55 protein-coding genes, 6 tRNA genes, 3 rRNA genes, 2 pseudogenes and 1 other annotated feature (1 of these 67 running past the window's edge) are annotated in these 57,671 nt (G+C 43.8%); of the genes and pseudogenes, 16 read left to right on the top strand and 50 right to left on the bottom strand.

Going from position 1 to position 57,671, the window contains the following annotated elements; translation table 11 throughout:
- Positions 1-853: the 3' portion of an MFS transporter gene (locus DESRU_RS00315; RefSeq protein WP_013840141.1), read on the top strand. The gene continues 350 nt to the left of window position 1, outside the view; 853 of the gene's 1,203 nt are visible here — the last part of the coding sequence; its start codon lies off the left edge, out of view; its stop codon occupies positions 851-853.
- A 139-nt stretch (positions 854-992) separates the two neighbouring features.
- Here the strand turns inward: DESRU_RS00315 and DESRU_RS00310 are convergent, their stop codons facing one another.
- The 3 genes from DESRU_RS00310 to DESRU_RS21400 all read right to left on the bottom strand — a co-directional run bounded on the left by DESRU_RS00310 (position 993) and on the right by DESRU_RS21400 (position 3,577).
- Positions 993-1,670 (bottom strand): manganese catalase family protein, encoded by a 678-nt coding sequence (locus DESRU_RS00310; protein WP_013840140.1) that lies wholly within the window; start codon positions 1,668-1,670, stop codon positions 993-995.
- A 519-nt stretch (positions 1,671-2,189) separates the two neighbouring features.
- Complete coding sequence (locus tag DESRU_RS21405; protein WP_274376995.1) at positions 2,190-2,873, bottom strand: aminotransferase class I/II-fold pyridoxal phosphate-dependent enzyme; 684 nt, start codon at positions 2,871-2,873, stop codon at positions 2,190-2,192.
- A complete protein-coding gene (locus DESRU_RS21400) occupies positions 2,849-3,577 on the bottom strand; it encodes an aminotransferase class I/II-fold pyridoxal phosphate-dependent enzyme (RefSeq protein ID WP_274376994.1) in 729 nt (242 codons plus the stop codon). Before DESRU_RS21400 ends, DESRU_RS21405 begins: the two co-directional genes overlap by 25 nt.
- Positions 3,578-3,677: 100 nt before the next feature.
- On the opposite strand from DESRU_RS21400, the gene azlC reads away from it, so the two are divergent.
- The 4 genes and pseudogenes from azlC to DESRU_RS20100 form a co-directional block, all read left to right on the top strand.
- Positions 3,678-4,385, top strand: coding sequence for an azaleucine resistance protein AzlC (azlC, locus tag DESRU_RS00300; RefSeq protein ID WP_013840139.1), 708 nt, complete (start codon positions 3,678-3,680; stop codon positions 4,383-4,385).
- Positions 4,382-4,714 (top strand): branched-chain amino acid transporter permease, encoded by a 333-nt coding sequence (locus DESRU_RS00295; protein WP_013840138.1) that lies wholly within the window; start codon positions 4,382-4,384, stop codon positions 4,712-4,714. Before azlC ends, DESRU_RS00295 begins: the two co-directional genes overlap by 4 nt.
- 106 nt (positions 4,715-4,820) lie before the next feature.
- Positions 4,821-5,474, top strand: coding sequence for a hypothetical protein (locus tag DESRU_RS20665; RefSeq protein WP_013840137.1), 654 nt, complete (start codon positions 4,821-4,823; stop codon positions 5,472-5,474).
- A 731-nt stretch (positions 5,475-6,205) separates the two neighbouring features.
- Positions 6,206-6,639: pseudogene (locus DESRU_RS20100) on the top strand (transposase); the annotation flags it as partial.
- A gap of 56 nt (positions 6,640-6,695) precedes the next feature.
- On the opposite strand, the gene DESRU_RS00280 reads toward DESRU_RS20100, so the two are convergent.
- Positions 6,696-7,136 (bottom strand): VOC family protein, encoded by a 441-nt coding sequence (locus DESRU_RS00280; RefSeq protein ID WP_013840135.1) that lies wholly within the window; start codon positions 7,134-7,136, stop codon positions 6,696-6,698.
- A gap of 133 nt (positions 7,137-7,269) precedes the next feature.
- Between DESRU_RS00280 and DESRU_RS00275 the strand changes: the two genes are divergently transcribed.
- The 5 genes from DESRU_RS00275 to DESRU_RS00265 all read left to right on the top strand — a co-directional run bounded on the left by DESRU_RS00275 (position 7,270) and on the right by DESRU_RS00265 (position 9,203).
- On the top strand, positions 7,270-7,590 hold the full coding sequence (locus tag DESRU_RS00275) for a MarR family winged helix-turn-helix transcriptional regulator (protein WP_238446408.1): 321 nt from the start codon (positions 7,270-7,272) through the stop codon (positions 7,588-7,590).
- Between the two features lie 249 nt (positions 7,591-7,839).
- The gene (locus DESRU_RS21395; RefSeq protein WP_273485032.1) at positions 7,840-7,971 is read left to right on the top strand and encodes a hypothetical protein; all 132 of its coding nucleotides are present in this window, start codon (positions 7,840-7,842) and stop codon (positions 7,969-7,971) included.
- Between the two features lie 120 nt (positions 7,972-8,091).
- A complete protein-coding gene (locus DESRU_RS19655) occupies positions 8,092-8,511 on the top strand; it encodes a hypothetical protein (RefSeq protein ID WP_187290598.1) in 420 nt (139 codons plus the stop codon).
- 168 nt (positions 8,512-8,679) lie between these two features.
- Complete coding sequence (locus DESRU_RS21680) at positions 8,680-8,823, top strand: helix-turn-helix domain-containing protein (protein WP_081461960.1); 144 nt, start codon at positions 8,680-8,682, stop codon at positions 8,821-8,823.
- 155 nt (positions 8,824-8,978) lie between these two features.
- On the top strand, positions 8,979-9,203 hold the full coding sequence (locus tag DESRU_RS00265; protein ID WP_041275244.1) for a hypothetical protein: 225 nt from the start codon (positions 8,979-8,981) through the stop codon (positions 9,201-9,203).
- 181 nt (positions 9,204-9,384) lie between these two features.
- On the opposite strand, the gene DESRU_RS00260 is transcribed toward DESRU_RS00265, so the two are convergent.
- Complete coding sequence (locus DESRU_RS00260; protein ID WP_013840132.1) at positions 9,385-10,188, bottom strand: MerR family transcriptional regulator; 804 nt, start codon at positions 10,186-10,188, stop codon at positions 9,385-9,387.
- 124 nt (positions 10,189-10,312) lie between these two features.
- Here DESRU_RS00260 and DESRU_RS00255 point away from each other — a divergent pair, with 124 nt between their 5' ends.
- From DESRU_RS00255 to DESRU_RS00245, 3 genes are all read left to right on the top strand, one after another.
- Positions 10,313-10,966 carry a YitT family protein gene (locus DESRU_RS00255; protein WP_013840131.1) on the top strand — a complete coding sequence of 218 codons (654 nt, stop codon included), beginning with the start codon at positions 10,313-10,315 and terminating at the stop codon, positions 10,964-10,966.
- A 208-nt stretch (positions 10,967-11,174) separates the two neighbouring features.
- Positions 11,175-11,666 (top strand): MarR family winged helix-turn-helix transcriptional regulator, encoded by a 492-nt coding sequence (locus tag DESRU_RS00250; RefSeq protein ID WP_013840130.1) that lies wholly within the window; start codon positions 11,175-11,177, stop codon positions 11,664-11,666.
- A 22-nt stretch (positions 11,667-11,688) separates the two neighbouring features.
- Positions 11,689-12,150 (top strand): GNAT family N-acetyltransferase, encoded by a 462-nt coding sequence (locus DESRU_RS00245; protein ID WP_013840129.1) that lies wholly within the window; start codon positions 11,689-11,691, stop codon positions 12,148-12,150.
- Here the strand turns inward: DESRU_RS00245 and DESRU_RS00240 are convergent.
- From DESRU_RS00240 to DESRU_RS00190, 11 genes and pseudogenes are all read right to left on the bottom strand, one after another.
- Positions 12,140-12,916 (bottom strand): acyl-ACP thioesterase domain-containing protein, encoded by a 777-nt coding sequence (locus DESRU_RS00240; protein ID WP_041275243.1) that lies wholly within the window; start codon positions 12,914-12,916, stop codon positions 12,140-12,142. The two genes, DESRU_RS00245 and DESRU_RS00240, sit on opposite strands and share 11 nt — an antisense overlap.
- 328 nt (positions 12,917-13,244) lie before the next feature.
- The gene (locus tag DESRU_RS00235) at positions 13,245-13,433 is read right to left on the bottom strand and encodes a hypothetical protein (protein ID WP_013840127.1); all 189 of its coding nucleotides are present in this window, start codon (positions 13,431-13,433) and stop codon (positions 13,245-13,247) included.
- A gap of 264 nt (positions 13,434-13,697) precedes the next feature.
- Positions 13,698-13,850, bottom strand: coding sequence for a hypothetical protein (locus tag DESRU_RS20090; protein ID WP_420794895.1), 153 nt, complete (start codon positions 13,848-13,850; stop codon positions 13,698-13,700).
- Between the two features lie 274 nt (positions 13,851-14,124).
- On the bottom strand, positions 14,125-15,501 hold the full coding sequence (locus tag DESRU_RS00225; protein WP_013840126.1) for an ABC transporter substrate-binding protein: 1,377 nt from the start codon (positions 15,499-15,501) through the stop codon (positions 14,125-14,127).
- A gap of 63 nt (positions 15,502-15,564) precedes the next feature.
- Complete coding sequence (locus tag DESRU_RS00220; RefSeq protein ID WP_013840125.1) at positions 15,565-16,680, bottom strand: ABC transporter ATP-binding protein; 1,116 nt, start codon at positions 16,678-16,680, stop codon at positions 15,565-15,567.
- Entirely contained in the window at positions 16,649-18,091 is a 1,443-nt protein-coding gene (locus DESRU_RS00215; protein WP_013840124.1) for an ABC transporter permease, read from the bottom strand. The genes DESRU_RS00220 and DESRU_RS00215 overlap by 32 nt, the downstream gene beginning before the upstream one ends.
- Positions 18,088-19,254: an efflux RND transporter periplasmic adaptor subunit gene (locus tag DESRU_RS00210; protein ID WP_013840123.1), complete on the bottom strand. Its 1,167-nt coding sequence runs from the start codon at positions 19,252-19,254 to the stop codon at positions 18,088-18,090. Before DESRU_RS00210 ends, DESRU_RS00215 begins: the two co-directional genes overlap by 4 nt.
- A gap of 57 nt (positions 19,255-19,311) precedes the next feature.
- Positions 19,312-20,196: a carbohydrate ABC transporter permease gene (locus DESRU_RS00205; protein WP_013840122.1), complete on the bottom strand. Its 885-nt coding sequence runs from the start codon at positions 20,194-20,196 to the stop codon at positions 19,312-19,314.
- A 32-nt stretch (positions 20,197-20,228) separates the two neighbouring features.
- The gene (locus DESRU_RS00200) at positions 20,229-21,101 is read right to left on the bottom strand and encodes a carbohydrate ABC transporter permease (RefSeq protein WP_013840121.1); all 873 of its coding nucleotides are present in this window, start codon (positions 21,099-21,101) and stop codon (positions 20,229-20,231) included.
- A gap of 43 nt (positions 21,102-21,144) precedes the next feature.
- Positions 21,145-21,276 (bottom strand): annotated as a pseudogene (locus DESRU_RS21675) (D-alanine--(R)-lactate ligase); the annotation flags it as partial.
- Positions 21,277-21,671: 395 nt separating this feature from the next.
- Complete coding sequence (locus DESRU_RS00190; RefSeq protein ID WP_013840120.1) at positions 21,672-22,088, bottom strand: pyridoxamine 5'-phosphate oxidase family protein; 417 nt, start codon at positions 22,086-22,088, stop codon at positions 21,672-21,674.
- A 217-nt stretch (positions 22,089-22,305) separates the two neighbouring features.
- Here DESRU_RS00190 and DESRU_RS00185 point away from each other — a divergent pair, with 217 nt between their 5' ends.
- Together DESRU_RS00185 and DESRU_RS00180 are read left to right on the top strand one after the other, a co-directional pair.
- On the top strand, positions 22,306-22,932 hold the full coding sequence (locus tag DESRU_RS00185; protein WP_013840119.1) for a TetR/AcrR family transcriptional regulator: 627 nt from the start codon (positions 22,306-22,308) through the stop codon (positions 22,930-22,932).
- Between the two features lie 32 nt (positions 22,933-22,964).
- The gene (locus tag DESRU_RS00180) at positions 22,965-23,306 is read left to right on the top strand and encodes a DnaJ family domain-containing protein (RefSeq protein ID WP_013840118.1); all 342 of its coding nucleotides are present in this window, start codon (positions 22,965-22,967) and stop codon (positions 23,304-23,306) included.
- A gap of 151 nt (positions 23,307-23,457) precedes the next feature.
- Here DESRU_RS00180 and DESRU_RS00175 read toward each other — a convergent pair whose 3' ends face one another.
- From DESRU_RS00175 to DESRU_RS00140, 8 genes are all read right to left on the bottom strand, one after another.
- Positions 23,458-24,435 (bottom strand): D-alanyl-D-alanine carboxypeptidase family protein, encoded by a 978-nt coding sequence (locus DESRU_RS00175; RefSeq protein WP_013840117.1) that lies wholly within the window; start codon positions 24,433-24,435, stop codon positions 23,458-23,460.
- Between the two features lie 94 nt (positions 24,436-24,529).
- Positions 24,530-25,669: a vancomycin resistance histidine kinase VanS gene (gene vanS, locus DESRU_RS00170; RefSeq protein ID WP_419763401.1), complete on the bottom strand. Its 1,140-nt coding sequence runs from the start codon at positions 25,667-25,669 to the stop codon at positions 24,530-24,532.
- Positions 25,647-26,354, bottom strand: coding sequence for a VanR-ABDEGLN family response regulator transcription factor (vanR, locus tag DESRU_RS00165; RefSeq protein ID WP_013840115.1), 708 nt, complete (start codon positions 26,352-26,354; stop codon positions 25,647-25,649). Before vanR ends, vanS begins: the two co-directional genes overlap by 23 nt.
- A 256-nt stretch (positions 26,355-26,610) precedes the next feature.
- A tRNA-Ser gene (locus DESRU_RS00160) sits at positions 26,611-26,704 on the bottom strand.
- A gap of 24 nt (positions 26,705-26,728) precedes the next feature.
- Complete coding sequence (tadA, locus tag DESRU_RS00155; protein WP_013840114.1) at positions 26,729-27,181, bottom strand: tRNA adenosine(34) deaminase TadA; 453 nt, start codon at positions 27,179-27,181, stop codon at positions 26,729-26,731.
- 30 nt (positions 27,182-27,211) lie between these two features.
- Positions 27,212-27,288, bottom strand: a tRNA-Arg gene (locus tag DESRU_RS00150).
- Positions 27,289-27,345: 57 nt separating this feature from the next.
- Positions 27,346-27,422: transfer RNA gene (locus DESRU_RS00145), tRNA-Arg, on the bottom strand.
- 55 nt (positions 27,423-27,477) lie between these two features.
- Positions 27,478-27,554, bottom strand: a tRNA-Arg gene (locus tag DESRU_RS00140).
- 140 nt (positions 27,555-27,694) lie between these two features.
- Between DESRU_RS00140 and DESRU_RS00135 the strand changes: the two genes are divergently transcribed.
- Positions 27,695-28,372, top strand: a complete 678-nt coding sequence (locus DESRU_RS00135) for a CBS domain-containing protein (RefSeq protein WP_013840113.1) — start codon at positions 27,695-27,697, stop codon at positions 28,370-28,372.
- Between the two features lie 93 nt (positions 28,373-28,465).
- Here DESRU_RS00135 and DESRU_RS00130 read toward each other — a convergent pair whose 3' ends face one another.
- From DESRU_RS00130 to dnaA, 26 genes are all read right to left on the bottom strand, one after another.
- Positions 28,466-28,873 (bottom strand): nuclear transport factor 2 family protein, encoded by a 408-nt coding sequence (locus tag DESRU_RS00130; protein ID WP_238446331.1) that lies wholly within the window; start codon positions 28,871-28,873, stop codon positions 28,466-28,468.
- Between the two features lie 154 nt (positions 28,874-29,027).
- A tRNA-Ser gene (locus tag DESRU_RS00125) sits at positions 29,028-29,122 on the bottom strand.
- A gap of 19 nt (positions 29,123-29,141) precedes the next feature.
- Positions 29,142-29,231 (bottom strand) — tRNA-Ser (locus DESRU_RS00120).
- Between the two features lie 102 nt (positions 29,232-29,333).
- Positions 29,334-30,608 (bottom strand): serine--tRNA ligase, encoded by a 1,275-nt coding sequence (gene serS, locus DESRU_RS00115; protein WP_013840111.1) that lies wholly within the window; start codon positions 30,606-30,608, stop codon positions 29,334-29,336.
- A 173-nt stretch (positions 30,609-30,781) separates the two neighbouring features.
- Positions 30,782-32,362, bottom strand: coding sequence for a phosphoglycerate dehydrogenase (serA, locus tag DESRU_RS00110; protein ID WP_013840110.1), 1,581 nt, complete (start codon positions 32,360-32,362; stop codon positions 30,782-30,784).
- Positions 32,359-33,516 carry a pyridoxal-phosphate-dependent aminotransferase family protein gene (locus DESRU_RS00105; RefSeq protein WP_013840109.1) on the bottom strand — a complete coding sequence of 386 codons (1,158 nt, stop codon included), beginning with the start codon at positions 33,514-33,516 and terminating at the stop codon, positions 32,359-32,361. Before DESRU_RS00105 ends, serA begins: the two co-directional genes overlap by 4 nt.
- A gap of 78 nt (positions 33,517-33,594) precedes the next feature.
- Positions 33,595-33,842, bottom strand: a binding site (T-box leader).
- A 98-nt stretch (positions 33,843-33,940) separates the two neighbouring features.
- Positions 33,941-34,234, bottom strand: a complete 294-nt coding sequence (locus tag DESRU_RS00100) for a hypothetical protein (RefSeq protein ID WP_013840108.1) — start codon at positions 34,232-34,234, stop codon at positions 33,941-33,943.
- 133 nt (positions 34,235-34,367) lie between these two features.
- Entirely contained in the window at positions 34,368-34,754 is a 387-nt protein-coding gene (locus tag DESRU_RS19645; RefSeq protein WP_013840107.1) for a VOC family protein, read from the bottom strand.
- Positions 34,755-34,810: 56 nt separating this feature from the next.
- The gene (pdxT, locus tag DESRU_RS00090; protein WP_013840106.1) at positions 34,811-35,383 is read right to left on the bottom strand and encodes a pyridoxal 5'-phosphate synthase glutaminase subunit PdxT; all 573 of its coding nucleotides are present in this window, start codon (positions 35,381-35,383) and stop codon (positions 34,811-34,813) included.
- Positions 35,384-35,388: 5 nt separating this feature from the next.
- A complete protein-coding gene (gene pdxS / locus DESRU_RS00085; RefSeq protein WP_013840105.1) occupies positions 35,389-36,273 on the bottom strand; it encodes a pyridoxal 5'-phosphate synthase lyase subunit PdxS in 885 nt (294 codons plus the stop codon).
- A gap of 175 nt (positions 36,274-36,448) precedes the next feature.
- The gene (locus DESRU_RS00080) at positions 36,449-37,612 is read right to left on the bottom strand and encodes a dicarboxylate/amino acid:cation symporter (protein ID WP_013840104.1); all 1,164 of its coding nucleotides are present in this window, start codon (positions 37,610-37,612) and stop codon (positions 36,449-36,451) included.
- A 237-nt stretch (positions 37,613-37,849) separates the two neighbouring features.
- Entirely contained in the window at positions 37,850-39,058 is a 1,209-nt protein-coding gene (locus DESRU_RS00075) for a threonine synthase (protein WP_013840102.1), read from the bottom strand.
- Between the two features lie 24 nt (positions 39,059-39,082).
- Complete coding sequence (locus DESRU_RS00070) at positions 39,083-39,466, bottom strand: RidA family protein (RefSeq protein WP_013840101.1); 384 nt, start codon at positions 39,464-39,466, stop codon at positions 39,083-39,085.
- Between the two features lie 22 nt (positions 39,467-39,488).
- Positions 39,489-40,166: a helix-turn-helix transcriptional regulator gene (locus tag DESRU_RS00065; protein ID WP_041275240.1), complete on the bottom strand. Its 678-nt coding sequence runs from the start codon at positions 40,164-40,166 to the stop codon at positions 39,489-39,491.
- Positions 40,167-40,503: 337 nt separating this feature from the next.
- The gene (locus DESRU_RS00060; RefSeq protein ID WP_013840099.1) at positions 40,504-41,745 is read right to left on the bottom strand and encodes an HD-GYP domain-containing protein; all 1,242 of its coding nucleotides are present in this window, start codon (positions 41,743-41,745) and stop codon (positions 40,504-40,506) included.
- Between the two features lie 276 nt (positions 41,746-42,021).
- Positions 42,022-42,138 (bottom strand): 5S ribosomal RNA (gene rrf / locus DESRU_RS00055).
- 59 nt (positions 42,139-42,197) lie between these two features.
- Positions 42,198-45,135 (bottom strand): 23S ribosomal RNA (locus DESRU_RS00050).
- Between the two features lie 368 nt (positions 45,136-45,503).
- A 16S ribosomal RNA gene (locus tag DESRU_RS00045) occupies positions 45,504-47,034 on the bottom strand.
- Together the 16S, 23S and 5S rRNA genes form the textbook arrangement of a ribosomal RNA operon.
- 506 nt (positions 47,035-47,540) lie before the next feature.
- Positions 47,541-49,994 (bottom strand): DNA gyrase subunit A, encoded by a 2,454-nt coding sequence (gene gyrA / locus DESRU_RS00040; RefSeq protein ID WP_013840097.1) that lies wholly within the window; start codon positions 49,992-49,994, stop codon positions 47,541-47,543.
- 174 nt (positions 49,995-50,168) lie between these two features.
- On the bottom strand, positions 50,169-51,107 hold the full coding sequence (locus tag DESRU_RS00035) for a methyltransferase (RefSeq protein ID WP_013840096.1): 939 nt from the start codon (positions 51,105-51,107) through the stop codon (positions 50,169-50,171).
- Between the two features lie 97 nt (positions 51,108-51,204).
- Complete coding sequence (gene gyrB, locus DESRU_RS00030; RefSeq protein WP_013840095.1) at positions 51,205-53,124, bottom strand: DNA topoisomerase (ATP-hydrolyzing) subunit B; 1,920 nt, start codon at positions 53,122-53,124, stop codon at positions 51,205-51,207.
- Positions 53,125-53,292: 168 nt separating this feature from the next.
- The gene (remB, locus tag DESRU_RS00025; RefSeq protein ID WP_013840094.1) at positions 53,293-53,553 is read right to left on the bottom strand and encodes an extracellular matrix regulator RemB; all 261 of its coding nucleotides are present in this window, start codon (positions 53,551-53,553) and stop codon (positions 53,293-53,295) included.
- Positions 53,553-54,668 carry a DNA replication/repair protein RecF gene (gene recF, locus DESRU_RS00020; protein ID WP_013840093.1) on the bottom strand — a complete coding sequence of 372 codons (1,116 nt, stop codon included), beginning with the start codon at positions 54,666-54,668 and terminating at the stop codon, positions 53,553-53,555. Before recF ends, remB begins: the two co-directional genes overlap by 1 nt.
- A gap of 10 nt (positions 54,669-54,678) precedes the next feature.
- Complete coding sequence (locus DESRU_RS00015; protein ID WP_041275498.1) at positions 54,679-54,891, bottom strand: RNA-binding S4 domain-containing protein; 213 nt, start codon at positions 54,889-54,891, stop codon at positions 54,679-54,681.
- A 17-nt stretch (positions 54,892-54,908) separates the two neighbouring features.
- Positions 54,909-56,006, bottom strand: coding sequence for a DNA polymerase III subunit beta (gene dnaN, locus DESRU_RS00010; protein WP_013840091.1), 1,098 nt, complete (start codon positions 56,004-56,006; stop codon positions 54,909-54,911).
- Between the two features lie 231 nt (positions 56,007-56,237).
- Positions 56,238-57,566: a chromosomal replication initiator protein DnaA gene (gene dnaA / locus DESRU_RS00005; RefSeq protein ID WP_013840090.1), complete on the bottom strand. Its 1,329-nt coding sequence runs from the start codon at positions 57,564-57,566 to the stop codon at positions 56,238-56,240.
- Positions 57,567-57,671: the final 105 nt, after the last annotated feature.

Genomic DNA, 57,671 nt, shown 5'->3' with positions numbered 1-57,671 from the left:
GCCGCAGTTGATCGTTCCCCTGGCAGCCCAACTGGCTGATCCTAAGGAAAGGGGCCGGATTATTGGCACGGTCATGAGCGGTCTGCTGATTGGCATATTGATCTCCCGGACCTTCAGCGGTTTTGTGGGAGAATACTGGGGCTGGAAAATGGTATACCTTATGGCTGCCCTTTTAATGCTGGCACTGGCTGCTTTATTAAGCAAAGCCCTGCCTTACTGTCCGCCCATTTCCCAAATAAAATACACCGAGCTGTCCAAATCCATGGTCCATTTGACCAAAACCCTTCCGGTTCTGAGAGAAGCCTCCTTAAACGGGGCCATGATGTTTGCCGCTTTCAGCGCCTTCTGGACATCCCTGGTATTTTTACTGGAAGGCCCGCCCTACCATCTTGGCACCAACGCCGCCGGTCTCTTCGGATTAGTTGGTGTAGTCGGTGCCTTGGCAGCCCCGGTTGCCGGCCGCATTGCCGATAAAAGAAGCCCTCGCTTCACCATCGGCATCAGCATGATGATTGTCATCCTCGCCTATATCATCTTTTGGGCCTTTGGCTATCAATTATGGGGATTGGTTATCGGTGTCATTTTACTGGACCTGGGCGTACAGTCCTGTCAGATTTCCAATCAGGCCAGGGTTCATGCCTTAAGTGACGAAGCCCGTAACCGCATCAACACCGTCTTTATGGTTTCCTATTTTGTGGGCGGGGCTTTGGGCTCTTTACTGGGATCATACAGTTACGCCCATTTTCAATGGGCCGGTGTTTGCATCTTTGGGCTCTTAACCCAACTGATGGCCATCTCCATTCATATAAGCTATAAGAAAAAAAGCAAGCCGAATTTTTCTCAGGCAAATTAAGCTAAAGAAAAGGTTTTTGCCTAAAGCCTTCCCAATGCATGAAAATTCCTGTTGATTCCTCACCGAGCAGGATTCTTAACAGACGAAAGCCCGCTGGTATAGCGGGCTTTCGTCTGTATTCACTCATAGTCTATTAAGATTAGTTGGGATTGGGGTTATTAAAACTGGCAGGCTGTGGATTGCTGGCGTTAAAATACTGTCCGCCAGGTGTGGAAAGGTTAAAATACAGCTTGGAATCTTTGGTTATACCCCAATCTTTCAATGACCCGGTATCCTGTATTTTATTAAATGCCTCTCTAAACATGGTATTATGGGCTTCTTCACGGTTTAGGAGAAAATCGATGGTCTCCCTGACACCTTTATCATTAATTTGCCTGTACAGGTATTCATAAACCACTTTGGCTCGCTGCTCTGCAGCGATATTTGATAATATATCGGCAGCCAGATCTCCTGTTTCATTTACATATGCAGCCGTCCATAATTGTCCCGAAGCATTGCTCAACATTGGGGTGAGTCCCGTTAAAACATGGGCTTCGACGTTTCCGATTGTTGCATTCTGGGCATCAGGGTCATGGCCGTTTAAAAGGTTGATTGTCGTAGCTACCATTTCCATATGGCTTAATTCTTCCGAAGCAATATCTAGAAACAGATCTTTTATTTCCTTATCCTTGATACGAAAACTTTGAGAAAGATATTGTAATGCAGCCTTCAGTTCTCCCTGTGCTCCACCCAATTGCTCTTGGAGCATTGCCGCATAATTGGGGTTGGGTGCATCCACTTTAACCTCATATAGAAGTGTTTTATCATGTTTAAACATTTTGCACATCTCCTTTTAATTTAGATTAGGATTTTTTTAGTTTTTACAATAATCTATAAAATATCCTGAATTGACGATGCCCTATGTTTCTAAGATACGAGGATAAAGTGTTGCTTTTTTCTTCATTGAGCGGTATCCCACGTCCCCTTGATCTTGAAAATTTATTAATTTTAATAAACACAAAATGGACAATAAAGAGTTCTCGTATAGTGGAATCGGTAGAGCCCTATCCAAATTGTTACACACATTACGTCATTATTGTTGATATTGCAGGTTTAAGATGATGAGTTTCTCGGCTGGACTGTCCGGATGGCAGGGCACATAGGTATGTTTATATCCGTCTGGGTGGGGGAGTAATTACGCCGGTTTCATAAACCGCCCGCACACACATCGTATTTAAATTCTATCTTGTTTTGATAAAAGCATAAACGATTTCAGTAGGTTGTTATTTTCGATTAACAATCTACTTTTAATTATTAACAAGGCATTTCATTCATTATTACGTAAACAAACATATTTTTACTCAAGATTTTGTTTTAATATCTCCAACCCCATTTTCAATTCCTCTAATGAATGCGTAGAAGCAAGTGCAATACGAAAAAACTGATTCGACATAGTCTTCCCGCTAAGAAAACGGTCCGAATGAAAAACACGCACCCCATGCAGTCGCAAAGTATTCTCTAGTTTTGCCCCATCGGCATTCCCTGATATGGGGAACCAACGATAAAAACTAAGCGGATGGCCTGCGATTTCATGTTCTGGAAAAACCTGCAAAAAAACATCATTTGCAGACTGCGCAAGTTGCTTTTTCTGAGCTGCGATTTCATGTGCTTTCCCTGATAAGATCAGTTCCGTGATAATTTCAGCGTCCAGCGAAGAAGTTTTGACGTTGATCATAAATATTGCTTGTGAAATTTTCTTCTGAAAGGCATCACCAAATACCATATAAGCAACTCGCAGCCCGGAACAAATGGACTTGGAAGTGCCACAGATATAAACCGTCTGTTCCGGCAGAAGATGAAACATGGGCTGTTGATAATCTGGAATGATCCCGGCAGTCAAAAAAGCGTGTATGTCGTCCTCAATTAAAATTAGTTGATGGTTACGAATTACCGCGGCAAGCTCTTTTTTACGAGCATCTGAAATCATTATCGTGGTGGGATTACAGCACGAGGGCATTAAAAAAATCCCTTGTATATCCATTTGATTGCATTGACTTTCCAGTTCGTTGGGCAGCACCCTTGCTCATCTCCGGAAACCGGTATCAATTGAATACGAAACATCTTAGCCAGCTCAATAAAATTAGAGTAAGTATATAGATCGGTAGCAATGCGATTTCCCGGTTCAAACAAGGCAAACAAAGCAATTGCCAACGCATTTTGTGCACCGGAAACAATGGCCATATGCTCTTGGTCCGCATGGATACCGAAAGATTCCATCCAGTTCAGGCCTGCTGTTTTTTGATGGGGTATACCGGTCGGGTCATTGTAATTCAGAAGCTGTTCCAGATAACTTTTACCCACAACCTTTTGAATAACTTCTGCTACAATGCTATTGGTTTGCTCAAAAGAAGCAACAAAACCAAGATCAATGCAGCCCGATAATTTGTCTGCGGAAATGGCAATAGAACGAGCAGCGTTAGGAGCGACAAAGGTCCCACTTCCCGTAACCGCATAAATCAATCCCTTAAACTCGCATAGCTTATAGGCGCGGGTAATAGTGGTAAAGTTTAAGTCAAGAAAATCTGCCAATTCCCGCTGCGGCGGCAGCTTTGTTCCCGGTGCTAAAAAGCCGCTTATAATATCCTGTTCAAGTAGTGATGCAATGGAGTAATAAAAAGGGCGTTTTAATGCTTTTTTATCAGGTTTCCAAGACATTGGATAATTATCAAATGAATTTACCGGCATACTCTACCTCCAAAAATTGTATTCCATACAATCCTATCATTGATTGTATGGAATTTCATTGATAGGATTGTATGCAATAATATAGGAGTGTGACCGTCATATGAAAAAAGGTCGAATAAAAATTGCATTTTGTGCAGCTTTTCCGTACACAGTCCCTATTTTGGCAGGCTTTTTATTTTTGGGAATCGCTTATGGAATCTTTATGAATTCATTAGGATTCAGTTCAATCTACCCAATCCTGATGAGCCTAACAATATTTGCAGGATCAATGGAGTTTGTGGCAGCTAATTTTTTACTTATGGCGTTTAATCCGCTCAACGCCCTTTTTCTAACGTTAATGGTGAATGCACGTCACTTGTTTTATGGGATTTCCATGCTGGATAAGTATAGGGGAACCGGGAAGAAAAAAGTTTATCTAATTTATGGGATGTGCGATGAGTCTTTTTCTATTAATTGTACCACTGATATTCCAGAGAATGTGGACAAGGGCTGGTTTATGTTCTTTGTAACTCTGCTCAATCATTCCTACTGGGTAATAGGGGCAACGATTGGCGGCATTTTGGGATCTCTTGTGCAGTTCAACACTGAAGGACTCGATTTTGTTATGACAGCTCTCTTTGTTGTAATTTTCATTGAGCAGTGGATGAAAGAGAAAACCCACCATAGTGCTCTGGTAGGGCTTGGACTTTCAACCGTCAGCCTTATTATTTTTGGCGGGAACAATTTCATCATCCCTGCTATGCTTGCGATTCTTGGGATACTCACTATTGTTAGAAAACCATTGGAGAAAGTTGAGGTTCCCGTATGATTATGAGTTTACAACAGCAGATCATCACAATTGCTGTGGTAGTTTTGGGCACAATGCTTACAAGGTTTCTTCCATTCATTGTTTTCCCAGCGGATAAGTCCACACCTAAATATGTTCAGTATCTCGGTAAAGCACTGCCATCGGCGGTGTTAGGGCTTTTGGTAATTTATTGCTTTAAGGATGTGAGTTTACTGTCCGGCAGTCACGGCATCCCCGAACTTATCGCAGTAGCGGTGGTTGCAGTGCTTCACTTTTGGAAGAAAAAGATGCTCCTATCCATAGCAGGTGGAACGATTGCTTACATGATTTTGGTGCAATTGGTCTTTTAATAGTGTTTTGTACAACAAAATTTAAGACCAGCTATGAAATGTCAAGGGTAAATCTTTAGGGAAAACGGGCTGGTAAGATTGGCCGGTTTTCAAGACAGAGAAGATAATGTTAACCATTTCTATCACCGATTTTAATGCCCTAAAGCATTTTTATAATGGAGAGCCTGCCCCCACCACATTTTTCAATATAAAATATTCGATGGATTCATTGTCGCAACTTGTATTCAATCCATGTAAAGCTGTTTCTAATTTATATTTTTCAATCTATCTTTTGCGAAAAAGCCGACATTCCTCCGTCAGGTTTATTCTCTGTTTCCTTATTTACTTTATTAAGAACAATAATAAGTTGATTTGGAACAAATACCTTCTTGCACAAAATTATTTTATTATAATTATTGTTATTCGACTTAAGCTGCCGGTTGACGGAAGCATAAAGGGGAGAGTCAATATGAAGAGTATGGAGAAGAATTCAGTTACCGTGCCTGGAAAGAGGCATCTCGATCGCATTGCTATCACGAGTATTCTGTTATTGTCCGTTATGGTTATTGCCTGTTTTATTTTGTTTCGTCTATACGATGAGGGCAATCCACTTTGGGGTTTTATGGCGGCCATCGTCTTTTTGACTGGTGGGGGCTATGTGGTCTGCGCGCAGAAATTATCCCCCTGTAGCCTCATGCCGTCCTCTATTGCCCGCGCTGCACATATCCGGCGGCTTTGTTCGTGTGATGAACATCATACAGAAAGGAACACTGCCATATGACACAGCATGAAAACTAAAGTAAATTACCTACAAGGGGGAATGCCTCTGAAATGTTGTATTCTCATGGGAGCCCCATAAAAAACGGAAATACGGCTACTCTTCTTAAATCTTTTATAGAGGAATTGACGGCCTGCGGTTTGGAACATTGAATTGATTCGGCTGTATTGGATACGGCATAAATAATACTACGGTAGATTTAGAATAGGAAAAGAGGTATTTATGTGAACACAAGGAAATTTATGTGTACACTCATCGGAGTAATTGTTTTTATCCTGATAACTCAATATCTTCTTGCTATGTCAGTTCTCAAACTTTGTGACGACCCTAATAACACTATAAGAAATGTTGCGACATTTTCAGCTATTGCGTCCATAGCCGTATTAATCATCTTTTTAGCTAAGTTACTCAAATTTTTCACTGGGAAAGACTTAGGTCAGATAAATTACAACTTTTATTCGTTTGAAGAATTCAATAGTTCAGACCGAAATGGCAACAGTCCAAATTAAAACAAATTTGCTAGTTGGCGGTTTAAGGTAATTTTCAAAGCTGTCGTTTACTAAATACAATACAAAAGCTTATAGAAAATAAAAAGAAAGACGATATTACGACTTTTGTAATATAAACATAAAAACAGACTACCCGACCCGGTAGTCTGTTTCTTATTTCGACATACCCCTGTTAATGCAGCTATAATGAATGCTAACAGAGATAACGTACAATAAAATGCGCAAACCCAAGCCGCCGGTTATGAACGCCCGAAAGCCGACAGGGATACCGCTCTGGACATTACCAGCGTAACCTAACTACGACCGGTCAGGTTACGCTGAAGATGCCTTGGCTGGAAGGGATTCCATTTGAAACAGCCATCATCGAACGGTACCGACGCCTGAGAGCAGTGTTGAGGAAGCCCTGATTGAGATGTATCTAGCCGGGGTGTCTGTACGTCGAGTAGAAGATATCACCGAAGCGCTGTGGGGTACAAAAGTGTCTCCGGCCAGGTAAGCGAGTTGAACAAGAAGGCGTATGTCCACATGAAGAATGGCGTAACCGCCCTTTACAGGGTGGTAAATACCCGTATGTGTATGTGGACGGGATCTACCTGCGCCGAAACTGGGGCGGTAAATTTGAGAATGTCAGTATTCTTGTGGCACTTGGCGTCAAGAAGCTCAATATCAAGACAGGACTATAAGTTATGCTTTTTCTCGTTTTCTTTATAAAATTTTATTTTCCGATGATTAACATATCATTTTCATCAAATTGCCATAAATCAGCGTAAGCAACCTCCCAATAATATCCATCTAAATCTTTAAAGTAGCCGCTATATCCACCCCAGAACACTGGTTGAGGTTGTTTTACAATGGTACCTCCAATACTTTTAATTTTGCTAAATATCTTGTCAACCTCGTCCTTTGTTTTGGCGTTATAAGCCAGAGTAATACCGGCGAAATCCCTGCCGATCCCGGGAGGATTGGTTTCGTTAATATCCTTTGCCAACCCTTCAAGTGGATAGAGTGCAAGTTTCGTTCCCCCATTATCGAAAAATACAATTTGCGGCTTCTCCTCATTATTGGGAGTTGCAAACCCCAGTCCATCCCTGTAAAAGGCGCGGGATTTTTCGATGTCCCGCACACCCAATGTAATAAGATTGATTCTATTCATCATTAAACACCCTTTCTATCTACCTTATAAAAAGAGGCATAGTGCGTCTGCCTCTTGTCTTTGCCAAATTTAGTATGACAAAATCGTATGGTTGCCATATGTTTTTATTATGATAAATATAGCTGATTTGAAAAAAGTGAAAATAGGTTATGCGCTTTTTAGCGTCATTTATAAATTTTTAGATATGGATAAAAAAGCTCGCTATTACGGGACGGATGTACCCATATTTCATTCGGAAATTCATATGCTTAAAGCAATAAAAGAGAATGAAGGCATTCATGTAGCAGGTTTGGCAAATTATTTGGGTGTAACCAAGGGATTCATCTCTGAAATTACAATTAAACTTGAAAGAAAAGGCCTGATAAAAAAAGAAAAGGATACTCATAATCAGTTAAAAATAATATTAAAGCTGACGCCTAAAGGGGAAGTAGCTCACACGAACCATATGACGATATGATAACAGAAATTTTAAGATATGAGTCAAAAGAAAAAATCATTTTCTTAAAAGATTTTTTATCAACACTGGAAGATAAAATTGGTGATTTTGAAGAAAGAAATAGTAAATAAATTTTTGCTATAAATCTATGATAACATGCTAATTCAACATTCCACCAGCAATGGTGGAATATTGAATTAGCATGTTATTGACAATGATTATCAAAACCATTGTTTAAACTTATTTATATTTCATGAACAGGAGAGCTTTATGAAAAAAGAATTGGTGATGGGAAATCTCCACGATTATTTTGAAATGCTTTCAGAGCATTCCACCGGGTTGGTCAGGAGGCGGATTTGGAGCAGCAAATTTATCTCCCTGCCCCTATGGGGCAAGGTGTGATCCGTCGCATCCGGCTCCAAAAAGGTCTGGAAATTATAATCTCAGATTTAAAGTTGGAAAAGAATATGAAGTTGAATATAAAAAGCTCATACAGCATTTTTGAATTGAACTATTGCCTGAGTGGAAGCTTTCTGCCATTGTGAAAATAATCGGCATCACGTAAAAGAAGAATCAGGAAATATCTGCTATTTGGAACATGCAAGAGTATATCTCGAAAGACAGTCTGGTATTAGAAATCATACACTGGAACTTAGAATGTCGCCGCAATCTCTTTACACCTACTTTCCCGAGTCTCAAGATCAAAAGGTAATAGAAGAGGTCTTACAATATCATCGTGGAAAGATAGAGCCCTGCCCTATTTCACCGGCAGTTCAAAAATGTGTCTATGAGATTGCCGGCTGCTCTTATAAAGGAACTGCTAAAAAGATCTATTTGCAGGGCAAAATTCTCGAATTGGTTTCCATGTTTCTTCAAGAACATATAAGCGGATATAACCCGGAGAATGTCGGCATTCATCTTAATGATTATGACATTATATGAAGTCCGGCGAATTGTTCTAAATAACCTGGAAACCCCCTTTTCTATAAAAAGCCTGGCGCTTCAGGCAGGAATAAATGAAACCAAGTTAAAAAATGGTTTCAGGAAATTATTTGGAACTACAATCTTCGGCTTAATTAGAAGTCAGCGCATGGAGAAAGCGGTTCGGTTATGAAGATTGATCGCATGAATGTCAGCAAAACCGCATCTATACTGGGATATAGTAATATGAGTAATTTTGCCACAGCTTTTCGTAAAAAGTTTGGTTGTAACCCCAGTGAATATTTGAATAGTATAAAGACCATGGATTATTAAAGACCTTAAAAGCTAGAAGTTTTCAATATATCCAACAGTCTGTTAGTGCTCCTATTGAGTGCTAACGGACTGTTTTTTTATGGGAAAGTTTTTAATCCTCCACAGGTTTAAAGAAACCTCCCACAGGTAGTGCAAAACCCAATTATAAATGATAAATGATAATCAATATCATACAACATGTTGTATTGGAGCCGGCCTGGGAAGGACAGATCATTGATTGGTCACTGCTGGGTGTTTCTCCCTTCGCTTATGTTCACTATACCTTTGATATCACCAATCTGCCGCTGCTGCCGCTGTTTTGGCTGCTCTGTCTTGCTGCTATATTAACCGGGATTGGGTTGTTTGGATTTAAAAACAGAGATGTTTTGACAAAAGCATAAACCATTGTTAATTTCGGTTTAACAACCTCCTTAAATTTTGAACCCGTTTTTAGACAAGTGCCTGTTTTTATTGGTTTTGTTGGCAGAGAACCTTAATTTGCCCGGGGACCATTGATGTCAGTTTTTGTAATCCCTCGCTTTTTATCAGCTTCCTGAATGGTAACCCAAGAAATACCTCTCATCATATAACCCTAACCTGAATTTCCGTCAAGAATTCTTTCGTCAGCATGGTATCACGATTATCAATTTCGTAGAGTTCAAAAGGATCGCCCAGAATACAACGACCTGTTTCTTTTGCATAAGAGAGAACCTCCCTTATGCGGTGGGGGCTTTGACGGTAGTCCCCACGATAAAAAAGGGAAAGGTACTGCCCTGCCGGAAGGATAAAGTCGTATTCTTTTGTTTTCCGCTCCAGGACAAAAAATACGGAGTGGAACACCCCCCATATTCCCTTATTTAAATCTTCAATAGACAGAGACGCGCCAATGGACTGATTGCCAAAATCATGGATTTTGTTTTCATGCTTCCGGTGAAGCTTCTTGATGGCGAAGTCCATTTCCTCGTCCCTTGTTATGTGGGTATTCAATTGTAGGCAGGGGCGGTCTGGAAACGTCTTGACTGCAAAAACGCCGATGGGGGTTTGCGCTGCAGCGGTTAGAGTCTCCATTCGCTTCCGGATGGTTTGTTCCCTGGCGCGGAGCTTTTTCAACTGTCGTTGGATCAATTCCTGTTCTTCCTGCATCAGCACCAGTGTATTGCCGATGCTTTGGTGATCCAGATACTCTTTAATTTGCTTCATGGAGAAGTCCAACTGACGCAGGTCCCGGACGATGTTCAGCTTATAAATGTCTTTGAGGCTGTAAAGCCTGTAGCCGTTTACATCCCGGCGGGGCTTTAATATCCCGATTCTTTCATAATACCGTAAGGAATCGACCCCGATACCATACAGCTTTGAAATTTCGTTAATTTTATAATAATTTTTCATCCTTATCCCATCAACCCCTTTTTACAGGAAAAACCAGCCCTTGACTTTAGTATTATACCAGGGTTTAGGATGGAATTGCAGGTTGTCAAACTGACTGCATAAAACGGGGAAGGCCGATATTGCTATGCCATTAAAAAAGAGGTTATCTGATTTTGCAGAAAGGAATAAAGGGTTATTTGCGCCCGAAAAGATTACGTTCATTTTATTGGGAACCGCGATTGTATCTTTTGCTATGTACAACATTCACCAGCAGGCGAACATTACCGAGGGTGGCGTGCTGGGCATGATCCTGCTGCTCAACCACTGGTTCGGCATCTCGCCATCCCTGCTCTCACCGGTCCTGGACGCGTTTTGTTATGCCTTGGCGTTTAAGTATCTGGGCCGGAACTTTCTCAAGGCCTCCATTGTATCCACGCTTAGCTTGGCGGGCTTCTTTAAACTATGGGAGCAATTGCCGCCGATACTGCCGGATCTCTCCGCCCATCCTCTAATCGCGGCGCTTGCGGGCGGTCTATTGGTAGGTGTCGGGGTTGGACTAGTTATAAGACAGGGAGGTTCCAGCGGTGGTGATGATGCATTAGCCCTTACAATCTCCAAGGTGGTCCGCTGCCGCATTGCCCATGCGTACCTTGCCACAGATATCGCTGTCCTGCTGCTGTCGCTCTCCTATATACCCCTTCGTTGTATTGCCTTTTCGCTGGTGACAGTGACTGTTTCATCCTTAATGGTGGATTTTGTACAAAACCTCGGTCGTAAACGTAAGCTGGAAAAATACTAGAAAGATTATCTTTCTGGCAATACGATTATGAATGCACTGGCGATGGAGTAAACTAAGCCAGTAATTTCGATAAAAAATTTCTTATTACGAAAGCCGGTAAAAATTATAAAGCTCTGCCTGACTATTACAACCCTAATTTTATTGCAAATGCAATAAAATTAGGGTATATTATTAGTGTATTGCACCAATCAATTGTGAGGTAAATGTAATGAGTGAAATTCTTAGAGAAGTGGGCATGATTGCTCGATGCTTTGAGTCCATTGCCAATATTGAGTTTAAAGATTATAACCTGGCCAAAAACCAATACATCTATCTAGTTAGGATTTGCGAGAATCCCGGAATTATCCAAGAGAGAGTATCGGATATGCTAAAAGTTGATCGGTCAACGGCTTCTAGAGCCATTGAAAAACTAAGAATTGCAGGCTTTATAAATAAAGTCGGCAATCAGGAAAACAAGAAAAATGTTAAATTGTATGCTACAGAAATGGGCATGGAGATTTATGAAATGCTAAAGAACGATGAAGAATATTCGAACAAGATAGCACTTAAGGGTATTACGTCTGAAGAGGCTGAAATCCTTTTAAAATTATTGCGTAAAATCAGAAAAAATATTGAGCCCGATTGGGAGGCAGTTAAAAGAGGAGATAAGCGACAATATCACAAATACGGAGACAATCTGCAAAAATCACAAACCAACTAAAATAATAGGAGATTATATAAAAATGGATATGCTTGAGATCATTGAATATCAAGATCAATATAAAAGTAATTTGAAAGAACTTTCATACGAGTGGTTGGAGAAATACGTTTCTGTAGAGCCTGAAGATGAACGAATTTTGAACAAGCCCAATGAAACTGTGATAGAGGGTGGGGGGCATATTTTCTTTGCTAAGTTTAATGGTAAAATTGTCGGTACGGTTTCATTGATAAAAATTGACGAGGGTTCTTACGAAGTGGCAAAATTGGCTGTTACAGAATTATATCAAGGTCGGAAAATCGGCAGACAGTTAATTGAAAAATGCATTCAAACCGCAAAACAAGCTGGAGCAAAGAAGATAATCCTATATACCAATCACGTCTTACAGGCGGCAATTCATTTATATAAATACTTCGGTTTTAAAGAAATTCAGCAAAATGTTAAAAAATATATTGAGGCAGATATAATGATGGAGCTTAAAATTTAAATATTATATCAAAAGAAATATTAGATTTGGTATTATTATATCCTTGTATCATAATATTACTATTTTCATAGACTTTTAGTATTGAAAGCATATCATTATTCTTTAACTCGGACCTAAAGTATAAATCCATACGTTTTAAATTGCATAAATTTATACATTCAGCCTCGGAAAAAGCATCATAGGCAAACTCGCCATAGCGGATATTGTTAACATGCCCAAGACAATCTATATAACTATTATATACTTTACGTTCATCTACTTTTTTAAATTCTGAATTAATATTAATTGTTGGGCTGGCTTCAATGGTAAAATCCTCATCCAATTCAGGTGCAACAAACGGAAGTTCCTTTTTTCGATAAATTGTTCTCTTGTCCGTATCTAGTAAGATAGAAAAACTAGCACCACGAAAAAGAATTTCGCCATTTTCATTCTTAAATACAAACTCCCTTCGAAAAAAAGGTCCCTTACGCTGGGAATGCCATGTTTGTGCATACATTTTAGTTATCCCTTCAACTGGCTTAATAATCTCAATAGCAAGGGAAACAAATGCCCATGCTAAATTATATTTCATTGTCATATCCATTTTTAAATTTATTTTGTTCAGATGCCAATCTACAACCTGACCGAATAATTTCTGATAACCATAAGGTTTTAATATATTGTTTTGGTTCAAATCAGATAATTCATTATTAATCTCGTAAATGTAATCTCTCTCCATTATTTTATCCTTTCCGACAAATAGTTCGATATGTCCTTCGTTCACCATATTCTACAGATACGAAACATATATAGGTTACACCCTTCATTTTACCACCATTTTGAAATATTTTATCGTGTTTTAGAAATAAGAAGAATACTACTGGTTACTCCACAAGCACTCAATACAGCAGGAACAATAAATTATTAGCTGCAAAATAGGCAATAGTTAATTCCTTTACTTTAAAAGTTTAAAAACAGCACCGAATTCATAAAAAATGGTGTTTATTTTTAACATAAAAAATGCCCAAAACCCTTTCGCAGGAAGGATTTTCAGCCAAAAAGATGTCAGTATTCAACTTCCAATTATGCTTATAATCTTACCGACAAACCGGAATTTAACCTCTTTTACTAATTTCATCTGTTATCAATGCTTTTGAAATATACATTGCTTTTATCCTGTTCTTAAGGAGTGTGTGCTGAGAGGTCCCCTCCACAAATTTTGGCTGTGTTTTTTCACATCTACTGATAACTGAAGAAACAATTTGTAGAGCTTCTTCTAATTCTTCGCTTGTATATTTGTCCACAGTATTTCACCTCAATTTTTCATTTATTGCTCTGTTGGATTATATAAATCATTCGAAGTTCAATTAATATTGTACTAACAAACAAGAACTGAAAGCAAATTAGACACTTCTGTTCAGGTTCCGCAGGATTCGACTGCCACTGTTGACCGGCAAATACAGCAAAACTCGTAATGCCGTACAGGGTAGTTCACGAGAATAAATACCTTGTTTTCCTGATATTTTATATCAAAGCCCGTGTTGTCATTTAGAAGCTTCGATTTGGTTTCATATATACAAAAAGGCAAAAAGCTCTGTACCCTTTGTTTTTGCATAGCGATTCCGGTCCATGTGCATCTTGGTATAGAAGATTATTTTTCTTTGTACCCTGCGGATCGGCAGTAAGAATGGAAACAATTGAGTAATTCTTTTCCTTTTCATGTCCATGCCTCCTTTCCGGAATGTTAAAGCCCGTCCGATTCGACAATTTCATCTTATCGAAATCAGGCAGGCGGTGTTGGAATTCAACTTATCAAAATCTTAATAAATTCTTATGAAGAACTTATTCTTTTCCTAAGCTGTTGTATACTGCCAATGCATCAGTAACACTGTATTAAAAAGCAAATTCTATCTAAAATCTAAAGAATAAATATGGCCATATCCAGGCTGGCTGACTTCCCCAATCTAGGCTCGGTACTCTTAAAAACTTTTGCGATTATTCATTTAAGTAAGTGCTCACCCTGTCCTGAATCAATTGGGCAGTCGCCTCCGCTGTCTTCTGTCCTGTAAGAAAGGCCGCGGTTTCCTCCTGAACAATGGAAATAATCTTCTGGTCCGTTCCGATGTAGACCTTCGCTTGACTCAGCAGGTTTTCCATATACTCGACATCCTCCTGGGTGGGGGGCTGCAGTGTTATCGATTGAGCTGGAATGCCGTCGTCCTTAATTCTCATTACCCCACCATTTTTTTGTATAGCCTGGGTGAAATTCCGGGCAATCTGGGGAAGCACACTCTTATTAATCGGCATTCCTCCCTGAGTCATCATATCATCAGAGACCAAAAATTTTAAAAATTCCCAGGCCAGCTCTTGATTGGCTGATTTACTGCTGATCCCATACATGGAGTCCGTGGAAAAGAACACGTTTCCGGGGGGCTTTAAGAGCTGAACACCCTCGCTGAAAATCGCCTTGGCCACTTGCAGGTCCCAAAACCCTCTAAGAGAAGTGAAATTAAAAACAAGTTTACCCCGGGCGGCCATGTCCATAATGTTGGTCTGAGCTGTATCCGTATTAACCAGTTTGTGGTCAATCAGATATTTACTCAGGTTCAGTAAATCAAGAAATTCTTGGCCGGTAAAATTGGCCGTCTTCTTCTCCGGATCGACCAGTTTGTCATAGTTCTCTTTAACCAGAGTCGCAATCAGTCTTTTTTCATCCATCCCGGCCAAGGCATACATCTCCTGGGTTCCCCCGTTTTGCTTGTCGTTCATGACCTTTTCCGCCGTCTTGACAAAATCGTTCCAATCCCAGATGCTATCGTCGATTAGCGCCTGGGAATCAGCCAGTAAGGTTCTATCGGCGGCAATCATATCAATACCGATATTAACCGGCAGCCCATAGAGTTTATCTTTATATTCTAAAGCCTCGAAAATATTTTGGTAGTATTTGTTGCTGTCAAAGCTTTGATCCGACTGCATCAGCCCGCCCAAGTCAACTAAAAGATTCTTATCCGCATAGGTCTGATAAGGCAGGTTGTTTAATAAAATGATATCGCTGCCCTGACCGGACATGAGCTGGGTATTCATAGCCGTGACATATTTTTCAATATCGCCGGGATCTGCCGCCCTAACACCTTCACCTTTTTCCGAAGTACTGGAGGTGTATTCTTTCACTTCCACACGAACGCCGGGATGAAGTTCCTCAAACTTTTTTACTGCCGTATCCAGGTACATATCTTTGATCACCACCGCAATGGTCAGGGAATCAGGATTATTATCTTCCCCGGCAGCCCGAGTATTGCCGCAGCCGGCGGTAAATACCATGCCGAGGACCAGAACCAGGCTTAAGACAACTCCGCATTTGTTTTTGATCATCAAAACACCCTTTTCTTTAAGTATTCAGTAGGAATTTAAACCCAAAAAGATATTCTGACTTGACTACTGTCTAATGATGTTCACCCCACTTTCTTGATCGAAAAAATGGGCCTTAGACATATTAAAACCCACCCTGACTTCCTGTCCGGTTTCGGCGCGCAGCTCCGGACTCACCCTGACAACCACCTCCCTGCCGTCTATCCTTACATAATGGTAAGTTTCAGCCCCTCTCAATTCGCTAAACTCCAGCCTCCCGCGCAAAGCACACTCGGGATGGCGGTCCAAAAAATCTCCGCTGCCGCAGAGATGCTCCGCTCTGATCCCCAGAACCACTTTCCGGTCCAGATACCCCTGCTCTTTTAACGTTTGTCCCCCGGCAGCAGGAACAAGCAGCAGGGCGTCGGCCAGTTTGGCAAAAATACAGCCCTTTTGCTCGATCATTAAAACTTCCAGAAAGTTCATCCCGGGGCTGCCGAGAAAACCGGCCACAAACATATTGACCGGGTGGTCATAGATGGATTGCGGGCTGTCAATTTGCTGGATCAGGCCGTCCTTCATCACCACGATTCTGGTGCCCATGGTCATGGCTTCGGTTTGATCATGGGTTACATAAACAAAGGTTGTTTGCAGATTTTTATGGAGCTTGGCAATTTCTATTCTCATCTGGGTTCTCAACTGCGCATCCAGGTTGGACAGAGGCTCATCCATCAGGAAAACCTCGGGTTTCCTGACAATGGCCCGTCCCAGGGCCACCCTTTGCCTTTGCCCGCCGGAAAGTTCCTTGGGTTTGCGTTCTAGAAGATCTTCAAGGGCCAGAATTCTGGCCGCTTCCTGCACATTTTTCCTGATTTCAGCCTTGGGCATCTTTCTCAACGTAAGTCCAAAAGCCATATTGTCATAGACCGATAGATGGGGATAAAGAGCATAATTTTGAAAAACCATGGCGATATTCCGGTCCTTGGCAGCCACGTCATTAACCGGCCGGTCGTCAATATATAATTCACCGGCTGAAATTTCCTCCAGCCCGGCAATCATCCTTAAAACGGTTGTTTTGCCACAGCCGGAGGGACCTACCAGGATTAAGAATTCTTGATCCTTTATTTCCAGAGAGAAATCCCTGACTGCCGTAACTCCGCCGGGGTAGGTCTTAGCTAGATTTTTCAGATATAAACTCGCCATCCGCCGCCCTCCTATTCGTTGGGGACATTCCTGTCCCCTTATTTATTTTGGTAACCACAGTTAAAAATACAGAGCTGAATACCAGCAACACCTCCCCGGTCTCTATGACCGGAGGCATTTTTATGATCCACAGCAAGGCGGTGCCCAGACTTAAGGCGGTCAGCATGAAAACGACACAGAAAACTTCAACTTTGAACAGTTTTTCCTGCAACAGCTTGATCTGGTAAAGCCCTAGCAAGAACAGCGGCCAACCCAGAAAGAGGTTTAAAAACAAGTTCCAGTTCTGAATGGTATTAAGGATATTCAACTGAATTTCTCCGGGCGGCGCTGCATATCCGGCGCTTTGCATCCTGGTTTGAATCCCCTTTTTAATGAGGTCGGCCCAAAATGAAACATCAATCAGTTCATTGGGGATGTTTTCCGGCGGAATATATAAAGTAAATCGGATTAATTTCCATAGCAGCAGCAACACCGCAACAAGCGCTAATACCTCCGCCATACTAAGCACAAGCCTGGCGGCGTCCCCCTTGATCATCTCCGACCAATATTTATCCCGGAGTCTCAGGCGGCAGAAATGATAAATACCCCTTATTTTTCGACTGAGCAAGCTGAAAACCATCACCATGGTCACCGTCCCCGCCACGAAATTGCGCAGCAGGTTCTCTTGTTCCATCAGGAGACCCGCCACGTTATAATCGATGATTTTGTAGTTGGCGGGGTCCTGGCCAATTGACGCCAGGGCTGTTTCTAAAACGGCGGCGTTGAGGCCTGTGGTGCCGGCATCCCTTGTTTCCACTTCCAATGAGGTTATTCGGGAATCCGCTTTCAGTTCCAACAGTATTTTCACCGGTATGTACACTGTGCCGTATCCCCTGTCCGTCAGAGTCCCGATCAGGGAATGGTCAGTCCAGGCCACCCCGGTTATTTTAAATTCCCGGCCATACAGTTCTATTTTCCGGCCTACCACATTGCAGTTTTGAAAAAGAGCCTGAGCCAGACCTTCATCAATTACGGCGACCTGCTGGTTTTCCTGTTCGAAAGTTAAAAAACAGCCTGATCGCAGGTTTATATGATGGAATTGATCGTACCTGTCATTCACCCCCAGCACCTGAGCTTGACTCTGGTTCTTTTGATAGGCGGCAGAAGTTGAAGCCTCCATGGCGTAAGCCAGATCGTAGTCCCGGAGGTTGTATTGGGTAAGCTGCCTCATATCTTTCAGGGAAAAAGAGCCTTCTTCCGGCTGATTGGCGTTGCTTAGCCAGGTGGCGGTAATTTTGTTGGTTTTGTGCAGGCCGCCAAGATCCGCCAATTTAGCGGGCAGGGATGACCCCAGGACGGTGCTCCAGGTTAAAACCAATAGACCCAGGGCCAGCATAAGATAGGCCGGATAGGCTGATTTGGCCGGTTTCAATTTGCCGCCTCCTTCAGAACTCTATCCCCGTCCTCCACCGGTTTATTGCTTTGCCTCAGCACTTCGCCCATCACACTATCTGTGAGAGCCGACTTTTCATTATCGCTGTCTTCCACATTTACTTCGACCTTTTGCAAATAGTTCTCCGTACCTAAAGGCCCTTTTCTTGATTCCAGAACGAAGGGGTAGGAGCCGCTGCTGTCGTTATAAACCGCACTGTTCGGTACGAGGATGGCGTAAGGCTTTGTTTTTTTGCTTAAATAAATTTCTCCCTTTTCGCCGCCTGTCAGGCCTTCCAGAGACACGTCGATCCACAAATCCTTCTTATCCCCGTTGTGCAGGCTGTTTTCCACGATCTTGTCAATTTTCCCCTCGGTTTTTTTATCCCCCAGGGAGAGAATATTAACACTCACCCTATCTCCGGGTTTGACGTAATCAACCAAATCATTGTCAATTGGCACGATCAGCCGGAACCCCTGTTGTAGATCAGCCAATTTAAATAGGGGCAAGGAGTTATTGGTGATAGATCCTTCGGGAAAATTTAGTTCTGTGATCATGCCGTCCACAGGCGCTGTATACACGCCGTTGTTTGCCACCTGTTTGGCCAGGGTATCCATCTTTCTGGCCTGTATTTCCAGATTAAGCTGAATGTCCTCACAGTTTCTTTGCGCGTCCGCCAGGTTCTTTTCGGCATTTTGCAGGTTTACCGCCGTTTCGGCTTCATGATCAAACAGGTACTTCAGGTTATCGTAATCCCTTTGTTTTTGCGCCTGCTCTTCCCGGGCCCCGGCCAGGGATAGTTGTAACTGCTGGTAGCGGGCCTGTTCATCCTGATAATTGGACTTCAGTTCGTTCACGTCCAGGCTGATGATGGGCTGGCCTTTGCTAACCCTGTCCCCCTGCTCCACCATGACCTCCTTTACTCGCAAATTGGCGTCTGCGTATTCCTCCCGGATTGATTTGACCTCGACCGTCCCTTCACCGAATATTTCTTTGATTAACGCTCCGTTCGTCGGCCGGACCGTTTGGACCCTGGGCAGAGCAAAGTTATTGATGGTATTGGAGAAGAAAGTTAACCCGATCATCGCCATTAGGAACAGCAGGCTCAGCTTTCCGATCACTTTTTTTCTTTGCGCATCATCCGCAATTGCTTGATTCTGCAATTTTCTGTCTCCCTTTCTGACCTGGTGCAGCGACACAAAAAGCAACGCCCTGGTTGCTCAGCCTTTGATTCCAGAAAGCCGGATCCCTTCCAGCAAGTATTTTTCGGCGTAAAGAAAGTTCAGCAGCACCGGCAGCATATACAAAGTGGATGCGGCAAAGGCCAATCCTTTTTCACCGTCGACGATTCTGGAAAGATAGAGAGAAAGAGGCTGTTTGGCCGCATTTTGTAAAAAAATCAACGGCTGTTCGACCATGTTCCAATTATCAATAAAAACAAGGATGGTCATGGCTGCTATGCCGGCCCTGGACATGGGCAGGATGATTTTGAGGAAAATCTGGAGCTGGTTGGCTCCGTCCACCCGGGCTGCTTCAATATAGGAGTCCGGTATTTGCTCCATATACTGTTTTAAAAGGAATACGCCAAAGGTGCTGAAGATGCCGGGAAAGATAATGGACCAGTGGCTATTCAGCAGGCCCAGTTGGCCGGCCATTAAATAATTGGGCACAAGGGTTACCTGGAATGGCATCAGCATTACAATGATATACAAAATAAACAAAAGATTCCTGCCCCTAAACTTTAGTTTGGCAAAGGCATAGGCCGCCAGGGTTGCAACAATCGTTTGCCCAATGACGATAGGGAAGGTAATCAGCACGGAATTCCAGAACATGAAAAGAAACTGGGTCTTTTTAATGAGTACGTTATAATACTGCTTCAGCACCACCACGTCGGGTATAAGCTGGAACCGGGCGAAGTGATTCGCGGTGTCATCGTTATAGCTGCTTAAATTTTTGTCCGTCACCGGGTCATAATTATCGGCAATTTCCTGTTCACTCATCAATGAATTGGTGACGGTTACAGCCAGGGGAAACATGAATAGGACAGCCAGTACCAGTAAAACTGTGATATGGAGTATATTTTTTATTCGGTGGTTGCGATTCAACACACACACCTCTCTCGCCGGTTCTAAGTTTGTTAATTAATCCTGTTGGTGATCTTTCTCTCCACGATAAAAAGCAGTAAAACGACGACCACGATAAAGGCAGCCATAATGAAGGCCGCGGAAGTCAATTTTTGGTAATCCAGAGCCATGAACATATTGTTCATGTAGTGCTGCAGCATATAGATGCTGTTATGGGGATATTCTCCGGAGATAAGATACGTCTCCCGAAACACTTTAAATGAATTGATAATCGAGATAACAAAAACAAAAAAAGTCGTGGGGGTCAAATAAACCAGGGTTATTCGGAAAAACTCCTGCCGGCGGCTGGCCCCGTCGATCCTGGCCGCTTCGTAGTATTCAGCCGGTATATTTTGTAATCCGGCCAGAAACAGGATTACGCTGTAACCAATGTTTTTCCATAGATAAATCACCAGCACTACCATCCTGGACCACTTGGTTTTCATCCAGTCCACGGACGGGTAACCCAGGGCATGGATCAGGGAATTTAAAACGCCGTTTAAATCAAAGAAGGCCTGCCAGACCAAAACAACCGAGGCTACGGGTACCACCAAAGGAGTGATCATGATGGTGCGAAACAGGTTCCGGCCCTGGATTCTTTGGTCCAATAACAAGGCCACTCCCAGGGAGAGAATCATATTAAGAGGTACACAGATTAAAGTAAACTTGGCTGTATTCGCCAGAGCTGATAAAAAGCTCGGGTTTTTTAACAAAACGCCGTAATTATGTAATCCGACAAAAGTACCGTTAAGGGGACTGTCCACCAGGGAATAATAAAAGCCGGTGACAAACGGGAGCAAATAAAAAAGAGAAAAACCCAGCAGGCTGGGCCCGAGGAAAAGCCAGGCCAGGCAGCCGTTATTCGTTTTTAATTTTCCGGTTTTCATCTTTACCACTCTAATCGTGATGGCCCAAGCAAAGGCTTAATCGAAATCCCGAGCAATCGAGCGCCCGGTAAACCACGGAAGCCGTCTGTTTAATACGCTCGGCCGTATCAGGATCAATGCGGGCAGGCATATGGATTCTGGAGGTTTTCGGGGTATATTTTTCCGTGTAATCAAAGTGCTTCGTAGCATCGAAGAATATTTTTCTTTGTATCCTGCGGATCGGCAGTAAGAATGGAAACATCTGAATCATTCCTTTTCTTTTCATGTCCGAGACCCCCTTTCAGGAATATAAAAGCCCGTCTGATTCGACAATTTCATCTTATCGAATTAAGACAGGCTAAATTGGAATTTTAACTTATCAAAATCTTAATAAATTCTTATGAAGGCCTTATTATTTTCCTATACTGTTGTATACAGCTAATACACATGGAAGTTGAAAATCGAAGGATATTTCTTTGGAGGTATAACGTATGCCAAGACGAATTTGTCCACGATGTAGATAACGAAATACAGCGACTATTGAGGGGTATCTTCTAACCTATATGACAGACCGTAAATTTCTTGCGCCGTCTAAAACTCACATGTCCTTCGTTCTTGGGTGAAATCGTCCAGGATGGCTGAACCATGCTCTAGATAAAAAACCTTAAAACTAGGATTGTCTGGTGTTTGGAAGGGTATTTTCAATTCAGGTATCTGCTCAAAGAGCCTTTCCTTCTTTGTAATATCATCGTCAAACTTGATTTCTCCGCTAACCCTGGTCCACACCATTTCCTTAGTTGTTTTTGAGTATTCAATATAAGGAACCTTCGTAATCTGTTTATAAACATCTTTGATACTTGAAGTACAGAAATATAGCCGCCCATTTTCTTCAAACATAAATCCAAATGGTCTAACCCTGGGCTTTCCATCATCAACTGTAGCTAAATATCCTACAATAGATGAGTCGTTTAAAATTCCCAGTACTTGCTGCCATACAGAATTTGCCATCGTTTATCCTCCTCCGATATTCGTTACTTCTTATTAGTTGCATTTTCGCAGATAATATTAAAGTTCAAGGGGTTGCTCTTTTCCTGCATTAAAACTGCTATCTGCCATCAGGTGACCTCGGATTAGCGTTCCAAGGCATATTGACCAACCAGGTAAATCAAATTATAATTTGATTTACCTGGTTGGTCAATAATATTCAGACTAAAGAGGAGAAACTATGAAGTTATTAAACTTAGAACCTGGCAGGCAACAAACCATCATAAATGCCGCATTAAAGGAATTCGCATTAAAAGGTTTTGATGATGCTTCAACTAATGCAATTGCCAGGGAATCCGGCGTTTCCAAGGGCTTATTGTTTCACTACATCAATACTAAAAAGGAGCTCTTTTTATACCTATGCGATTATAGCCTGGAGATTCTCAAGACTGAAGTGGTAGATGTCGCCAATATGTTGGAAAGCGACATTTTAGAAAGATGTCGCCAGATTACACTACTTAAAATGGAAATAATGCATAAGCACCCCTATGTATTCGATTTCTTTTGGGTTATAGTTTTCACCGACTCAGAAGCGGTCAAAGCGGAATTAGATCAAAGAAAACAGAACTTTCTAGCAATAAACTCGCTCAAACTGTATCAGAATCTTGATGAGTCAAGATTTAGAGAAGGTATTGATGCTAAAAAGGCCAACCGGCTTATTATCTGGGCCGTTGAAGGCTATGAAAAAGAAATGTACAAAGAAATCAAAGGAATGCCGTTAACCCAAATCCCTTACGATCAATACCTGGCAGACTTTGATACCTACCTGGACATACTCAGAAAATCTTTTTACAGCAAAAGCACTTAATTCTCTCTATACAAATAAAGGCGGTGTTTGAAATGGGTTTAACCTTAACCATTGAGATGCTAATCAAGCAAGCCATCGAGCGGGGCGAACTCAAAAATTTACCCGGAGAAGGCAAGCCTATAGAGTTAAAAAATCTCAATCCATTGGAAACAAAAGAGGATAGAATGATCAATCGGCTTGTGGCCGCGTTAATGGCTGCGTCAGGACAACTCCCAATAGAGATTATTATACTTAAAGAAATTGAAGGCCTTAAACAAAGGCTGGAAGAATGCAAATCAGATAGCGAAAAGCAAATCCTCCAGAGCAAACTGGCAGAATTGAATTGGAAATATGAGATTCAAAAAGAGGCGCGGCTTGGTTTTTATAACCGCTGATCTTCTTACAAGAAAACAAACATAGAACCAGCGAAACTTCCCGTTACCCATATTAAGTAAAAATTAATTCTTTTTCTTTTCATGTCCAAGACCCCTTTAGGCGGTGTTGGAATTTTAGCTTATCAAATCTTAATAAATTCTTATGAACAATTTATTCTTTTCTTATGCTGTTGTATACAGCTAATGCATCGGTAATATTGTATTGTTCGGATTTGTGATTTCCCTCTGCACCGGCTGAAATCAGAATATATTCCTGTTTGCCCACTTTGGCGAGACTGGCGAGACATAGCCCGGCCTCATCGGTATATCCGGTTTTCCCTCCTAGCATTTCCCCACCAGTGATGTTTTGATGGTTGAGGTCTTCAAACATGGTATTGTAAAAGGTTATCCCGCCAGGGTGCTTATTCGTAGGTTGTGTGGAATGACGGGATGAAGTAAAAATCTCCCTGAAAGTATCATTTTGCATAGCATAGCTTAGAAGAATAGCCAGATCTTTGACTGTTGTGTAGTGGTTTACATTGTGAAGTCCGGTGGCATTTTCAAAATGAGTATTGTCCATACCAAGATCTGCCGCCTTTTGATTCATTAATTTTACAAAATTCTGTTCTGATACAGCAATCTGGTCAGCAAGTCCAATACAGCACTCCGCGCCGCTCGGCAGCATTGCTCCGTATAACAGATCGATTGCCCTTACCTGCTCACCGGGCTGGAAACCGGCCATTGATGCATCTGCTTGGTACAGCCCCTGAAACGTAGAATTGCTAAGTTTGATTTCTTCCTTCAGATCAGGTAAATTTTCTATTACAACAATGGTTGTCATCATTTTAGTCAAAGAAGCAGGGTAGATTTTTTCTTCGCTGTTTTTTTGCATCAGGATGGTATGATCTTTTAACCGGATCAGAATCGCGTGAGGACTGTTCAGCCTGTCTGGCGATATAGCGACAGCGGAGTCATGCCCTATTTCCAATGAGGGTACCGACGTGGTTCTATCCTCAACGTATTTCTCAAATAAATGCTGGGCGACAGAGGTAATGATGTATTTACATGCAAAGACAGCTATGACAACCATCAGCAGGAATGACAGTAATATCCGTGTTTTTGACTTTTTCCTTTTTACTTTTCGCGCCATAATAAAAACAGCTCCTTATTCTGTGCTGAAATTATTCAACCACAGAACAAAGAGCTATGTTGGAATTCCATCTTATGAACTTCTTAAGATTTTCTTATAACGGAAGCTTTACTGTAAATGTAGTATTTTCCGGGTTGCTTTCCACAGAGATTGTTCCATCGTGAGCCGTGACAATTTCTTGTGCGATGGCCAAACCCAGCCCTGCCCCACCGGTGCTTGTGGAACGTGCAGTATCTAATCGGTAAAATTTTTCAAAAATACTATTAAGCTTTCCCTGCGGGATTGGATTTCCCTGATTGGTAAAAGTTATAACAATATTTTTATCTTGCTGCTGAGCGGAAATGTCAATGCCGCTGTTTTCATAGCTATAGGCTATGGCATTTTTCAGAATGTTATTGAACACACGGGCCAGTTTGTCTGCATCTCCCCATAGAGTGAGTCCGTCAGGCACATTGACGGACACCTGTTTTCCTTGTGGAGTCAGCATTGGATAGAATTCATCTGCCATCTGCTGGAGCATGAACAGTAAATTAATTTTTTCTTTATTCAAAACAATTGTTTGAAGATTAAATCTTGTGATCTCAAAAAACTCATTGATAAGCTCCTCTAATCGATAAGCTTTTTCCAAGGTAATACCGACATACTTTGCCTTCTGTTCAGGAGGCATATCAGGAGCTTCATCCAGAAGACTTAAATATCCTATAACAGAGGTTAGAGGTGTCTTTATATCATGGGCCAAGTAAACGACCAAATCATTTTTGCGCTGCTCCGCATCAAGAGCAGCCTTCTTTTGTTTTTCCAGATTGTTTTTTATTTGATTAAGCTTATTTTCCATAAAATCCAATTCCGGTGATAATGTAATTTCTGCATCGGATTCCTCAGTAAGTTTATCCATTCCAGCGCTGATTTCATCAAAATATTTTGTGAACCAAGAAACAGAAAATCGAAAAAGGATAACTAAAAATATTAGAATTACAACAAAAAGAATCATGTCCATATTGTTGCGAATCACTAACTGATAGATTTTCTGTGCGTCCGAATTTTCAAAATGAAAAGCGTTGACTAAAAATCGAACGATACGATCTCCGACCTGCCCACGCAGGATATAGCGCAATAGATAAACAGTCACAGCGGCGGCAATTGTAATCAGAAGCATTTGAAAAAATACTTTCCCTTTTAATTTTGTATAATCATTCCTTCTTTTATCTCTCTTACTTTTCAATTTTATAGCCAACTCCCCATACCGTTTTGATATATTTAGGATGTTCCGCGCTGTCGTGCATTTTTTCCCTTAAATGCCTGATATGAACCATTACCGTATTATTGCTGTTGGTGAAATACTTGTCTCCCCATACCTCATGGAACAATTCTTCCGAACTGACCACCCGTCCGCGATTGGAACAAAGGACCCAAAGAATGGAAAACTCTGTAGGAGTGAGAGCAAGCGATCTTTCGTTTAATGTGCATTCATGAGTATCCTTGTCCAATACCAAACCGGAAAAGGCAATCAAGTGTTCTTCCTGGTTTGGCTCCGCAGAATTATATTTGGTAAATCTCCGGAGCTGCGCCTTTACACGGGCAATAAGTTCCAAGGGGCGAAACGGTTTAGTGATATAGTCGTCCGCACCCAATGTCAGCCCGGTAATCTTATCGATTTCTTCTTCTTTGGCAGTCAGCATGATAACCGGAAAATTACGCTTTTCCCGGATTTGCTGACAGATTGAAAAACCGTCTACATCGGGGAGCATGACATCCAAAATGGCGAGGTCTAGTTTTTCATTTTCAATACAGTTAAGGGCATCCTTCCCGTTATAAAATTTAAAGATATTATAGTTCTCATTTTTCAGATAAACTTCAACCAAATCGGCAATAGCTTGTTCATCATCAACTATTAAAATATTTGCAGCCAAAAGCCTCATCTTCTTTCTTTTGAGTATATATCCCCATAATTATTATATTGCGAAGCAAAAATCCATTTTATAGCTTTTTACTTATTAAAATCTTAAGATTTTCTGAATATCGCGATACTGATAGTCCTTTACACACAAATGTAAATATCACTTTCGTCAATAGCAAGGGTTTTAAGCAATAAATTTCCTGAGCTTTTAAAAAATTTAAGGGACAGTCTACCCTATCGGCAAACTGTCCCTTAACCTTAAACCTGAAGCATTATTGTGGCGGAGAGTTAGGGATTCGAACCCTAGAGAGCCTTCATCAGACCCTACTCGATTTCGAGTCGAGCGCCTTCGACCAGCTCGGCCAACTCTCCTTATTGTTGTATTCTATTTTAGGCTTACTTTTCCCTCAAGGACTTAAAAAAGTTTTGGATAATTTCCCGGCACTCATCTTCCAGGATGCCTGAAATGACTTCCACCCGGTGGTTAAATTTGGGCTGGTGAACGATGTTTAAAATGGAGTCCACCGAACCGGCCTTAGGGTTAGGGACACCGTATACCAGGCGCCTGACCCGGAATTGCACAATTGCCCCGGCACACATGGCGCAGGGTTCCACCGTCACATACAACGTGGCGTGGTTTAAGCGCCAGTCTCCCAGGTGCTTCGCCGCTTCCCGCATGGCTAGGATTTCCGCGTGGGCCGATGCGTCGCAAAGGCTTTCCCGCAGGTCATGGCCACGGCCCACAATGGCTCCTTGGGCCACCACCACGGCGCCAATGGGCACCTCCCCTTTATCCGCAGCCCTTTGAGCCTCCAGCAGGGCCTCGCGCATGTAGGTAGCATGTGACAAACCGCAAAACTCCTTAAAAATAAAAAAAGATGGTGCGCCCGGGAGGACTCGAACCACCGGCACGCGGTTTAGGAAACCGCTGCTCTATCCACCTGAGCTACGGGCGCATATAAAGAAGTTGCTAGCCCCAAATTTTCATTTTAGAACTAACAACCTGTTAACAATGGCGTGCCTGAAGGGACTCGAACCCCTAACCTCCTGATCCGTAGTCAGGTGCTCTATCCAATTGAGCCACAGGCACTTATTTAAGGCAAGAAGAATCATAACATAACTTAGACAAGATGTCAAGAATAAGCTGGCGTGCCCGAAGGGACTCGAACCCCTAACCTCCTGATCCGTAGTCAGGTGCTCTATCCAATTGAGCCACGGGCACATTGTTTCATGGTTTGTCATAGATTATAGCGTACAAAAGCACTTGCTTACTGTCACAGATTTTATTATATAACAGATCTGAAGAGAAAATCAACTGGAATAAATCGCTTTGAGTTAAATCCTGTGTCGGGGGGTAATTTTTTGAAAAGCCTTTTTAAAGATGCCAGCTTTGAATCCATTTTAAGATTTTTATCGGTCTTGGCTGTTTTATGTTTTCTTTACTTGTTCTTTAAAAACATCTGTTCCGATCTTTTTATGGGTCCGGAAAGCAAGTGGCAGATATTAGTTGGCATTATTCTTTTTGCTGCGCTGGTGCTTCTCATCGTTTTTGGGTCCAGTTTGGTATTAAAATACGGAGATAAAGAAATTAAAATCAATCAACCGCCGTTAATGGATATAGCTCATGTTAATGTTGGGGCCGGCGGCCTTAACGAAATGATCGACCCCGAAGACAATGTGCAATTGAAATCCTTCAAGATCACGGAACTGGCCCGGGACGGTATTCTTACGGAAACGGATCCGGAAGGCCGACTGAAAGGATATATTACCATAGAATCCTTTTTAGAGGGATGTTTTAATGGTGAGTGCCGTCCCTTTACCATCTTTGATCAGCCCATGGCAAAAGCAAAAATTTATTTGGATAGCGGAGACTGGGTGGTGCTGGGAGAAAGCCTTCTTTCGGTGGCCGCTAAGATGGTTTCCCGTAACGCTTCCGCCCTGCCCGTGTTGGATCACCGGGGCCGGGCGGTGGGTTCCATCACCTACCGACAAGTATTATCCCTCTTGATACAGGAATATCAAAAAGAAGAAAACCGTTAGTGCGGCGCACTAGCAGTTTTTAAATCCCCTAAATATTGCTAATTCGTATTATATAAAAATGCGAAATAAAAAATTACAAGATTATCGAAATTATTAAAGAAAGTTTTCAAAGCAATCATAATTTCGTTGCTTTACAATCTTACCATCTCTGAATTCAAAAAACTGAGCAAAATATGCCTTCATTTCATCACCGGCTTTCAGCTTTCCTAATGGAATTGCTAGTCTACCCGTCCAAATCGCTTCAATAATAACTGTATTTCCACAAGAATATGCTTTTATAATCTCGTAGTTTTGAATTGAAATAACCTGCTTTCCTTTTATTGATGCATCCTTTATAGCATCCAGGTTTCTCTCAACAATCTTTTTTGTTAATAAATTAGGATACTCAATTTGATTTGCGGATTCATCATAAAAATTATTAAGTTCCTCACCTATTTTTCCATCACTTACTGCCTTAATAAATTCGATTGCCAATTCAACATTTTTGTTTTCCACTTTCATCCCCCTCTTCTCAACCCTTTGAAAATTTCAAACATCTGTAATAAGCACAATATCATACTAATACGTAGAATATTAATCCACATTTATAATTTACCATATAATTATAGAAAGAAGCCAATTGCAGATGCAATCGGCTTCTTTCTATAAAATATAATGGCGGAGAGCGAGGGATTCGAACCCTCGATACAGGTTTAAGCCCGTATACTCGCTTAGCAGGCGAGCGCCTTCAGCCAACTCGGCCAGCTCTCCGAATTATTATTAACTTACCTGGCGGAAGGGGTGGGATTCGAACCCACGGAACCCGCAAAGGCTCAACGGTTTTCAAGACCGCCTCCTTAAACCGCTCGGACACCCTTCCGGGTTAGGAACCACGTTACTAAACGCTTAAACTCAAGGCAAGTTAGAGTATACCACAGCCAAAAGAGGATGTCAATTTATATGTTAAGAGTTGTTTATGGTTTTACAGGGTAATCTTTTCGATGCCGCCCATGTAAGGCACCAACACCGGTGGAACGGTAATGCTGCCGTCCGCTTCCTGATAATTTTCCAGAATGGCCGACAGCGCGCGGCCAATGGCTACACCGGAACCATTGAGGGTGTGGACAAATTCCGGTTTGCTCTTGGGACTGGGACGAAACTTTATGTTGGCCCGCCGAGCTTGGAAATCAAGGAAATTACTACAAGAAGAAATCTCTTTATAATTGTTATAGCTGGGCAGCCATACTTCCAGATCATAGGTTTTTGCCGAAGCAAAGCCCATGTCCCCGGTACAGAGCAGGATCACCCTGTAAGGAAGGCCCAGCGCTTGAAGCACCTTTTCAGCGTTTTCCGTTAATTTTTCCAGTTCGTCAAAGGATTCTTCCGCCCGGCTGAATTTAACCAATTCCACTTTATTAAACTGATGTTGGCGAATAAGCCCTCGAGTATCCCGCCCGGCAGCGCCGGCCTCGGCCCGGAAACAGGCGCTGTAGGCACAATGATAAATGGGCAGTTGGTCGCCGGATAAAATTTCTTCCCGGTACAGGTTGGTCACCGGAACTTCCGCCGTGGGAATTAAATAGTAGTTGTAGCCTTCCAGCTTGAACATATCTTCGGAAAACTTGGGAAGCTGGCCGGTGCCCACCATGCTGTCGGCATTCACGATAAAGGGAGGAAGAATTTCCGTATAGCCGTGCTCGCGAATATGCAAATCCAGCATAAAGTTGATTAATGCCCGCTCCAACCGGGCGCCCATTCCTTTATAGAAAGAAAACCTTGCCCCGGTAACTTTGCCGCCCCGCTCGAAGTCCAAAATATTTAAATTCTCACCCAATTCCCAGTGGGGCTTGGCCTCAAAGTCAAATTCCCTGGGTTTGCCCCAGCGGCGAATTTCCGGGTTATCCTTTTCATCCTTACCAACAGGAACAGATTCATCGGGAAGGTTGGGAATGGTGAGCAAGATGCTTTCCAGCCTTTCCTCAATGGCTCTGATTTCATCGTCAATATCCTTCACTTGCTGAGATACCTGCCGCATCTCCAGCACCTTTTCTTCGGCATCCTGGCCGGCTTTCTTCAAACGGCCGATTTCTTCCGAAACGACATTGCGGGTGTTTTTAAGCTGCTCTACCACCACCAGCTTTTCCCGGCGTTTGGCATCCAGCTTTAAAAATTCATCCAGGGTAATGTTGGAACCCCGCTTCTCTAACCCTTCCAAAACCAGTTCCGGATGACTGCGTACAAATTTAATATCCAGCATCGTTACGACCCCCAAATTGGTAGGAAATTTACGTGTTTTGTTGGTAGTTTTGGTAATTTTAATCACATTTACAGGTATACATTATACTACAACCCTACCTCTTTGTAAAACCAGGATAAGCAACGGGGCTGAGCATGAGCTTGGCAGCTCATGCTCAGCCCCGGTTGTTTTATCTATAGGCTAACCATTTTTACTTCCAGTACTCCGTCGATTTTAGCCAGTTCATCCATGGCGCACTGGGGAACAATGTTATCCACCATCATCACCATGATGGCTTTGCCGCCCAGTTCAATGCGGCCCACCTGCATGCCGGCAATATTTATGTCCTTATCACCGACCACGGTGCCCACCTTCCCTACAATCCGCGGCTTGTCAATGTGCGGCACCACCAGCATATGACCGGAGGTGGCGGCGTTAATACGGTAGCCGTCGATGTTGACAATTCTCGGGTCATTGCCTTGGAACAGGGCTCCGGACAGGAGTCTCTTGCCGTTATTGGTATACACGGCAACGGTAATCAGATTGTTGTAGTCTTCGGCATTGTCGGTGGTGGTCTGCACCACCGTGATGCCGCGGTTGCGGGCCACCACCGGCGCGTTTACAAAGTTCACGTTCTCCTGAAGGATGGGATCCAAAAGTCCCTTCAGCAACAGGGTAGTAATGGGATTGACATCATAGCGGGCTAATTCGCCGCTGTAAACCACTTCCACTTTTTCCAAACGGCCATTGAGCATCTGAGCCTGGAACTTTCCTAATTTTTCGGCCAGATCCAGGAAAGGGCGGACCTTGGCCAGCAGTTTGGGGCTCATGGACGGGATATTGACGGCGTTCTTTACCAAATCTCCCCGCAGGGCGGCTACAATTTCCTCCGCCACATCCACCGCCACGTTGATCTGAGCTTCTTCGGTGGAAGCACCCAGGTGAGGAGTAGCAATAAAGTTCTCCAGTTGAAGCAGGGGGTTTTCCGTGCAAGGCTCCACTTCAAAAACATCCAGCGCCGCTCCGGCTACCTTGCCGTTAACCATATATTCGTATAAAGCGGGTTCATCCACAATGCCGCCCCGGGCGCAGTTAATAATGCGCACGCCCTCTTTCATCTTTTCCAGGGCTTCTTTATTGATCATGTGATAGGTCTCTTTGGTCTTAGGCATATGGATGGTAATAATATCCGCCTGTTCAAAGACTTTATCCAGGCTTAGCAGTTCCACGGCCATTTTTTGGGCGTGTTCTTCAGAAATATAGGGATCATAAGCCACAATGTGCATTTCCATGGCCTGGGCTCTTTTCGCCACCGCGGAACCGATCCGTCCCAAACCGATGACTCCCAGGGTCTTGCCCCGCAGCTCCATGCCCATAAAGGCCTTTTTATCCCAGCAGCCGCTTTTTAATTTGCTGCAAGCCATGGGCACCTTTCTGGCCAGAGACAGCATCATGGCCATGGTCAGTTCCGCAGCGGCAATGGTATTGCCGTCCGGGGCATTGACCACCAGAATCCCCTTGTTGGTGGCTGCATTGCGGTCGATATTATCCACACCTACGCCGGCCCGGCCAATGACTTTCAGCCGGGTGGCCGCCTCAATAACCCTGGCCGTTACTTTGGTGGCGCTGCGGACAATCAGGCCGTCGTACTGGCCAATGACCGCCACCAGCTCATCCTCAGTCATTTTATTCCCAATGACCACTTCTATATCCGGCTGCTGACGCAGCGGGGCTAACCCTTTTTCGGCTACGCCATCCATTACAAGTACTTTCATGCGTGTTCTCCTCCCACAAATACCATTTGAGCTTCCCGTACACCGGCTCCTAACTCCGCTTTATAACCGCATTTGCCCAGGGCCATTTCCAATGCGGCAATGGCAATGATGACATCCATCTTGCCGGCATAACCCATGTGGGCGATACGGAAAATTTTACCCTTCATCATCTCCTGGCCGCCGGCAAAGGTTACGCCATACTCTTTGAGCAGTACTTTACGCAGGGTATCGGCATCCACTACCATGGGAGACTGTACCGCCGTAACGGCCTTGGAGGCGCATTCGTCGGGAGCCAGCAACTCCAGGCCCAGCCCCTGAACAGCCGCCCGGGTGGCCTTAGCCAGCAGTGCGTGACGGGCAAAAACCTGAGGCAATCCTTCTTCCAGTATCATGTCCAGGGCAGCCTCCAGCCCGTAAACCATGGACACCGGGGTGGTATAGGCCGTATTCCATTTGGCAATAGACTTTTTGGCCTTTTTCAGATCAAAATAGTAAACCGGAGAGGTGTTTTTCTCTATTTTAGCCCAGGCCTTGTCGCTGACGCTGATGAAGGCCAATCCGGGGGGCAGCATGAAAGCCTTTTGAGAACCGCTGACCACCATATCCACGTTCCACTCATCGGTCTTTAAATCAATGGCCGCCAGGCCGCTGACAGCATCCACAGCCAATACGGCATCGTACTGGGCTACCAGTTTACCCAGCCCTTCAATGTCGTTTTGCACAGCAGTGGAAGTTTCATTCTGGGTAGCCAATACCACCTTAATGGCGGAGTCTTCATCCAGTTTGCGCTTAACTACGTTGAGATCAATATCATATCCCCAGCCAAAGTCCACAAAATCAACATTTCCGCCATAAATCCGGGCCAGTTCGGCGAAGCGTTCGCCAAATTTACCGCAGGACAAGGCCAGTACCTTATCCCCAGGATGGACCAGATTGGCTACCGCCGCTTCCAACGCTCCGGTACCGGAACTGCCCAGTATAAAAACATGATTTTCCGTTTGGAAAACCTTTTTCAGCTTCCCCGTGACCCTTTCCATCACAGCTTGAAATCCCGCGCTGCGGTGGCCTATAATGGGCCGGGACATGGCTTCAACCACCCGGGGGGGCACTGGAGTCGGTCCAGGAATCAAAAGATACTTTTTGTCTTTCATCATTCATTCCTCCAGAAAAATTGTTATTACCCGCCGGGGTGGAAAATATAAAACCTCCCGCCCCTAACGGATGATCAGTCCATTAGGGACGAGAGGTAATACTCCCGCGTTGCCACCCTTGTTGACCGGAATAAATCCTTCCGGCCCACTCAATGTTATAACGGGTATCATCCCGTACCCGCCTACTCCACAGCTCTTCTTTATCTTTCGCTGCGTCTCGGCGAATCCCCTCCGGGGAGGAATTCACTCGGATTTCCTGCCGGTTCGCACCACCCACCGGCTCTCTGAAAGGAAAGGACCAAATTACTTTTCCCCATCAATGGGTTTGTTTTTGCTTTTTTACTGATGTATCTGATTTTACACAGGAGACATTTGTTTGTCAACCAAGGATTTGTTAAAAATTTTTAATTTGCGGGAGGATCAGGCCTTACGGTCCCCGGCTATTGGTTCTGGGCAGGGAACTTAACATAATGGCCAGGCTGAGGGCCGTACCGATTTTCAGGGCTTCATAGGTCTTCTCTGCTTCTTTGTAGTAACGATCAAACCTTTCCTTTAATTTTTTACCTTCGGGTACCATTACTCCATTCACGTTTTCCACCACTGCATTTTGCAGGTTTTGCATCACCTGCAGTCTATTCTCTACCAGGGTGCCAAAAAGAAAGGATAACAGTACCGCTACCGTGATCACCCACTTACCGGGTTTGTTCAGGAAAAACTTCATTACAGTCACCTCCTGAACGCCGCCAAGTTAGCATTCATAAATAGTTTACCATAATTAGGCAAATCCCATTATTTAGCAAATAATGGGATTTTTAAACACTTCGGGGCAATTTATTAAAATAAGACCCTTATGATTATCCATTTTTTTCCTTTTTACCTGTAGCATTGTTTTTCGCTTGCCAAGGTTCATATAGTCCCAGGATATTCCCGTCTATATCTTCAAAAAAAGCACATATTCCATGGGTTCCCGCCGTTTCCCGAGCAATTAATATTTTACCCCCCAGGGCTTGTATCCTTTTTAAACTGGCTTCCAGGTTTGGCACCTGGACAAAGGGTGTTATTTTTCCGATCTTGTTCTCCTCCACCCGGCGAAATCCCCCTCCTGGGAACAAGGCGTAATGGTTTCCGGATAAAATGTGAATATCCCATTGGAATAATTTTTCATAAAAATCTCTGGCCTTTTCCAGATTATGAATGGGAATTTCAATATGACAAAAAATTGGATGGTTTATTTTTGCCACCTCCCGGGATCCTGAGTTGAGATTCTTTACAATATTAAAAGAGGCTTTCGCCTCTTTTAATATGACCCGATCATATTTAAGAAATACCGGTGCAGCCGCAGATCCTCGGTGAGCTCCGGGTGAAAGGCCGCAGCCAGATAATGTCCCTGGCGGGCCAGCACAATTTTCTCTCCGTATTGGGCCAAAATTTCAACTGGGTCTCCCACACGATGAATATAGGGCGCACGGATAAAAACTGCCTTGAAGGGGTCTTCTCCTAAAGCCGGCACTTCCAGGTCCGCTTCAAAGCTTTCTACCTGCCGTCCAAAGGCATTTCTTTCCACTTCAATATCCATTAAGCCTAGCCGGGGTTGCTCCGAACCATAGATCTCCCTGGCCAGCATAATCATTCCTGCACAGGTGCCAAAAATGGGGGTTCCCTGTTGCCCCAGTTCAACAATGGGTTCAAACAGGTCAAACTGATGCATCAATTTACCCATGGTGGTGCTTTCGCCACCCGGAATAATTAAGCCCTGTATGGCCTCCAGTTGCTCCGGTTTACGAATTTGCATACTTTCTACACCACAAGCCGCTAAGGACTTCTGATGCTCAATAAAGGCACCCTGGAGCGCCAATACTCCTATCCGCATTTATCTTACCATCCTCTATCCTGCATGCGCTGTTCAGCGGCGATGGTAGCAATTTCAATTCCCGGCATGGCTTCATCCAGGTCTTTGGATATTTCCGCCAAAATCTTGGGATCGTTATAATGGGTGGTGGCAGCCACGATGGCTTTGGCCCTGGCAGCCGGATCTTTGGATTTGAAAATACCGGAGCCAACGAAAATACCGTCACAACCCAACTGCATCATTAAAGCGGCATCCGCGGGAGTGGCAATTCCCCCGGCAGCAAAATTCACCACCGGCAGGCGTCCCAGCTCGTGAACCTGCAATACCAATTCATAGGGTGCAGCCATTTCTTTGGCCGCCGTCATTAATTCATCCTTAGGCATATGTTGAACCATACGGATTTCACTCATAACCTGACGCATATGGCGCACAGCCTCCACTACATTGCCCGTGCCCGGTTCTCCTTTGGTACGGATCATGGCCGCTCCTTCGCCAATTCTGCGCAGTGCTTCCCCCAAGTTACGGCAGCCGCAAACAAAGGGTACTTTAAATTGATGCTTATCAATGTGGAATACCTCATCCGCCGGCGTCAGAACTTCACTTTCATCAATATAGTCCGCACCCAGCGCTTCCAATATCTGGGCTTCAACAAAATGGCCAATCCGGGCCTTGGCCATAACCGGGATGCTTACCGCTTCCATTATGCGTAAAATAATGTTAGGATCCGCCATTCTAGCCACACCGCCGGCAGCCCGGATATCTGCGGGAACCCTCTCCAATGCCATAACGGCACAGGCTCCGGCCTCTTCAGCAATTTTAGCCTGTTCCGGAGTGGTAACATCCATTATAACGCCGCCTTTAAGCATCTCTGCCAGGCCTTTTTTAACGGTCCATGTTCCTTTATCCGTCAAAGTAATCCCTCCACTACTATTATTGAACCATGATTATTTATTTTATGTTATTGTTTCTCATCTGACAAGTTTTTAGTTAAAGACAATAGTATAAGGCCATATTTAATATACCTTGCTTTATTCTAAAATCCATTGTAAAGGCTCTACTTTTTAGCAGAGCCTTTACAAATAATTATTATGCAGACACTTTTTCTGTGGCTACGGAGTTAGGTTTAAATTCGCCTTCCCAGTTAGCTACCACAACGGTTGCCAAAGAGTTACCAACTACGTTCATAGCGGTGCGTCCCATATCTACAAAGAAATCTACTGCCATCAGCAGAGCAACACCTTCTGCGGGTAGGCCCATTTCAGTAGCCGTAGCCAACAGAACAACCAGTACCGCAGAGGGAACACCCGCCAAACCTTTGGTCATAACCATCAGCATGATAATAATAGTGGCCAACTGACCTAAAGACAAGGGTACGTTATAAGCGTTTGAAATAAAGAGTACAGCTAAGCTTGCATAGATACTAGCACCGTCTAGATTAAAAGAGTAACCGGTAGGTAATACGAAAGATGTGATTGATCGATTGCAACCGAACTTTTCCAAGCGGTTAATCAGCAGGGGCAGGGCAACTTCGGAACTACGTGTGGTAAAGGACAACAGAATCAAATCCCAGATGTTACGCAGTAGGGAGATATAAGGTACTTTAAAGATAAATGCAACCAGCGGCAATAGCACTAGAGCAACTACAAGAAATGCGATATAAGCTACCGCCACGAACTGACCCAAAGAAAGCAGGCTGGAAACGCCATACTTTGCCACACTGAAAGCAATAAAACCAAATACACCGATGGGAGCAAAGGAAACAGCATATTCAATTACCTTAAACATAGCCTGGGTCCAGGCCTCAAATAATTCAATAACCGGCTTACCTTTTTCACCAATAGCAACCAAAGCAAGGCCCACGAAAATACCAAAGAAAATTACAGGCAACAACTTACCTTCAGCCATAGACATTATAGCGTTACTAGGAATAATGTCTAACAGGAAGTTATGCATGTCTATACCCTTTTGAAGATTATCCAAATAAGAGGGATCAGTAGCCACAGCACCAAAACCGGCACCTACATGAGTTATCTTACCAATAATCACGCCAATCACAATAATGACGGTAGTAATAACTTCGAAGTACACCAATGTTTTAACAGCTACACGACCTAACTTTTTTGTATCGTGCATACCAGCTATACCAAGTACAATCAGTGGGAATACCAAGGGAACAATAACCATTTGAATCATCCGGATAAAGGCTTTACCAAGCACCTCTAATTGTAGGCTGAGCGATTCGCTTGCCATACCAATATTATACCGAGAACTAAGCCAATCATTACCTTCATCCCAAGGCTCATTTTCTTCTTTTCGCTCATTGCTCTCCCCCCTAATTTCAGTTTACACCTAATAAAAAATTTCACTAATTTAGTTGAATCAAGTACTAATTGCATAAATGTAACCGTTTAATGTACAATATAGCTTGGTAATATATTTTTAGTTGCCCGACAAGTTTGCACTTGCCGGGCCCTTTTTATATTTGTTTTAAGCCTCAGGGATATTATCATTGGGCTGAAGAAGAGGTACTTTTACATTTACAGTTTCAGGATATTTCAGACCGGTTCCGGTATTCAATAGCACCACTTTTTCGTTTTCTTTAATCCAGCCTTGTTCTCTCAGTTTTCTAGCTGCACTATACAGAGATGCGCCTTCGGGACAAACAAAGGTACCTTCTTTGGCAGCCAACACAGCCTGAGCTTCCAATAAATCATTATCTGCAATAGCAACCGCGCAGCCATTAGTCTTGTAAATTGCATCCAGCACAAGGAAGTCACCCAGGGCTTTTGGAACAGTGATACCAAAAGCACAGGTGGATGCGTTGTTCCAGAATTCGGATTCCGTTTTCTTTTCTTCCCAAGCTTTAACAATGGGAGCGCAACCTTCGGCTTGTACAGCCACCAGACGCGGCATTTTCTCACCAATCCAACCTATTGTCTGTAATTCTCTCAGCGCTTTGTAAATACCAATGATACCTACGCCACCACCAGTGGGATAGAGAATAACATCGGGAACTTCCCAGTTAAACTGCTCGGCAATTTCAAGACCCATTGTCTTTTTACCTTCAATACGATAAGGCTCTTTCAGGGTAGAAACGTCGAACCATCCATATTTTTGTACTGCTCTAGCAACAATTTTACCAGCATCACTAATTAATCCATCCACTAGATAAAGGTCCGCACCGGTAATTGCACATTCGTTACGGGTGATTTCCGGCGCATCCTGGGGCATTACTATAACTGATTTAATACCCGCTCTTGCACCATAGGTGGACCAAGAAGCACCGGCATTACCGTTGGTGGGCATAGCCAAGGTCTTGATACCAAGTTCCTTTGCTCTGGAAACACCCACAGTAGCGCCACGGGATTTAAAAGTACCCGAAGGAATAATCCCTTCGTCCTTCAGATAAAGATTATTTAACCCGATTTCAGGACCTGCCACTTCCATCTTAATTATAGGGGTCATGCCTTCACCAAGAGAAACCAGATTCTTTTTATCCTTCAAGGGCAGCAACTCCCAGTAACGCCACAAACTAGGTTCGCGATCTTTTAAATCTTCCTTGCGAAAGTTCTCTTTAATACGAGCCAAGTCGTATTTAACAATCAAAGGAGCACCACACTCACACAGTTGATGAACTTCTTCACTGTTGTACTGTTTATTACATTTTGAGCATTCTAGATGGGTTACATAACTCATGGTTAAATCCTCCTTTATCATAAATTATTCAACAACTACAATGGCTTCAATTTCTACCAGTGCATCTTTCGGTAAACGTACTACTTCTACGCAGGCTCTGGCTGGAGCATCCTCTTTAAAAAATTCTCCGTAGGTTTCATTAACCTTAGCAAACTGGTTCATGTCTTTTACAAATACCGATGTCTTTACAACATCCTTTAGACTTGCACCCGCAGCTTCGCAGATAGCCTGAATATTTTTAATACTTTGCTTGGTTTGGTCTTGTACACCCCCTTCCACAATATTTCCGGTAGCAGGGTCAATAGGAATTTGACCGGAGATAAACAACAAGTTACCTACTTTTACTGCTTGTGAATAAGGTCCAACGGCTGCTGGAGCCTTATCGGTACTGATAATAACTTTGTTCACTTATAAACCCTCCTTTTTGAAATTAAATGATATTGTTAGTCCGGTTAGACCGGTCCTCCTCTAAGTAGTTGTAGATCGTGTAGCGCGAAACCCCTAGCACAGCCGCAATCTTATCTACCGCACCTTTGATCGTAAAGACACCCTTCAAATCCAGTTCCCTTACCACTTGAATTTTATTTTCTTTTTGCATCATAGCCACCGGTACGCCAAGATTTTGTATAACTTGATCAATCATACCCTCCAAAACTTCATTGATATCTGTGGCAAAAATCTCCCCACCATCGGAACAGGACTGAAACATTTCCCCTATAGCTGTAAATTCATCGAGATGCGCTTTGTGAACCATAAATTCACTAATATCATAGTTGATACACAAACAACCAATAATCTTACCTTCGTCGTCCCTATTAAAGATCGTGGACGATTTTAAAACCCTACCATCTTTTGTTATATTCTTATACCCAATCAAATCAGGGCAATTATCGCCATATTTGCGGATATTTTCTATAACAATATTGGTAATGGGAGCACCCTTTTGGCGGCGAGTAATATCACCAGCTACATAGATTAATGAATTCTCAGGTTTACGAAGGTCATGTACAGCAGCTTCACAATGTTTGCCAAATGTTTTCACTATCCCTTCGGCGATTGGAATGAGTGTTTGAAGTACGGGGTGAACATCATTATGATCGTCAGTCATCTTAATTACCTCCCATTCAAATCCAAAGAGTACTAATACAGTTTCAATGTTTACTTGTTTTGTCTTACAGAAGACTATTTCGACATATTTCACAAAAAACCTTTATGTTTTTAAAATTTTTTAATAAGTATTACAAAAAAATTTTAAGTAATTAAAAGCAAATATTTTTGTTCATTTTAAAATTTTTATATAAAAACTGACATAGCATTTAAATATTACAATACTAGTCATTATCAACGGTCATTAAAAAAGATGACTCCTGATGAATACAGAAGTCATCTCTTGACCGCCTAAAAAATACAGGGGCAGTTATGCCGAATTCTCTAAAAACATTTACTCAATGATTTTTGAAAAACTTATCACTCAAGTCTTTCCCCGCCTGTTCCGCCTCGCTATAATGGGCTAACAACAAATGCGTCAGTTCCGGGTCTATGGCTCCTGTTTTTACTCGCTTCCTTAAAATTTGTTCCACCGCTTCTTTCTCAAGGGCGGAGCGGTAGGGCCGATCCTCCGTTAAGGCCGTAAAAATATCCGCCACGGCAATGATTTTTGCCCCTAACTTTAAGTCCGAGCTGTCCAATTTAAAAGGGTAACCGGTTCCGTTTAGATTTTCATGGTGGCAGGAAGCATAATGGTTGATCTTCTCAAAACCATTCACCATTTTTAAAATATGAAAGGTATAGTAAGTGTGCCTTTTAATAATATCAAATTCTATGGGCGTAAGGGGTCCATTTTTATTGAGTATGGTATCGGGAATACTTAATTTGCCTAAGTCATGAAGCAATCCCGCAATTTTAATGGCGCTGCATTCATTATCCGGCAGTTTAATCAATTGCGCCAGTAAAAAGGAAACATTGGCCACCCCTCTGGAATGACGGTGAGTAAAGGGACTCTTAAAGTCAATCACGCTGGCCATGGTCTCGGCAATGGCTGTGACTTCCGGCAGCCCCAGCTCTTTATGGGCCACCGGACAATGGTGAGCCAAAATCTCGGTAATAAATTCAGATTTTAAATCCAACCAAAAGCACTCCCGATGGGAAAGATCGTTAAACGCCTCTACTAAGCGAGGATCAAACATCCTGCCACCGTGTTGGTTAATGATCTGACAGATAAATTTGGACTGCTGAAGGATATAGACATCCTCCTTCAACATTACTTCAACCCGGTCCGCCAGATGAATAATCCGGCTTTCGATAGGAATACTCCGTTCTTTTAGGCCCGAAGCATTCCCCACACCATCCCACCGGTCGTGATGAAATAAGATGACTTCAGCGATGGAATGAAACAACGGGTGCTCTTTAAAAAGTAGATAACCCCTATGGCAATGTTCAAAGGTCTGTTTCGATTGAAAAGGCATGATCTGGTCTTTTTCGACCCATGTGCTGGAACCTGCATCATGCAGCATCGCTGCGGAAAAAAGTTTGTCCATCTGACCCTGGGATAAACCAAATAACCTTCCTAATTGTAACGAAATTAAAGTAACTCTCATGTGATGCTTCATCAGTCCATGGGAACTAAAATCCATAGCCAAACTCAGAGCACTCATTAATCGATAATAGTTAGTTAAAAATTGATCCATGTTTACCACCTGTTTATCAAATCTCTTATCCTAGCAATTTGTCCGATAAAAACAGTACCAATTCCATCGCAATTAAAACGATAATCGTCCATACCAAAAGAGGCAATCGTTTAGTATAGAAAGGATGGTATATACCTTTGTATATCCACAAGGATTCCATGGAAAACTCCTTTCTTTAGTCTCCCTTTAGTATTATACAGCATATCAATTTTTTCCCATATATTTAAAAAGAAAAATAACAAACCCCACTGCTTAAGGCAGTGGGGTTAAAAAATATTCTGGCGACGACCTACTCTCCCAGGGGCGTGAGCCCCAAGTACCATCGGCCCTGGAGGACTTAACTGCTGTGTTCGGGATGGGAACAGGTGTATCCCCTCCGGTATCGTCACCAGAAACCTATTGACTTATTCATTCCCTGAAAACTAAACAGCGCTTTTCGTAAAGGTCGTTTCTAGGTCAAGTCCTCGATCGATTAGTACCGGTCGGCTCAAAACATTACTGCCCTTACACCCCCGGCCTATCTACCATGTCGTCTTCATGGGATCTTACCTCTTTCAAGTGGGAAACCTCATCTTGAAGCGGGCTTCGCGCTTAGATGCTTTCAGCGCTTATCCCTTCCGAACTTAGTTACCCAGCATTACCGTTGGCACGATAGCTGGTACACCAGCGGTCCGTCCATCCCGGTCCTCTCGTACTAGGGACAGCTCTTCTCAAGTTTCCTGCGCCTGCGACGGATAGGGACCGAACTGTCTCACGACGTTCTGAACCCAGCTCACGTACCGCTTTAATGGGCGAACAGCCCAACCCTTGGGACCTACTTCAGCCCCAGGATGCGATGAGCCGACATCGAGGTGCCAAACCTCCCCGTCGATGTGGACTCTTGGGGGAGATAAGCCTGTTATCCCCGGGGTAGCTTTTATCCGTTGAGCGACGGCCCTTCCACTCGGCACCGCCGGATCACTAAGCCCTACTTTCGTACCAGCTCGACTTGTGGTCTCGCTGTCAAGCTCCCTTTTGCCTTTACACTCTAACGCGCGATTTCCTTCCGCGCTGAGGGAACCTTTGGGCGCCTCCGTTACTCTTTGGGAGGCGACCGCCCCAGTCAAACTGCCCACCTGACACGGTCCTTTTACCAGCTTCATGGTATCAAGTTAGAATTTCAATATCTAAAGGGTGGTATCCCAACGGCGACTCCATACATACTAGCGTACATACTTCTCAGTCTCCCACCTATCCTGTACATCAAATACCAAAACCCAATGTCAAGCTACAGTAAAGCTCCACGGGGTCTTTCTGTCCTGTCGCAGGTAGACGGCATCTTCACCGTCATTACAATTTCACCGAGCCCCTCGTTGAGACAGTGCCCAAATCGTTACGCCTTTCGTGCGGGTCAGAACTTACCTGACAAGGAATTTCGCTACCTTAGGACCGTTATAGTTACGGCCGCCGTTTACTGGGGCTTCAGTTCTCAGCTTCGACTTGCGTCTAACTCTTCCCCTTAACCTTCCAGCACCGGGCAGGCGTCAGCCCCTATACGTCAGCTTTCGCTTTAGCAGGGACCTGTGTTTTTGGTAAACAGTCGCTTGGGCCTTTTCTCTGCGGCCTCTTCTCGCTCCAAATGTGCATTTTTCACGATACCGAGGCACCCCTTTTCCCGAAGTTACGGGGTCATTTTGCCGAGTTCCTTAACGAGGGTTCTCTCGCGCGCCTTAGGATTTTCACCCCACCTACCTGTGTCGGTTTACGGTACGGGCACCTACAAACCTCGTTAGAAGCTTTTCTTGGCAGTTTGGGATCCGCTGCTTCGCTACTTGTTTTCGCTCCCCTTCACTCCTCGGGCTTCCCGTAAGACGGATTTGCCTATCTTACACCCTACAAGCTTGGACCGGCTTTTCCAGCCGCCGGCTCAACGTACCCTCCTGCGTCACTCCATCCTCAAACGGTCTTAGGTGGTATCGGATTCTCAACCGATTGTCCATCGCCTACGCCTTGCGGCCTCGGCTTAGGTCCCGACTTACTCTGGGCGGACGAACCTTCCCCAGAAATCCTTAGGTTTTCGGCGGGCAGGATTCTCACCTGCCTTTTCGCTTACTCATACCGGCATTCTCACTTCTTATCAATCCACAGCTCCTTACGGTACTGCTTCCACTCGATAAGAACGCTCCCCTACCACTGTCTTTCGACAATCCAAAGCTTCGGTGCCAGGCTTAGCCCCGTTTCATTTTCGGCGCAGGGCCACTTGACCAGTGAGCTATTACGCACTCTTTCAATGGTGGCTGCTTCTAAGCCAACATCCTGGTTGTCTGTGCAACCCCACATCCTTTTCCACTTAGCCTGTCTTGGGGACCTTAGCTGTTGGTCTGGGCTGTTTCCCTTTTGACTACGAATCTTAGCACCCGCAGTCTGACTCCCGGAGTCTTAGTTATTGCGGCATTCGGAGTTTGATTGGGTTCGGTAACCCGTGAAGGCCCCTAGCCCATTCAGTGCTCTACCTCCGCAATCCATCCTCCGAGGCTAGCCCTAAAGCTATTTCGGGGAGAACCAGCTATCTCCTGGTTCGATTGGCATTTCACCCCTACCCACATCTCATCCGCCTCCTTTTCAACGAAGGTCGGTTCGAGCCTCCACTTTATTTTACTAAAGCTTCACTCTGGACATGGGTAGATCACCAGGTTTCGGGTCTACTCCAACGTACTTTCGCCCTTTTAAGACTCGCTTTCGCTTCGGCTCCGGCTTTCCTGCCTTAACCTGCACGTTGGATGTAACTCGCCGGTCCGTTCTACAAAAAGTACGCCGTCACACTTTTAACGTGCTCCGACAGTTTGTAGGCATACGGTTTCAGGTTCTTTTTCACTCCCCTCCCGGGGTGCTTTTCACCTTTCCCTCACGGTACTGGTTCACTATCGGTCGCTTAGGGTATTTAGCCTTGGGGGGTGGTCCCCCCGGATTCCCACAGGGTTTCTCGTGTCCTGCGGTACTTGGGATGTCCTCTGCAATTTTCGTCCTTTCGTCTACAGGGGTTTTACCTTCTGTGCCCTGCCTTTCCAGGCAGCTTCAACTAGGACTAGCAATCACTTGATGAGGATCCCTCAACCCCAGTGAACCGAAGTTCACTGGTTTAGGCTCGCCCCTGTTCGCTCGCCGCTACTTGGGGGTTCGATGTTTCTTTCTTTTCCTCCGGGTACTTAGATGTTTCAGTTCCCCGGGTGCCCTCCTCTGTGCCTATGGATTCAGCACAGGGTGACGGAGGTTTGCTCCGCCGGGTTGCCCCATTCGGGTATCCACGGATCAACGCCTGCTTGCGGCTTCCCGTGGCTTTTCGCAGCTTACCGCGCCCTTCTTCGGCCCTTAGCGCCTAGGCATCCACCGTATGCCCTTTCTTTCTTGACCTACTTCCTTCGCTCGGTTACTTTCATAACCTGCAAAATTGTTTCTACGACGCTTTACTTCTTTCGCTGTTTAGTTTTCAAGGAACGGTCGGCCTTTGATCTGCTTTCGCTTCTGAAAGGCCTGGATTTATGATTTTACCTGCTGAGATACTTAAAATCAACCGGTATTTCCTGGTTGATTTCAGGTCTCTCAAAACTAAACAGTCGGATGATGAACGATCGACCAGAGTACGCGCGTCTCGCGATAAGCTTCGCCCTGCTTCGTCAGCTGCTTCGCTCGTGTGCTCACGTATTCCTATACGCTCCGCGCACTCCCTCGCAGCTTCCTTGCTTGGCTCGCTTCTCCCAAGCCGCTTACGTTCTCCTTAGAAAGGAGGTGATCCAGCCGCACCTTCCGATACGGCTACCTTGTTACGACTTCACCCCAATCACCAACCCCACCTTCGACGGCTCTCTCCTTGCGGTTAAGTCACCGGCTTCGGGTGTTGTCAGCTTTCGTGGTGTGACGGGCGGTGTGTACAAGGCCCGGGAACGTATTCACCGCAGTATGCTGACCTGCGATTACTAGCGATTCCGACTTCATGTAGTCGAGTTGCAGACTACAATCCGAACTGGGACCGGCTTTCTCAGATTTGCTTCACTTCACAGCTTCGCTTCCGTCTGTACCGGCCATTGTAGTACGTGTGTAGCCCAGGACATAAGGGGCATGATGATTTGACGTCATCCCCACCTTCCTCCGTTTTGTCAACGGCAGTCACATTCGAGTTCCCGACATTACTCGCTGGCAACGAATGTTAGGGGTTGCGCTCGTTGCGGGACTTAACCCAACATCTCACGACACGAGCTGACGACAACCATGCACCACCTGTCTCTCTGTTACCCCGAAGGGCAAGGAGTATATCTCTATACTTTTCAGAGGATGTCAAGCCCTGGTAAGGTTCTTCGCGTTGCGTCGAATTAAACCACATACTCCACCGCTTGTGCGGGCCCCCGTCAATTCCTTTGAGTTTCAGTCTTGCGACCGTACTCCCCAGGCGGAGTGCTTATTGTGTTAACTACGGCACTGGGGGGGGTCGATACCCCCAACACCTAGCACTCATCGTTTACGGCGTGGACTACCAGGGTATCTAATCCTGTTCGCTCCCCACGCTTTCGCGCCTCAGTGTCAGTTACAGTCCAGAGAGCCGCCTTCGCCACTGGTATTCCTCCCAATATCTACGCATTTCACCGCTACACTGGGAATTCTGCTCCCCTCTCCTGCACTCAAGTCCACCAGTATCAGAGGCCTCACGGGGTTAAGCCCCGCACTTTCACCTCTAACTTAATGCACCACCTACGCGCCCTTTACGCCCAGTAATTCCGGACAACGCTCGCCCCCTACGTTTTACCGCGGCTGCTGGCACGTAGTTAGCCGGGGCTTCCTCTCAAGGTACCGTCATTTTGTTCTTCCCTTAAGACAGAGGTTTACAACCCGAAAGCCTTCTTCCCTCACGCGGCGTTGCTCCGTCAGGCTTTCGCCCATTGCGGAAGATTCCCCACTGCTGCCTCCCGTAGGAGTCTGGGCCGTGTCTCAGTCCCAGTGTGGCCGTTCGCCCTCTCAGGCCGGCTACCCATCGTCGCCTTGGGGGTCCGTTACACCTCCAACTAGCTAATGGGACGCGGATCCATCGGTTAGCGATAAATCTTTCCTCCTTAGAACATGCGTTCCTAGGAGCGTATCCGGTATTAGCAGTCGTTTCCAACTGTTATCCCGGTCTATCCGGCAGGTTATCCACGCGTTACTCACCCGTCCGCCACTAAGTTTAAAAATCACTAGGTTTCATTTTAAACTCCGTTCGACTTGCATGTGTTAAGCACGCCGCCAGCGTTCGTCCTGAGCCAGGATCAAACTCTCCATAAAATATCCTAAAATATTTTCAAGAGTTGATTTGCTCTTGTGTTCTGAATTACTCGCTAGCGTTTTCACGCTTTGACGAGGATTGTTTTTTGGTCCGCCTACTCTCGGGTTCTCACCCGACTTTGGCTTCCCGCTTTTCATCCATCATCGTTCTGTTTAGTTTTCAAAGACCAGCTTCGACCTCTTTCAAGGTCTCTTCTTTGTTTTCTCCGGTCCCGCAACCGGAATTTTAGTTTACCATCTTCAGCACTTTTTTGCAAGTACTTTTTTTGGTAATTTCTCTTTCGTGTCTCACGACACTTCTTCATCATAACACTACAAATTGCGACAGTCAATAATTATTTTTTATCTTCTGTCCCATGCTGCTGCCTGCCAAGGACAATATCTTTGATATAACAACACCTTAGCGGCGTATGTTAATATATCATAACAAAAAAAATGTGTCAATCTTAAATTAGCCAAAAAAACTGCTCCGGCAAATTTGCAGGAGCAGTTTTTCAAATTGTTTTTTATTCTCCCTCTTCTTCATCCGTATTTTCATCACTTACCACCCGGGCAATGGCTACAATACGGTCTGTTTCCGCGGTCCTCATCAAGGTAACCCCCTGGGTATTCCGTCCATAATGGGGGACGTCACTGGCAAATATCCTGATAATCACGCCTTCCGCCGTAATAATCATAATCTCATCGTCTTCTTCAACCACCTGTACTCCAACAACAAGGCCGTTTCTCGAAGTGGTCTTAATATTAATAATCCCTTTGCCGCCTCTGGTTTGCGACCTGTATTCCTCTAAAGAAGTGCGTTTACCAAAACCGTTGGCGGTAACCACCAGCAGGTCGGAGCCGGCCTTAACCACATCCATATTCACAACCGTATCTCTGGGAGACAGGGAAATCCCTTTTACTCCCCTGGCAGTTCGACCCATAGACCGAACATCTTTTTCTGAAAAGCGAATGGCCATACCATTTTTAGTGCTCAGTATAATTTCTTCCTGACCGCTGGTAAGCTCCACCGCCACCAGTTCATCTTCCTGCTCCAGATGAATGGCAATAATACCGTCCCGCCGGGAAGTATTATATTCTGTAAGCGGTGTCTTTTTAATAATCCCCTGCCTGGTGGCCATCACCAGATAGGTGTCATCGATAAATTCTTTGATGGGAATAACCGTTGTCACATATTCATCACCGCTAATGTAAAGCAGATTTACCAAGGGAGTTCCTTTAGCCGTTCTGCCTGCTTCAGGAACTTCATGTACTTTTAACCGGTAAACCTTACCCTTATTGGTAAAGAATAACAAATAATGGTGGGTTGAAGCAACAAAGAGGTGTTTTACAAAATCCTCCTGTTTGGTGCCCATGGCTGTAATGCCTTTTCCTCCACGCTTCTGGTTGCGATAAGTATCCGCAGAAATTCGTTTAATGTAACCCTGATTGGTGATGGTGACAGCCATAGATTCTTCATCAATTAAATCCTCAATATCAAAGTCACCGGCTGACTCATTGCTGATTACCGTACGCCGGGCATCAGCAAATTTTCTCTTTACTTCCACTAGCTCATCTTTAATAATACCCAGAACTTTCTTTTCATCAGCCAGTACAGATTTCAGATAATCGATTCTAGACAACAAATCCTTATATTCTTTTTCTAATTTTTCAACCTCTAAGGCTGTCAGGCTGCGCAGACGCATTTCTACAATGGCCTCTGCCTGAATTTCCGTCAGGTTAAATTTTTGTACCAAGCCTTTTTTAGCTTCATCGGTATTTTTGGACTCCCGGATAGTTTTAATTACTTCATCCAGGTTGGCCAGGGCGATCCGTAAACCCTCCACAATATGAGCCCGGGCTTCGGCTTTCTTTAATTCAAAGCGAGTTCTCCGGGTAATAACGTCCTTTTGATGTTCCAGATAATAAAACAATACCTGGGACAAATTCAATACTCTGGGTTGATTGTCCACCAGGGCCAGCATAATAACCCCAAAGGAATCCTGCATTTGGGTATGCTTATAAAGAAGATTCAAAATCACATGAGGATTGGCGTCTTTTTTTAATTCAATCACAATGCGCATACCCCTGCGGTCCGATTCATCCCGCAGGTCGGAAATACCTTCAATTTTTTTGTCTTTTACTAATTCGGCAATCTTTTCAATTAGTCTGGCCTTATTAACCTGATAGGGTATTTCATTGACAATAATAGCCTGTCGGCCGTTATTTTTACTTTCAATTTCAACCTGGGCCCGAATCTTAATACTGCCGCGCCCGGTTCGATAAGCATTTCTAATTCCGTCCCGGCCCATGATTTTGGCGCCGGTAGGAAAATCAGGACCTTTAATTACCTTCATCAGTTCGTCTATGGTAACATCGGCGTTATCAATCATCAGTAGAATTCCATCAATCACTTCGCCAAGGTTATGGGGCGGAATGTTGGTGGCCATACCCACAGCAATACCCGCAGAGCCGTTTACCAGTAGATTAGGAATTTTAGAAGGCAAAATGGTGGGTTCCTTGGTGCGGTTATCATAGTTGGGGGCGAAATCCACCGTTTCTTTATCAATGTCAGCCAGCATTTCCAGCGTAAGCTTAGCCATCTTGGCTTCGGTATAACGCATGGCTGCCGGCGGGTCACCGTCTACCGAACCAAAATTGCCATGCCCTTGAATCAAGGGATAACGGCTGGCAAAATCCTGGGCCAAGCGAACCATGGAATCATAGATGGCAGCATCACCATGGGGGTGATAATCCTGCATAACCTTACCTACAATACCGGCACTTTTACGATATGCTTTATCAGGAGTCAGTCCCAATTCATGCACTGAATATAAAATTCTCCTGTGCACGGGTTTGAGACCGTCCCTTACATCAGGCAAAGCCCTTCCTACGATTACACTCATGGCATAATCCAGGTAGGAGTTCTTCATTTCGCTATTAATATCTAAGGGGATGACCTTACCGGTAAGGGATGACATGAATAATACCTCCGGTTAAAATATTCTGCTTTTAAACAGTACAAGAAAAGCTTGGCCAACGACAAGGTAAGATACCCGAACGAAATCCTAGCTTTTCTCATGGAGTACACTTATTACTAAGTTTTGCCAGTTTTATTATAACAAAATCAATAGTTCATCGCAATTATTTGCTATTTAGTTGCGTTCCGCGGTAATAATTTGTCGATCCTGTACCTGATGCATAGTTACATTGCCGAAGCCGGCTTGTTCCAGCCAACGGGAATACTGTTCAAAGGTCCAGGTGCCCCCTGTTTGCGTGTTTACCAGCATATTTACCGCAAATAATTCCGCTCTGGGACTGGCTCCCCGGACCAGATCAAAAATAGCGATGCGGCCTCCGGAGCCCAAGGAACCGTGCACTCGATGAAACAAAGTACAATTTTCTTTTTCGCCGTAAATATGACAGATATTTCCCAAAAAGGCCAAATCAAAGGGCCCTTTAACCACTCCTTCTGTAAAATCACCGGGAACAAAAACAATATTTTCTCCGGGCAGCAAAGTCTTTTGCATTACTGCACAAACTTCAGGAACATCTTGTACCGTAACCATAGCACCTGCTCGGGCCATCGGTCTGGCATAATTTAGAGGGCCGCCGCCCAAATCCAATACCCGGGGTTTTTCAGGCAGGTCGGCCAGGCAAATTTTAACCAGTTCATGGGATATTTGGCCGGCATATTTACCCATGGCAGCCATAAATCCTTTAATATCCTGCTGATCACGCAGACGTTCCGGCGGTTTACCGGTTTTCAGCGTTTCCGGTAACTGAGTCCAGGATTTTGTTACATTGAAAGTATGAATCAGGGAATAGCCAATATAGTTTTCACTGTGGGTGTTATAAAATAAATCCTTTGCTTCGGAAGTTAATGTCATCTGTTCCTGATCTTTTGTTAAGTATCCCAGTGCTATTAAGGCCTCCGTTACGGTCCAGAGAGCACGAAAATCCATAGAAAGAGCTTGGGCCAATTCCTCCAGTGTTGCGGGTTTCTCATATAAAAAATCAAAAATACCCGTTTTCAAAGCTGCTCCTGCCACCAGCATTTCCTGTGGAGCCATGAGGTTTTTTAAATTTGGCATAATACCCCTCCTATTTAGTTTTTTGGGATCTTACCCGATGATTCTTTAACAGAATGGGAGCATTTACTTCACCGCGGTCGGCTCAGGTTCAGTAAAATTATATATCCAGATTTCTTACATAACGGGCATTTTCCTGGATAAAGTCTTTTCTTGGCTCTACCCGGTCCCCCATCAGCATGGAAAACGTAGCGTCCGCCTCCAGGGCGTCTTCCAGGGTTACCTGCAACATGGTCCGGGTGTCCGGATCCATGGTGGTCTCCCATAACTGCTCCGGATTCATTTCACCCAAGCCTTTATAACGCTGAATGTTTACGTTATCATAACCAATTCTTTTTAGCAGTTGTTCCAGTTCTTCATCGCTGTATAAATAACTGTCGTGCTTCCCCTTGCGCGCTCTGTAAAGGGGTGGCTGAGCCACGTATAGATATCCTGCCTCAATCAATTCTCTCATATGGCGGTAGAAAAAGGTCATCAGCAGGGTACGAATATGGGATCCATCCACATCGGCATCGGTCATAATCACAATTTTATGGTAACGGGCCTTGCTAATATCAAAATCTTCCCCAATACCGCACCCTAAAGCCGTAATCATGGCCCTGATTTCTTCATTGGCCAGGATTTTGTCCATTCTAGCCTTTTCCACATTAAGAATTTTACCCCTTAAAGGCAAAATAGCCTGAAAACGCCGGTCTCTGCCTTGTTTAGCCGAGCCTCCCGCCGAGTCGCCCTCCACCAGATATAATTCACAAAGGCTGGGGTCCTTTTCCGAGCAATCCGCTAATTTTCCCGGTAAAGACATGGTTTCCAAAGCGCTCTTTCTGCGGGTAAGTTCTCTGGCCTTGCGAGCTGCTTCCCTGGCTCTGGATGCCGTAACCCCTTTTTCAATAATCTTTTTTGCTACCGAAGGATTTTCTTCCAAATAGGTCGATAAAGCTTCAGAAAAAATAGAATCGACAATGCCTCTAACTTCGCTGTTACCCAGCTTGGTCTTAGTTTGTCCCTCAAATTGAGGCTCAGGGACTTTAACACTAATAACAATGGTGGCTCCTTCACGGATATCCTCCCCAATAAGATTGGGATCGTTATTTTTAAGAATATTGTGCGTACGTCCATAATCATTGATGATCCGGGTAAGAGCGGTTTTAAAGCCTACTTCATGGGTTCCGCCTTCAGTGGTATGAATATTATTGGCATAGGATAACATGGTTTCACTGTAGGAATCATTATATTGCATAGCAATTTCTACACTGACATATTCCTTTTCACCGCTAAGATAAATGGGTTTGGCATGCAGAACCTGTTTATTTCTGTTAAGATGCTTTACGAAATCCTGAATTCCACCCTCGTATTGAAAAACTTGTTCATTTTCGGTTTCTTTTCGTTCATCCCGCAGGATGATTTTAATCCCTTTATTTAAATAAGCCAACTCTCTCATGCGCTGAGAAATGGTTTCCAGACTGAACACCAGTTCTTCAAAAATCTCTTCATCCGGCTTAAAGGTGATTTTTGTGCCGGTACTTTTACTTTTACCAATGATTTTTAATTCTGTTACAGGAATGCCCCGGGAATATTTCTGGTAGTATAAATTTCCGTCCAGCTTAATTTCTACTTCCAGTTCGCTGGAAAGAGCATTTACCACCGAAACGCCCACCCCGTGCAAACCACCGGAAACTTTGTAACCACCGCCGCCAAATTTACCGCCGGCATGAAGCATGGTTAAAACCACTTCCACCGCCGGTTTACCCACTTTACTTTGGATACCTACCGGGATACCTCGTCCATCATCTTCAACCGTAACCGAATTATCTTTATGGATAATGACTTCAATGCGACTACAATAACCAGCCAGTGCCTCGTCAATACTATTATCCACCACTTCATAAACCAAATGGTGCAGACCCCTGGCACTGGTGCTGCCAATATACATACCCGGCCGGCGCCGGACGGCTTCCAAACCTTCTAAAACCTGAATCTGGTCCGCACTATATTCATTAAGCTGTTGTTGCTGCTGGTCCATAGCCATGACCTCCATCTATTCACATTGACTCCATATTATACCATAATTAGTATTCCCACTCAAGGAAGGGTACTAACATCAATCCTGTCAACGGGTTTTTAAACTAAAATTATGAATCAAAAATTTGCAGTACAAAGAAAAAACCGCGGTTTACACGGTTTTTGAACATTAATCTTCTTCCTGGGTTTCTAAGATGTTATCCGATCTCTTTTTCAAAGTGGTGCAGGAGATAGGGGAAACAAAAATCTCTTTTGAGGTAATAACCAGTGATTTTTCTTTATCCACCTGGGAGATGGGTTGGATAAAACCTTCATCCTTAGCGATATCAATAAATTCTCTGGTAATTGAGGATGCCTTGGTCCGGGTATCCAGAATGGCGATAATGTCTTTTTTAAGAACAACAATATCCCCGCCCAAGTGTAGAAACATTAATATTCCTCCTTTAACTTGAGGTTGCCTGCAGTTACCTGCCATATTGCGCCGGAATCTTTAATCTGCTCTTCCATACCACCGGGAAAACTGGTGGTGATAAAAGTTTGCACCTTATTCCGGATCCTCTCCAAAAGCATCATTTGTCTGCTGCCATCCAACTCAAACAAAACGTCATCCAGCAATAGCAAAGGGTAAATACCAAATTCATAATGCCATAATTCCAGTTGAGATAGCTTTAACGATAAAGTAACCGTTCTTTGTTGGCCCTGAGAACCAAAGGCCTTTGCTTCAATGCCGTTAATGGATAAAGACAAATCGTCTCTGTGAGGACCCAATAATGTTTGGCAGCGCTGAATTTCTTCATTTCTTAATTTTTTAGAAGAACGTGCAAAAATGTCATAGATCTGATCTTCTGCCAACCCTGGTTCCAACACCAGGGAAGATAAATATTTCGCCTGTAATTCTTCTTGATTACCAGTCAATCCATAATGTATTTTTCTGGCGATAGGAATTAATTTAGCCAGTATCTGCAGCCTTAAAAAGATGATTCTAGCACCGTAGCGGTATAACTGTTCATCCCAAACCTCCAGCATTTCCTGAGATGAACGTCTGGTCCTGATTTCTTTAAGCAGTGAATTTCTTTGTGTTACCACTCTGGAATATTGCTTCCAGGTATAATGATACCCCGGATTTAAAAAACCTACTTCATAATCAAGAAAGTGTCTTCTTTCCTGAGGCGATCCTTTGACCAGATATAAATCTTCCGGGCTAAATAAAACAACACCAAAAGGACTTAACTCAGAGCGAGTACTTTCCGCTCCGTTAATCCATAACTTCTTTCCTTTGGTCTCGATGGACCACTGAATAAAAAATTTTCCGGATGAAGTTTCTAATTGCGTGTTTACAGCAGTCTTGGCACTTTTCCAGTTAATCACATCCCGGTCCTTTTCAGCCCGAAAAGACCGGCCCCGTAAAGTATAATAAATAGACTCCAGTAAATTGGTCTTACCCTGAGCATTGGACCCGGTAATAATGTTTATGGATGGATGGGGGTTAAAAGAAACCTCCTGGTAATTACGAAAATTACTCAGATCTAAGCGGTTTACCCTCAAAATTTCACCTTCACATCACTACTAAAAAACTTCCGACTCCCTCAACTTCTACGGTATACCCTGATTTTAGAAGCCTACCCCTCTTCATTTCCAATAATCCATTTACCTTTACCATGCCGGATTGGATGAGTACTTTGCTTTCTCCCCCAGACCCGGATACATTGGCCCATTTTAGGAATTGGTCCAGGCGGATTTCTTCTGTATTTACTTTTATTTTTTGCATCAAAGAGCTTTCACCTCTTAGGATGTACGGACAGGTAAGACCAAGGATAAATATTGATCTCCGTCAACAGGACGCAAAACACCCGGACTTAAGGGTCCTGTTAAATCCAAATAAATATTGTCGCTGCCAATGGCTCTAAGAGCATCAATCAAATACACGGCATTGAAAGAGATTTGCATGGCTTCTCCTTCAAGATAAATGGGAACTTCCTCATGAATTCGTCCCACTTCCGTATTGGCAAAGATAATCATTTTATCTGTCTCCAGTGATAGACGAACAATTTGTGTACCCACCCGGGCTAATAGGGAGGCTCTTTCCAGAGATTCCAAAAGATCTTTTGTTTTTATGCGCAGGCGGGTTTTATGCCCTTGAGGTATTACCTGACGATAGTTGGGAAACTGGCCTTCAATCAGACGGGAAACCAAACGGGTATCTTCCATACTGAAAATAATCTGATTATCACCAAGAGAGATATCTACCTTACGGTCTGGCGCGCCAATGACCCGGGAAAGCTCATTTAATGCCTTGCCAGGAATGATAATGTTTTTCTCTCCTGCAATATCGGCAACCTTCTCTTCCCGCAAGGCCAGACGGTGTGTATCGGTAGCGATAAGACGCAAATCGCCCTCGGACATTTCCATTAGCACACCTGTAAAAACAGGCCTGTTTTCGTCGTTAGAGGTAGCAAAAAGAATTTGGCGAAGAATCTCTTTCAATTCTTCCTCCGGCAGACTAAAGGTATCGTTGCCCTGGGGCGCCGGAAAAGCAGGAAATTCTTCGGACTCAAAACCGTTGATGGTGATTTCCGATTGGCCGTAACGAATGACGGCATTGATACCCTGTTCTGTTTCAATTTGGATCGGCGTGTCCGGAAGTCTTCTTACAATTTCCACCAGATACTTGGCCGGCAGAACAATGGATCCTTCTTCCTGGATGTTAGCCGGAACAGTGCACTGAATACCCATCTCCAGATCGGTGGCTTTCAGTTCCAACTGGTTATCCTTGGCTGAAAGTAAGATACCAGACAAAATAGGCAGAGGGTTTTTAGGCGATACCCCCCTCTGGGCGGTGGTTACTCCTTGAATTAGGTTCTGACGGGTACAGATTATTTTCATATTCTATCTCCCGATATCATAATTATTATTTATTATACTTATTTTTTATAGAAGTAGTAGTAAGTGCTGTTAATTTGTGCAAATCAGAGCTGATCCCTTGGCTGACAGAATTTAAGCCTGTAAAGAAACTGTGGAGAAAAATGTCAGCAATTATTAACAGTTTTATCTGTTCTTTGAATCAGATAAGAGATAATCCACAGTTCTAACAGAAAATATCCACCTTTATGCACATTATTCACGGATACGTTTTCTTAATTCTTTAATGGTCTCCGTCAACACCGGATCGTTTTCTAATTCGCCGTTAATTTTGTCGCAGGCATGCAAGACCGTGGTATGATCTCGCCCACCAAATTCTTCTCCTATTTTAGGCAAAGACAAGTCCGTTAATTCCCGGGTTAAAAACATGGCCACCTGCCTGGGGAAGGCAACCGAACGGGTTCTTTTTTTCGCTTTTAAATCATCTACCCTTAACCCATAAAATTCCGAGACTGTTTGCATAATAACAGGAACGGTGATCACTTTTGGTTTACTGGGTGAAATGACATCTTTTAAAACCTCTGCTGCCAGTTGAGGGCTGGCCTCACTTTTTTCCAGGGAGGAGAAGGCACTTACCCGAATCAAGGCTCCTTCTAACTCCCGAATGTTAGAATGAATTTTATCCGCAATAAAAGCAATGGTTTCATCGGGAAAATTTTGCAAACCTTCCAGTTGGGCTTTTTTCCGTAAAATAGCTACCCGGGTCTCATAATCAGGAGATTGAATATCGGTAATTAATCCCCATTCAAAGCGAGAACGCAGCCGGTCTTCTAAAGTGGCAATTTCTTTAGGAGGACGGTCACTGGAAATGATGATTTGCTTATTGGCCTCATAAAGGGTATTAAAGGTATGGAAAAATTCTTCCTGGGTACGCTCTTTCTTTTCCAAAAATTGAATATCATCAATTAAAAGAATATCCATGCTGCGATATTTATTGCGAAATTCTACCGTTTGGTCGTCACGAATGGAATTAATTAGTTCATTGGTAAATTTTTCCGAGGTAACATAGGCTACTTTTTGGCCAAAATTATTTTCTAATATATAATGGCCGATGGCATGCATAAGGTGAGTTTTTCCTAAACCAACGCCTCCGTATATAAATAACGGGTTATACGCCTTGGCGGGTGATTCAGCCACCGCTAGGGAAGCGGCATGGGCAAAACGGTTGCTATTGCCGATCACGAAAGTATCAAAGGTATAACGGGGGTTAAGAATATTTACATAGGTATCTTCAGGGGATTTTTCTTTGGGTTTGGAAGGTTGATCCACTTCTTGACCGGCAATAATAAATTGAAGAGATACTTCTTCGTGCATGATGGCTTCATAGGCTTGTTTTATAATAGGAGCATACCGATCCGCCAGCCAGCTTTTAGAAAAATGATCGGGAACTTCTATTATAATGGTATTGTCATAAAAGGCCACTGGCTTACATTTAGCCAACCAGGTATCAAAGGAATGTTTATTGACTTGTTTTTCTAAACGGAGCAAAACCTGCTCCCACCTGGCCTGAATTTCATTTGACATGAAGAAAAAAGACCCCCTGAGTATATTTGTTCTATGTATTCGGCAAAAAAAATCCCTTAAATTGAATAAGGGAAGATAAGGAAAGTCAATATTTTATGATGATGA

The organism is Desulforamulus ruminis DSM 2154, from assembly GCF_000215085.1.
GTDB lineage: Bacteria > Bacillota > Desulfotomaculia > Desulfotomaculales > Desulfotomaculaceae > Desulfotomaculum > Desulfotomaculum ruminis.
The sequence above is the reverse complement of the archived record's forward strand: the minus strand, read 5'-3'. Positions and strand labels throughout refer to the sequence as shown.

Excerpts from the sequence above, each read along its gene's own strand:
- remB (WP_013840094.1), bottom strand. The coding sequence starts at position 53,553 with ATGTTTCTACACTTGGGCGGGGATATTGTTGTTCTTAAAAAAGACATT.
- DESRU_RS00295 (WP_013840138.1), top strand. The coding sequence starts at position 4,382 with ATGATTATGAGTTTACAACAGCAGATCATCACAATTGCTGTGGTAGTT.
- vanR (WP_013840115.1), bottom strand. The coding sequence starts at position 26,354 with ATGAGGCTTTTGGCTGCAAATATTTTAATAGTTGATGATGAACAAGCT.
- DESRU_RS00100 (WP_013840108.1), bottom strand. The coding sequence starts at position 34,234 with ATGAAGTTTTTCCTGAACAAACCCGGTAAGTGGGTGATCACGGTAGCG.
- DESRU_RS00220 (WP_013840125.1), bottom strand. The coding sequence starts at position 16,680 with ATGGCGAGTTTATATCTGAAAAATCTAGCTAAGACCTACCCCGGCGGA.
- DESRU_RS00190 (WP_013840120.1), bottom strand. The coding sequence starts at position 22,088 with ATGGCAAATTCTGTATGGCAGCAAGTACTGGGAATTTTAAACGACTCA.
- DESRU_RS00200 (WP_013840121.1), bottom strand. The coding sequence starts at position 21,101 with ATGAAAACCGGAAAATTAAAAACGAATAACGGCTGCCTGGCCTGGCTT.
- DESRU_RS21680 (WP_081461960.1), top strand. The coding sequence starts at position 8,680 with ATGAAGATTGATCGCATGAATGTCAGCAAAACCGCATCTATACTGGGA.
- serS (WP_013840111.1), bottom strand. The coding sequence starts at position 30,608 with ATGCTGGATATTAAATTTGTACGCAGTCATCCGGAACTGGTTTTGGAA.
- DESRU_RS00175 (WP_013840117.1), bottom strand. The coding sequence starts at position 24,435 with ATGGCGCGAAAAGTAAAAAGGAAAAAGTCAAAAACACGGATATTACTG.
- DESRU_RS00075 (WP_013840102.1), bottom strand. The coding sequence starts at position 39,058 with ATGAGTTATGTAACCCATCTAGAATGCTCAAAATGTAATAAACAGTAC.
- pdxT (WP_013840106.1), bottom strand. The coding sequence starts at position 35,383 with ATGCGGATAGGAGTATTGGCGCTCCAGGGTGCCTTTATTGAGCATCAG.
- DESRU_RS00260 (WP_013840132.1), bottom strand. The coding sequence starts at position 10,188 with ATGAAAAATTATTATAAAATTAACGAAATTTCAAAGCTGTATGGTATC.
- DESRU_RS00225 (WP_013840126.1), bottom strand. The coding sequence starts at position 15,501 with ATGATCAAAAACAAATGCGGAGTTGTCTTAAGCCTGGTTCTGGTCCTC.
- azlC (WP_013840139.1), top strand. The coding sequence starts at position 3,678 with ATGAAAAAAGGTCGAATAAAAATTGCATTTTGTGCAGCTTTTCCGTAC.
- gyrA (WP_013840097.1), bottom strand. The coding sequence starts at position 49,994 with ATGTCATCCCTTACCGGTAAGGTCATCCCCTTAGATATTAATAGCGAA.
- DESRU_RS00310 (WP_013840140.1), bottom strand. The coding sequence starts at position 1,670 with ATGTTTAAACATGATAAAACACTTCTATATGAGGTTAAAGTGGATGCA.
- DESRU_RS21395 (WP_273485032.1), top strand. The coding sequence starts at position 7,840 with ATGAAAAAAGAATTGGTGATGGGAAATCTCCACGATTATTTTGAAATG.
- DESRU_RS00130 (WP_238446331.1), bottom strand. The coding sequence starts at position 28,873 with ATGAAAGTGGAAAACAAAAATGTTGAATTGGCAATCGAATTTATTAAG.
- DESRU_RS00265 (WP_041275244.1), top strand. The coding sequence starts at position 8,979 with ATGATAATCAATATCATACAACATGTTGTATTGGAGCCGGCCTGGGAA.
- DESRU_RS00060 (WP_013840099.1), bottom strand. The coding sequence starts at position 41,745 with ATGGATCAATTTTTAACTAACTATTATCGATTAATGAGTGCTCTGAGT.
- gyrB (WP_013840095.1), bottom strand. The coding sequence starts at position 53,124 with ATGGACCAGCAGCAACAACAGCTTAATGAATATAGTGCGGACCAGATT.
- DESRU_RS20665 (WP_013840137.1), top strand. The coding sequence starts at position 4,821 with ATGTTAACCATTTCTATCACCGATTTTAATGCCCTAAAGCATTTTTAT.
- DESRU_RS00185 (WP_013840119.1), top strand. The coding sequence starts at position 22,306 with ATGAAGTTATTAAACTTAGAACCTGGCAGGCAACAAACCATCATAAAT.
- DESRU_RS00035 (WP_013840096.1), bottom strand. The coding sequence starts at position 51,107 with ATGCCAAATTTAAAAAACCTCATGGCTCCACAGGAAATGCTGGTGGCA.
- DESRU_RS00180 (WP_013840118.1), top strand. The coding sequence starts at position 22,965 with ATGGGTTTAACCTTAACCATTGAGATGCTAATCAAGCAAGCCATCGAG.
- DESRU_RS00280 (WP_013840135.1), bottom strand. The coding sequence starts at position 7,136 with ATGATGAATAGAATCAATCTTATTACATTGGGTGTGCGGGACATCGAA.
- DESRU_RS20090 (WP_420794895.1), bottom strand. The coding sequence starts at position 13,850 with ATGAAAAGGAAAAGAATTACTCAATTGTTTCCATTCTTACTGCCGATC.
- DESRU_RS00245 (WP_013840129.1), top strand. The coding sequence starts at position 11,689 with ATGGATATGCTTGAGATCATTGAATATCAAGATCAATATAAAAGTAAT.
- DESRU_RS00065 (WP_041275240.1), bottom strand. The coding sequence starts at position 40,166 with ATGACTGACGATCATAATGATGTTCACCCCGTACTTCAAACACTCATT.
- dnaA (WP_013840090.1), bottom strand. The coding sequence starts at position 57,566 with ATGTCAAATGAAATTCAGGCCAGGTGGGAGCAGGTTTTGCTCCGTTTA.
- DESRU_RS00240 (WP_041275243.1), bottom strand. The coding sequence starts at position 12,916 with ATGGTGAACGAAGGACATATCGAACTATTTGTCGGAAAGGATAAAATA.
- DESRU_RS21405 (WP_274376995.1), bottom strand. The coding sequence starts at position 2,873 with ATGGATATACAAGGGATTTTTTTAATGCCCTCGTGCTGTAATCCCACC.
- DESRU_RS00080 (WP_013840104.1), bottom strand. The coding sequence starts at position 37,612 with ATGGCAAGCGAATCGCTCAGCCTACAATTAGAGGTGCTTGGTAAAGCC.
- DESRU_RS00250 (WP_013840130.1), top strand. The coding sequence starts at position 11,175 with ATGAGTGAAATTCTTAGAGAAGTGGGCATGATTGCTCGATGCTTTGAG.
- DESRU_RS00255 (WP_013840131.1), top strand. The coding sequence starts at position 10,313 with ATGCCATTAAAAAAGAGGTTATCTGATTTTGCAGAAAGGAATAAAGGG.
- dnaN (WP_013840091.1), bottom strand. The coding sequence starts at position 56,006 with ATGAAAATAATCTGTACCCGTCAGAACCTAATTCAAGGAGTAACCACC.
- DESRU_RS21400 (WP_274376994.1), bottom strand. The coding sequence starts at position 3,577 with ATGCCGGTAAATTCATTTGATAATTATCCAATGTCTTGGAAACCTGAT.
- DESRU_RS00015 (WP_041275498.1), bottom strand. The coding sequence starts at position 54,891 with ATGCAAAAAATAAAAGTAAATACAGAAGAAATCCGCCTGGACCAATTC.
- serA (WP_013840110.1), bottom strand. The coding sequence starts at position 32,362 with ATGAAAGTACTTGTAATGGATGGCGTAGCCGAAAAAGGGTTAGCCCCG.
- DESRU_RS00105 (WP_013840109.1), bottom strand. The coding sequence starts at position 33,516 with ATGATGAAAGACAAAAAGTATCTTTTGATTCCTGGACCGACTCCAGTG.